Source organism: Aeromonas sp. TW 6, assembly GCF_013168745.1.
Classification (GTDB): domain Bacteria; phylum Pseudomonadota; class Gammaproteobacteria; order Enterobacterales; family Aeromonadaceae; genus Aeromonas; species Aeromonas caviae.
The window spans coordinates 56,163-109,712 of sequence record NZ_JABERS010000005.1 but is presented as its reverse complement, the minus strand read 5'-3'; the positions used below and the strand labels follow the sequence as shown (position 1 = coordinate 109,712).

The following is a 53,550-nucleotide window of genomic DNA, read 5'->3' as shown; positions in this document are numbered from 1 at the left end:
GCTGGCTGGTGCCCCGGTGCCGCGAAGCGGGAAACAGGGTGGTCTGTTTCCATGTCTGCCCGCACCGCAGGCGGGATCTTGGCGCTTGCCTGTACAAAAAGCAATACGCTACTCTGGGCCCGCATGATGAACCCCATGATTTCCAAGGAAGGCGTCTCTCTTATGTTGTTGTCCCAACTTCCCCGCTCCCTGCACGACTGGTCCGGGGCCCTGAGCTGTGCCCCCTGCTGGCAGCTCACCAACGAAGCCCTGCTGCCCGCGGCCAACGCCCATGACAGCGCCTGGATTGTCCTGTTTGGCAAGGGGCTGGAGGCCGGTCATCTGGCCCGCCTGGCCCAGCAGCTGGATGCCCTGGGGCTCGAGGCCAGCCTCTATCCCGCAGGGGAGCAGGCCGGTATTCCGCTGCTGCTGCTTGGCACCAACCGTTTCTCCCCCGAGCTGGTGCAGGCGCTCAAAGCCCAGGAGTGGGACATCGACCTGTGTCATCTGGCCGCCCTGCCCACCCTGAGTGAGCCCGGTCTGCTGGTGATGGACATGGATTCCACCGCGATCAGGATAGAGTGCATCGACGAAATCGCGCGGCTGGCCGGGGTCGGTGAGCAAGTGGCGGCCGTTACCGCGGCGGCCATGCAGGGCAAGCTGGAGTTTGCCGACAGTCTGCGTGCCCGGGTGGCGCTGCTGGAAGGGGCGCCGGTCACCATCCTCGACGAGGTGGCGGCCGACATGCCCTGGATGCCGGGCCTGCCACTCATGGTCGATGCCCTCAAGCAGGCTGGCTGGAAGGTGGCGATCGCCTCCGGTGGCTTCACCCGCTTTGCTGGCGAGTTGCAGCGTGCTCTGGGTCTGGATGCCATTTTCGCCAACGAGCTGGCGGTGGAAGGGGGCTTGCTGACCGGCAAGGTGAGCGGCCCCATCGTCGATGCCGCCGCCAAGGCCGAAGCACTGCAACAGCTGGCCTCGGAGTACGGGGTGGTTGCATCCCAGACGGTTGCGGTCGGCGATGGTGCCAACGATCTCAAGATGATGGCGGTGGCGGGGCTTGGCATTGCCATTCATGCCAAACCCCTGGTACGTGCCCAGGCGGCGGCGACCCTCAATCACCACGATCTGGAAGGGGTGCTCTGCCTGCTCGGCGCCCTGGCTTGTCGCGACCGACGCTGGTGCTGATCCCGCTCAAGGAGGAGCCGATCACGAGATGGAACTGTTACAGCAATCCCTGTTTGTCCCCTGCGGTGAGCATCGACTCCATGTGCGCCATATCCAGCCCGGTGTCGCGGTGCATGCCGACCCCATCCTGATGGTGCACGGGGCCATCGAGAACGGCCGCATCTTCTACACCGAATCGGGCAAGGGGCTTGCCTGCTTTCTGGCTCGCCACGGGTATCAGGTCTATGTGGCGGATCTGCGTGGTCGGGGTCTGAGCACACCGACCATCGCCGAGCGGGCCGGCCACGGCCAGCATGAGCTGATCACCGAGGATCTGCCCGCCCTGCAGCGCTGGGTATCGGCCCGCCATGCCGGTGCCCGGGTGCACTGGATGGCCCACTCCTGGGGCGGCGTCATCATGGCCTCGACCCTGGTGCGCTTCCCCGAGCTGGCGGAGCAGGTTGCCAGCCTGGTGTTCTTCGGCACCAAGCGGGGGGTCTCGGTGCAGAACCCGGAGCGCTGGTTGAAGGTGGATCTGATCTGGAACCGGCTCGCCCCCTGGCTGGCGCGCCGCCGGGGGTTTCTGGCCGCCCGCCGGTTGAAGATAGGGGCCGATGATGAGCCCCTGCGCTACCTGCAGGAGACCATCCCCTGGGTCAAGTGCGGGCCCTGGTTGGACCCCTTTGACGGCTTCGCCTATGACGAGGCGGCGAGCCGGGTCAACTGGCCCCCGCTCTGGATGATCTCCGCCAAGGCGGACAAGGTACTTGGCCACCCCGTCGACGTGCGCCGCTTCAGCGACGAGATGGGATCGGCTGCCCGCCACACCCGTCTTGGGCGGGACAACGGCAACCGGCTCGATTACGACCACATCAACATGCTGACAGCGCCCCAGGCACAGGAGGATCACTTCCCCGACATCCTCGCCTGGCTGCGCAACCCCCAGGCTGCCTGATAGACAAAAAACGGGCACTTGCGTGCCCGTTTTTTGTTGTCTCCCTGCCCTGCTGGCTAGCGGGGCCCGGATGGTATGCCAAGGCGGAACAGGGTCGCCTCGGTGGTATCGGTCAGTTCACCCACGCCCACGACACTCCAGAGCTCCTCTTCCAGCTTCTTGGCCTTGTGAATGGCGAACTTGGCGATGTAGTCCAGTTCACCCGCGATGAAGCTGGTGTCCGGGCGGCCGGTGCGCGAAATACCCACCAGTACCGAATAGAACTCTCCCTGTTGCCGGGCCAGCTCGATGAAGCGGCGCTTTTGATCCGGTGAGCTGAAGCTGCTGGCCAGGTGGCTGCGAAACAGGGGGGTTCCCCCCTGGGAGTGGAGGGCGGCGATGTAGACCTCCTCCTCTTCCGGCTTGTCTTCCCGCTCGATGGCGCGCAGGGGATTGAGCAGCAGGGCCTTGAGCAGTGCCCCCTGGAACAGGGGATACAGGTTCAACTGCTGATCCTGCTCGGCACAGATGCGCAGCAGACGGGAAAGGCTGCGTGGCTGTGGCGAGAGGCCGGCCGCGGCCAGTTTCGGGGCGGCCTTGAGCTTGTTCACATAGACGGGGGTGTTGAACAGGTGGTGGGTGTAGAGGTTGCGCAGCGCCCTGGCCATGCCGCGATAGCGATTGAACTCCCGGGTGGTCTTGAGCTTGTTCTGGTTGCTTTCGATAAGCAGGCTGAAGAACTGGTGGCCGGTATGGCGCTCGGCCGTCCCCTCGATGCACAGATGCAGCACGGTTCTGCTCAGGTTGAGGCTGACCAGCCGATAGGGCAGGCGTTGCAGGTCCATGTTCCTGGCGAGCTCCTGCAAGCGGGGCAGAGCCACAGTGATGATGTCTCCCTTCTCCCCGTCGAACGGCTCCTCCAGCTCGATTTGCATGCCGTGGGCCGAGATGTCTCGGGTCCAGCCGACCCAGGATCGCTCCTTGTGATGCAAGACGATGGCCGTCTTGTGCATGTAGCGCGCCTCCTTGCGCAGTTGCACATAGTGCAGCGTCTCTATCTCGAAGGGGGCGGCATGGATGTCATGGCCAAAGCGCTGCAAGGCGTTGGCGTTGAGCGGATCCTGACCCGTCTCTCGCTGGAACTCGTCGCGCTGGTTGTCCAGGTTTATCTCCTGCAGCATGCCCACGTATCCGAGCTGGGCCAGGCGCTCGCGCAGCAGCCTGTCCTGCAACTGGCTCGCCCCGCCCTGGGGGTTGTCGAGGTCGGCCTCCCGCAGGGTGCAGGCTTCCATGCTGAACTTGTATACCCGCCAGCTGGGGCGGCGGGCGCCGATCTGGAAGAAGAGCGCGGTCAGTCCGCTCTGTTCCAGCTCCTCCCGGGTCGCGGAGAAGAAGTAGAGGTGGCTGCGTACCGCATGGGTAAAGCTGTAGATCAGCGTCTCGCGCATGCCCTCTTTGCCTGGGAGCAACGAGGGCATGCGGGCCGCAGTGAAGAGGCTGGCGAGCATGTCGCGGTTCTTGGCGTCGCGCCAGTATTCGAGAATGTGCTGGTTGTTCTCGGTGCGCAGGGCGATCTCGAGGGCGGGGACGCTGCCCTTGCCGAAATAGAGGGGCATGCCGGTCATGCGTGGCAGATAGAACTGCTCATACCCCTTGATGACGGCGGCGGAGAGCAGGTAGTCGACGCTGACGCGATAGCGGCTGCGGTTGCGCTCGATGAAGTCGCGCAGGAACTCGTCGAACACCGGATGCTCGCCGTTCTTGAGCAGCCTGAGCCAGAATTTGTCCTCTTTTCTCTCCTCCCCCAGGATCTGGTAGCTGACCGGGTCACGCAGCAGGGGATGGGGATGATCGCGTTCCAGTCCGGTGAAGAAGACGGCTATCAGGTCGCCTGTCTGGTAGTCGGGCAGATAGGGCACGGATACCCGGATGCCGCCGAGGGAGATGTCGGAGCTCTTGGCGAGGATCTTCTCGCCGTTGGCGAGCTGGAGCACCATGGGAGAGCTGAAGTGCATGCGCTCTTCCTGTCGCCCGTAATGGCTGGCGAAGGGGATGGCGCTGACATCAAACGGACGAAACGGGCTGATGGGCAGCGCCAGATTGTCACTGCGCCCCTGGTTGAGTTTGTACCAGGCTTGCAGCGCCTCGTAGACCCCCAGGGTGTAGCTGTCCCGGTAGAGGTAGCACTGGGATTGAAACAGCTCGATGGCCTCGGCGGGCATGAAGTGGGTCACCCCGTCGAACTCATGCACCTGACAGAGGGCGCCCAGCTCGTTGCGCATGTCGATGACGCGCCGACAGGGGGTGCACTTGCGTTTGAGTTCCATCTTCAGCAGGAACCGGCTGTTGGTATTTTCGTTCTGGGTCAGACGGTTGAAGATTTCGTCGAAGTCCTTTTCCCGGAGCAGGGGGACAAGTTGTTCTATCAGATGTAGTGGTTGTTCTGAATCCATGTATTCCTGCCGCGGAAAGTCACTTTTCCGATTCTGGGTTTGATCTGCCGGTCGCAAACAAGTATATCAAGCAGGAATTCATCCTGTCCCCGAGTTATCCATGGCCAAAAACAAAACCGCCTATGTTTGTTCCGAATGTGGAGCCGACTTCACCCGCTGGCAAGGTCAGTGCAGCGAGTGCAAGGAGTGGAACACCATCACCGAGGTGCGACTGGGGGTGACGACACCCGGCAAGAGTGCTCGCTATACCGGTTATGCGGGCGCCGTCGGCAGCCAGGTGCAGACCTTGGCGGAGATCGCCACCACGGAGATCCCCCGTTTCAGCTCGGGCTTCAAGGAGCTGGACCGCGTACTCGGTGGCGGCGTGGTCCCCGGTTCGGCCATTCTTATCGGCGGCAACCCCGGGGCCGGCAAGTCGACCCTGTTGCTGCAGACCATGTGCGGCCTGGCGCAGCGCATGAAGACCCTCTATGTGACCGGTGAGGAGTCACTGCAACAGGTGGCGATGCGGGCCGGTCGGCTGGGTCTGCCCACGGACAAGCTGCGCATGTTGTCCGAGACCAGTGTCGAGCAGATCTGCCTCATCGCCCAGCAGGAGCAACCTCAGATCATGGTCATCGACTCCATCCAGGTGATGCACGTGGCGGATGTGCAGTCCGCGCCGGGGTCCGTCTCCCAGGTGCGTGAGTCGGCGGCGCTGCTGACACGCTATGCCAAGCAGAATCATGTGGCCATCTTCATGGTGGGCCACGTCACCAAGGACGGCACCCTGGCGGGCCCCAAGGTGCTGGAGCACTGCATCGACTGCTCCGTGCTGCTGGATGGCGGGCACGACTCGCGTTTTCGCACCCTGCGCTCCCACAAGAACCGCTTCGGTGCGGTCAACGAACTGGGGGTCTTCGCCATGACCGGGCAGGGAATGAAGGAGGTGAGCAACCCTTCCGCGATTTTCCTCAGCCGCGGGGAGGAGCAGGCTCCGGGCTCCATCGTCATGGTGATCTGGGAAGGCACGCGCCCCCTGCTGGTGGAGTTGCAGGCGCTGGTGGATTACTCCCAGCTCTCCAATCCGCGCCGGGTAGCGGTGGGGATGGACCACAACCGTCTCGCCATGCTGCTGGCGGTGCTGCATCGTCACGGCGGGTTGCAGATGGCGGATCAGGATGTGTTCATCAACGTGGTGGGTGGCGTCAAAGTCGAGGAGACCAGCGCGGATCTGGCGCTGCTGCTGGCCATGGTGTCGAGCTTCCGGGATCAGGCCCTGCCCAAGGATCTGGTGGTCTTTGGCGAGGTGGGACTCTCCGGCGAGATACGGCCCGTGCCCTCGGGTCAGGAGCGACTGCAGGAGGCGGCCAAGCACGGTTTCCGCCGAGCCATCGTCCCGCATGCCAATGCGCCCAAACATCCCATCGAGGGGATGGAGGTGGTGCCGGTGAAGAAACTCTCCGATGCCCTCGAGGCCCTGTAACCGACCATGAAAAAGGAGCGTATGGACGCTCCTTTGTTTTTCTGCCCGCCCGTTCAGGATTCGGGGGGGACGTGGTCTCGGTGCTCTTGCAGCAACTGCTCCAGCTCACGATGGAGCAGTTGCTCCTCTCCGATGTTCAGCTCGATCATCCGCTTGAGGTGAGTGGCGCTGTCGATGTCGATGTGGTGGCAGTAAAACCCCAGCTTCTTGCTGGCTTCGTGGGTCAGCTCGACCTGCATCTTGATCTCGATGTCGCTGCCCCCGAGCACGAAGCAGATTTCGTACTCCTTGTCCTCGCTGGCGACCCAATCCTCGGGTCTGAGCAGCAGGGCTCCCTGCAGGGAGACATCGACCAGCTGGGTGCGCCACAGGTGTTCACCCTGGGTGAGCTTGGCGGCGGTCAAATAGAAAATCCGAGTAAAGTGGCGGCGCTCGGCCATGGTCGTCTCCGGTCTGCGTGCGAGCAAGATGCTCATCCTTCATGTTGCAGAGTGTAATCCAGCTGGCACGCCAGGATATTGAACTGGCTCCGATATTGAATATCAGACCTGCTGATGGCTGAGGGATTCCACCACCTGCAGCGCCTTGACCAGCCGATCCTCCTGTTTGAACCTGTCCTCCAGCACGGGGCCGAGCTGGTTCAGATCCTCGTCCAGTTGCAGCAACTGGGCTTCGTCGGCGTTGCTGTACTTGTCGTTGAACTCCAGCGCGAATTCGGTACAGGCACGGATATGGGGGTAGATGCGCTTGGCCAGCTCCAGTTTGTCCCCGCTGGCTTGCTCAAAGGCGGTGACGACATGGTTGTAGATCTCGAAATGGCCTGCGCTGACGTAATCGACCAGTTGTTCGCAAAAACGTTGCAGTTCTACATGGCCTGGGAGGGTGCGTTGCTTGCACTTGGCGGGCATGAGGCCTGCCAGCCGCATGTACTCGACCAGCAACGCCTGTCTGGCATCCAGCCAGTCATCTATTGCTCTGTGCTTGCCTGCCAGTGCGCGCTTGGTTTTTTCCAGTTCAGTTAACATAGTCCCTCCATGGGCATGACATGCTGCTCTCGGGTCGCATGCCTTCGGTCATTCTCATCGACTGACGACACTCCTATAACTAGGGAAAATCCAGTTGACCGTCAATAGGAGTGTAGGGATATTGTTACATCAGGCGGGGATTTGCATACCTCTCCCCACCGGTACTTCGCATCCTGTCGCCCATCCAGGGGACAAGGGGGCGATATATGTGACTATTTCCGCAGATCTTGATGAAAACCCCAGCATTCAAGCCAATCCGGCTGATAAAGCCTTTGCCTGAGTGTTTTTTTTTGAATAGAGTGGCCCGGTGCTAAATGCCCGATCATAAAGGAAATGTTATGAACAAAGCTCAACTTGTCGATGCAATTGCCGCCAAAGCAGACCTGAGCAAAGCTCAGGCCAAAGTCGCTCTGGAAGAGATCATCAATGGTATTACCCAGAGCCTGAAAGAGGGCGATGCCGTTCAGTTGGTGGGTTTTGGTACCTTCAAGGTCAACCATCGCGCGGGCCGTACCGGTCGCAACCCGCAAACCGGTAAAGAGATCCAGATTGCAGCTGCCAATGTGCCGTCCTTCGTGGCTGGCAAGGCGCTGAAAGACGCCGTCAAATAAGGTCGTCTTGTAATCAAATGAAACCCGGCTTGTGCCGGGTTTTTTCTTGCCATCTTCGTCAAAATTTGTTTCAGATACACTCAGGATATGGCATGCGCTGTAGCGAGGTGGATATGGAACAGAAAAATGCCATTCGGCAGGTAGCCGTCCCCTGGGCTCCCTCTCGTCAACTCCCTCCCGGCCTGGTCGTGGCCGAACTGCATCAGGATATCTGGAGCGACACCCTGACCGTCATGCTGGGGCGTGCTCGCAGCATCGATCTGCCTCCGTTGCCCCTGTGCCGGGTGAGTTTTCGCCACATCTTCGCGGTGCGGGTGATGGAGGATTGCGATCTGGCGGAGGGGCGTGACAGCCACGTCATCGAGGAGCAGATCCAGCTCATCACCCCGTCCCGTTTCGCCAGCTGGTTCCATCAGGAATCCGATGGACTGCACTTGGATGAAGATTTGCAGCACTACCGCATCTCGACCTGGGATTACTGCGCCGATGTGCTGACCTCTTCTCCCCCTGAACTCCAGTTCATGGTTCAGGAAGAGTAAGCCAGACTGTCGGGTCACCTCCGTGGTGACAAAAAAGCCGGCGCAGGGGCGCCGGCTTTTTCTTGTTCGGGAGCGTGGGGCGCTTAGCCCAGGATCTGGTCCCGGTGCAGCCCCAGCACGATCAGCAGCCCGATGAAATAGAAGGCGCTGAGCTTGATGCCGAGAATGGTGAGCAGGCCGGCGCACAGACGCACCAGGGCCTTGTGCAGCCAGGATCCGGTGAAGCGGTACATGATCACTCCACCGCGTCGGCCGGCGCGAACTCCGGCACCTTGGCCATGGCGTCCAGCACCACTTGGATGTCGGCCCCCGGCTTGCAGGCATTCTCGCTCAGATGGCGACGCCAGGCGCGCGCCCCCTGCATGTTCTGGAACAACCCCAGCATGTGGCGGGTCATGTGGGAGAGGTAGTTGCCCTTGGCCAGCTCTTGTTCGATGTAGGGCAGCATCATCCGCACCACCTCGTGGCGGCTTGGCACGGCATGGTTCTCGCCGAACACCAGATTGTCCACCTGGGCCAGAATGTAGGGATTCTGGTAGGCTTCGCGACCCATCATGACCCCGTCGAGGTGCTGCAGATGTTCAAGAGTCTGCTCCAGACTGGTCACCCCGCCGTTGATGGCAATGGTCAGATCCGGGTAATCCTGCTTGACCCGGTAGACGCGAGGATAATCGAGGGGCGGGATCTCGCGGTTCTCTTTCGGGCTCAGGCCGCTCAGCCAGGCCTTGCGGGCGTGGACGATGAAGGTATCGCAACCGGCGTCCCTTACCTGCTCGATGAAGGCCTGCAAGAACTCGTAGGAGTCTTGCTCGTCGATGCCAATACGGGTCTTCACGGTGACCGGAATATCGACCACGTCGCGCATCGCCTTGACGCAATCAGCCACCAGCGCGGGTTCGCCCATGAGGCAGGCGCCGAAGCGGCCGTTTTGCACCCGATCGGAAGGGCAGCCGACGTTGAGGTTGACCTCGTCATAGCCGCGCTCCTCGGCGAGCCTGGCGCAGCGGGCCAGGTCTGCCGGGTTGCTGCCACCCAGTTGCAGGGAGAGAGGGTGTTCCTGCTCGCTGTAGCCCAGATAGTCGCCCTTGCCGTGGATGATGGCGCCCGTGGTCACCATCTCGGTATAGAGCAGGGTCTGGCGGGTCATCAGACGGTGGAAATAACGGCAATGCCGATCGGTCCAGTCCAGCATGGGGGCGATGGAAAAGCGCTGCGCCTGCATAAAAATCATCCGGGTTGGCCAAACAAGGGGCGGGATTCTATCACAACGTGAGACAGCCCCAGAAAATGAATTTTGTCGCCGCGCACTGGGGGCCCTGTGATAGTATCCGGCTAATTGACAGGGTATCTGCGTGAACATGAATCAAGACCAACTTCTACAACGAGCGGAACGCCTCTGCGAGCAGCGAGGGATCCGTTTCACCCCGACACGGCGCCAGGTGTTCCGGCTGCTTGCCGCCCACGGCAATGCCATCAGTGCCTATGATTTGCTGGCCCAGTTGCAGCAGACCGAGGCTCATGCCAAACCGCCTACCGTCTATCGGGCGCTCGACTTCCTGCTCGAACAGGGCTTTGCCCACAAGGTGGAGTCGCTCAACGCCTTCATCTTCTGCTGCCACTTCGACCATGCCCACCCGATGCAACTGCTGATCTGCGATCGTTGCGGTGAGGTTGTGGAGCTGCACGATCCCGCCATCGACGGCGCCTTTTCCGAGCAGGCTCGTCAGCATGGTTTTACTATTACCAACAAGACCATAGAAGCCCATGGTCAATGTGCCCGCTGTTCCGTTACTGTAGGAAGTCAAGATGAAGGCTGATTTTGTAAACCCGTTCCTGCTCTCCCTGCTCAACGTGCTCTCCACCATGGCACAGCTGGAACTCAAACCGGGCGCGCCCAAGCGCAAGACGGACGAGCTGGCTCGGGGAGATGTCTCCGGCCTGATTGGCATGGTGGGTCCGCAGACCCGGGGTTCCCTCTCCATCAGCTTCGAGAAGGGGCTGGCATTGGAGATCATGCGTCGCATGCTGGGGGAGGCGCCGGCCACCATCAACGAGGAAGTGACCGACATGGTGGGCGAGATCACCAACATGGTGACGGGCGGCGCCAAACGCATGCTGGGGGAGAAGGGCTATGAGTTCGACATGGCGACCCCGGTCATCGTCTCCGGTCCCAATCACACCATCACTCACCGGGCCGACGGCGCCAAGATCATGATGCCGTTCGAATCGGAGTATGGCCGTGCCACCATCGAGATCTGCTTCGAGTAATCGCCATGTGGAAGATGCTGAAATGGAGTGTCATCGGTGGGGTGGTGCTGCTTATCCTGTCGGATATCGAGATCAGCACCTCTCTCTACAAGTACGAAGACAACCGCGTGGAGATCAACTTCCCGCGCTGGCAGGCTGACCAGCCCTGGGGCACCCTGCGCTGGCATGCGGGCCGATTTGAGCATCACTGGTACGGTCTTGCAGGCAAACCCAAGCCCGCAACCGTCCTCTGAAGAGCGCTCTCCACAACGGATGAACCAGATTGCACCAACAAAAAAGAGGCCAGCGAATGCTGGCCTCTTTATTTGGTCAAGATCTGTTATCAGGCCGCTTCTGCAGCCAGCTTGCCATTGCCACGCACCATGACACCGAGGCCACAGGCCAGCAGGGTCGGCAGCAACCAGGCCAGGCCCTTGTCAAACAGCGGCAGGAAGGCGAAAGCATCCATCTTCATGCCGGCGGCGCCCAGGCCGTCCAGGCAGCCGAACAGGAAGGCGACCAGCAGCACGGAGCGGAACACCAGACGGGGGCGACCGAAGTAACCCTTCAGGAAGGTGACCAGTACCAGCGCCACGGCAACCGGGTAGATGGCGACCAGCACCGGAATGGAGAGGCTGATGAGCTGGCTCAGGCCCACGTTGGCCACGATGCCGCAGATGACACCCAGCAGCACGACCAGCTTCTTGTAGCTCATGCCGGTCAGGTTGTGGAAGAAGTCGGAGCAGGCGGAGATGAGGCCGACGGCCGTGGTGAAGCAGGCCAGGGTGATGATGGCTGCCAGGATGAACTGACCCGGTTGGCCGAACAGACTCAGTACGTAGGCGTTGACGATGGCACCGCCGTTGCTCACGTCGGTGGCGACGCCGGCAGCGGTGTTGCCCAGCTGGAACAGGGAGACATAGACCACGGAGAGACCGATGGCGGAGATGATGCCCGCGATGGCCAGGTACTTGAACTGGCTCTGGTAGTCATGGATGCCTTTCTGGCGCAGCAGGTCGACGATCAGGGCACCGAACATCAGGGACGCCAGGGTGTCCATGGTGTTGTAGCCTTCCAGAATGCCCTTCACGAAGGGGGTGCTCTGGTAGTCACCGGATGCGGCAGGCATGCTTCCTTGCGGTGCGACGAAGACACCGATGGCCAGGGTCAGCAGCAGCAGCATCAGCAGCGGGGTCAGGTACTTGCCGATGGCATCCATCAGCTTGCCCTGGTTGAGGGAGACCAGGATGGCCACGCCGAAGAACAGTACTGTGTAGGCAGCCAGACCGGATGGTCCCATGTCGCCAAGGAAGGGCTTGAGGCCCATCTCGTAGGCCACCAGGCCGGTACGGGGGGCGGCGAAGGCCGGGCCGATGATGATGTAGATGGCGACGGCCAGTGCGGTGGCCACGCCGGCCGGCAGCAGCTTGGTCATGCCGGCCCAGCCGTTGCCAGCCTTGGCGACGGCGATGATGGTGATGAGGGGCAGGCCCACGGCGGTGACCAGGAAGCCCAGCATGGCCAGGGAGAGGTGCTCACCCGCCATGAAGCCGGCCAGGGGCGGGAAGATGATGTTGCCTGCGCCCAGATAGAACGCAAAGGTCATGAAGCCCAATCCGAGTACATCGGACAATGTGAGTGATTTCGTCAAGTTCAACCTCGTCTGTCTTGTAAACTATTGCTTGTTATAGTTTTTTATTTGTCAGTGACCGGCACTTTCCGGGGGTAAAAAAAAGAGCCCCGCTGGTTTTTTCATCGCGACCAGTGGTTTGAACTGGTCTTGAGCGGGCGCTCATTTAGCAGTCAGCATAATGATGTGAAAAAATAGTTCAAGGCAAAATTTACATCTTCAAATAGAAGGGGCTGGTTAGTTGGATATATCTGTCGGAATAGCCTCCCGTGGCAGAATGGATCACAATTTCACCCCTCTCACACTTGTTTAATCCTCTGCCAAGCAGCAATAAAACACGATTTGCCTCTTTCCCCTCTCTGGTGGTAACAGCCAGATAACAACGCTCATACAGATCATAACTCGACGAAATGCATAAAATTTCATCCGCCATCGCCGTGGGCAGCACCAGGGCCAGTTGCCCGGTACGGCTCAGCAGGCGATCGCTGGCGGCCAGCAATCCCCTTGGGTCGAGCCCCCCGGTATGACGGGCCAGAGCCCTGGCCGGATCGCGAAGTGTCTGGCCTGCCGGGAAATAGGGCGGGTTGGAGACGATGAGATCGTAAGGGGGGGCGAGGTGATCCTGAATGGCGCTCTCTATGATGGTGACCCGCTCACGCCAGGGGGAGGCCGTCACATTCTCCTGGGCCTGCATGGCTGCATCCTTATCCAGCTCCACCCCGTCTATGTGGCAGTCGTTCGTGCTGCGCTGGGCCAGCATCAGGGCGATGAGGCCGCTGCCGGTGCCGATGTCCAGCACCCGGCGGGCGCTGTCGACCGGCGCCCAGGCTCCCAGCAGAATGCCGTCCGTACCGACCTTCATGGCGCAGCGGTCGTGATCGATGTGAAATTGCTTGAACGTGAAACCATTGTTGCGCCCCATTCGGCCCTCCTCCTGTGCCTGCCCGCGGAAAATGGCCGGCGATTATAGCGGCTAAGCCACAGTCACCATAGGAGCCGGCGGCATAATCGCCTATAATCTGCCGCTTCCTTAATGACCGAGTATTGCCATGAGCCAGTCCTTTGATGATTTCGACCTGAATCCAGCCCTCAGTCGGGCCTTGGCCGAGATGGGATTCACCCGCCCCACCACCATCCAGCAGATGGTGCTGGAGCCAGCCCTGGACGGCCGCGATATTCTGGCTTCTGCGCCGACCGGAACCGGCAAGACCGCCGCCTTCCTGCTGCCCGCGATGCAGCACCTGCTGGACTTCCCGCGTCGCAAGCCGGGTCCGTGCCGCATGCTGATCCTGACTCCGACCCGCGAGCTCGCGCTGCAGGTGAGTGCTCACGCCAAGGCCCTGGCGGTGCACACCCATCTCAGCATCGAGACCATCATCGGTGGTGTCAGCCATGAAGAGCAGCTGCCTGCCCTGACCAAGACCACCGACATCGTGGTGGCCACCCCGGGCCGTCTGCTCGAGTACATCGAGAAAGAGGAGTTCGAGAGCCACGACATCGAGGTGCTGGTGCTGGATGAAGCGGACCGGATGCTGGACATGGGCTTCATCAAGGACGTGGACCGCATCGTGGAAGAGGCGCGCTACCGCAAGCACACCATGCTCTTCTCCGCCACCCTGGAAGGGGCCGGCCTCGAGAAGTTTGCGAGCGAGATCCTCAAAGACCCGGTTGAGCTGCACGCCGAGCCGCCCCGCAGCGAGCGCCGCCCCATCACCCAGTGGATCCACCTGGCCGATGATGCCGCCCACAAGCTGGCTCTGCTGGTGCACATCCTGAAAAACCCGGAAACCCAGAAGGCCATCATCTTCGTCAAGACCCGTGAGCGACTGGCGGAGCTTTCCGGCCAGTTGCAGGCGGCAGGCGTGCCCTGCGCCTGGATCCGTGGCGAGATGGAGCAGGCCAAGCGCATCGAGTCTATCCGCAAGTTCCACGAAGGGGAGGTGCCCTTCCTCATCGCCACCGACGTGGCCGCCCGCGGCATCGACCTGCCGAACGTCAGCCATGTCATCAACTACGACATGCCCTACGGCGCGGATGTCTATGTGCACCGCATCGGTCGTACCGGTCGTGCCGGCAACCGTGGCTGCGCCATCAGCCTGGTGGAAGCTCACGACATGGCCATGGTCGCCAAGATCGAACGCTACACCGAGGAGCGCCTCAAGCGCCGGGTGATCGATGAGCTGCGCCCCAGACACAAGGAAGCGCGGGTGCCGGTGAAGAAGAAAAAGCCGAAGGATGCCAAGAAGTCGGCAAAGAAGAAAAAGAAGTAATGCCCCCGAGCACAGTTGAAACGGCCATCCCAGGATGGCCGTTTTGCTGTCTGCTGCCTGGGGAGTGGCCTGAGAGAGGCGCAGAAAAAAGCCGACGCAAGGACGTCGGCCAACAAAAAGTGCTTACAACAGAGGATTCACAGAGTCAGACCCGAGGATCTCCGACTTGGTTCCCTTGAATGTGTAATTAATTTTCAGCGCGCTTGAACATCAGGGTATTGGCGTCGGACTCTTCCGGTACAAAGTAGTAGCCGTCGGCATTGAAACCGGTCAGCTGTTCCACCCGGGTGAGCCGATGCTTGATGATATGGCGTGCCATCATGCCGCGGGCCTTCTTGGCGTAGAAGCTGATGATCTTGAACTGGCCGTTCTTCTCGTCCTTGAAGACCGGGGTGATGATGCGCCCCTGCAGGGCTTTCGGGCGCACCGACTTGAAATACTCGTCGGAGGCGAGGTTGATCAGTACGTCGTCCCCCTGGGCTGCCAGCGCCTTGTTCAGGTGCTCAGTGATGATGTCGCCCCAGAACTGGTAGAGGTCCTTGCCGCGCGGGTTGTCGAGGCGGATCCCCATCTCCAGGCGGTAGGGCATCATGAGGTCAAGCGGCCGCAGTACGCCATAAAGGCCGGAGAGCATGCGCAGGTGGGCCTGGGCGAAGTCGAGGTCGGCCTCGCTGAAATCTTCTACGGCCAGACCGGTGTAGACATCCCCCTTGAAGGCCAGCAGCGCCTGGCGGGCGTTGGCCGGCGTGAAGTCAGGCTGCCACTCGGCAAAGCGGGCGGCGTTGAGGCCAGCGAGCTTGTCGCTGATCTTCATCAGGCTGGCGATCTGGTCCGGGCTCAGTTGACGAGCCCGGGTGATCAGTGCTGCGGAGTGGTCCAGCAGTTCGGGTTGGGTGAAACGGGAGGTCACCAGGGGTGACTCGTAATCCAGCGTCTTGGCCGGGGAAACCACAATCAGCATAACGGTCCTTTACTAGCGATGACGCACGCCCCTCATTCATCCAGGGTCACGTTGTCGAGAGTGCCTGCGCCCAGCTGCTCGCGACCCGACAGCTTGATGAGCAGTCGCAGGTCGTTGGCGGAGTCGGCATGGGCAAGGGCCTCACTGTAGCCAATTTGGCCGGCGCAGAACAGGCCGAACAGCGCCTGATCGAAGGTCTGCATGCCGAGCTCGCCGGATTTGGTCATCACCTCCTTGAGTCTGTGCATCTCTCCCTTGCGGATGATGTCGGTGACGAGCGGGGTGTTGAGCAGGATCTCGAAGGCGGCGACCCGGCGCTGCCCGTGAGCGGAGGGGAGCAGCTGCTGGGCGACGATGGCGCGCAGGTTGAAGGAGAGATCGAACAGGAACTGGCGGTGCTTCTCCTGGGGGACCAGATGCAGGATGCGATCCAGCGCCTGGTTGGCATTGTTGGCGTGCAAGGTGGCGAGGCAGAGGTGCCCCGTCTCGGCGAACTGGATGGCGAACTCCATGGTCTCCTGGGAGCGGATTTCACCGATGAGGATGACATCCGGGGCCTGGCGCAGGGAGTTTTTGAGGGCGACATCGAAGGATGCGGTGTCGATCCCCACCTCCCGCTGGGTCACCAGACAGCGATCGTGCTGATGGACGAACTCCACCGGATCCTCCACCGTCAGGATGTGGCCGTCACCGTGCTGGTTGCGAAAGCCGATCATGGCCGCCTGGGTGGTGGACTTGCCGGCGCCAGTGGCGCCGACGAAGAGCACCAGCCCGCGTTTGGCCATGGCGACCTCCTGCAGGATGGGAGGCAGCACCAGCTCGTCAAAGGTGGGGATGCGGGTCTCGATGCGGCGCAGCACCATGCCCGGCATATCCTGTTGCCAGAAGGCGCTGACCCGAAAGCGCCCCAGCGAGCCTCGCTGGATGGCGTAGTTGGCCTCGCGGGTGTGCAGGAAGCGCTCGAAGTGGGTCTCGTCCAGGCTTTCTCTGATCAACGCCAGCGCCGTCGTCTTGTCGAGGGGAGCCGGCCCGAGCGACACCAGACGCCCGTTGACCTTGAGGGTCGGGGGGGCATCGACCGTGATGAAGAGATCCGAGCCCTTTTGTTCAACCAGTGCGGCGAGCAGAACATCCATGTTCATGGCGACTCCTTGGGTGTGCGAGCTTAAATGGTATTGGGATCGACCGCCTTGGCCTTGGCATCGAGGGAGGCGACGACCCCCCGGTTGACCAGCTGCTTGAGGCTCTGGTCCATGGTCTGCATGCCGTGGGTCATCCCGGTCTGGATGACGGAATAGAGCTGGGCCACCTTGTCTTCCCGGATGAGGTTTCGCACCGCCGGGATCCCCAGCATGATCTCGTGGGCCGCCACCCGGCCGCCACCGATACGCTTGAGCAGGGTCTGGGAGATGACCGCCCGCAGGGATTCGGAGAGCATGGATCGCACCATGTCCTTCTCCGAGCCGGGGAAGACGTCGATGATGCGGTCGATGGTCTTGGCAGCCGAGGAGGTGTGCAGGGTGCCAAACACCAGGTGACCGGTTTCGGCGGCGGTCATGGCGAGGCGGATGGTTTCGAGGTCCCGCATTTCACCTACCAGGATGATATCCGGGTCTTCCCGCAGGGCCGAGCGCAGGGCGTTGCTGAAGCTCTTGGTGTCGCGGTGTACTTCCCGCTGGTTCACCAGGCAGCGCTTGTTCTCGTGCACGAATTCGATGGGATCCTCGATGGTGAGGATGTGGTGGTGGAAGTTGTCATTGATGTAATCGACCATGGCGGCCAAGGTGGTGGATTTGCCCGAGCCGGTGGGTCCAGTCACCAGCACCAGGCCGCGAGGGTACTCCGCTATCTTGCGAAATATCTCCGGCGCCCCCAGATCGTCCAGGGTCAGAACGGTGCTCGGGATGGTACGAAACACGGCGCCCGAGCCGCGCGCCTGCTGGAAGGCGTTGACCCGAAAGCGTGCCATGCCGGGTACTTCGAAGGAGAAGTCCACCTCGAAGTTCTCCTCCAGCTCCTTGCGCTGGTGGTCATTCATGATGTCGTAAATGAGAGCATGGACTTCCCGGTGATCCAGGGCGGGCAAATTGATCTTGCGAACCTCCCCATCAACCCTGATCATCGGGGGGACCCCGGCCGAGAGGTGTAGATCCGAGGCCTTATGCTTTACACTGAATGCCAATAACTCTGTGATATCCATAGATTTGTTATTCTCCCATCACAAGATTACGAACGAAATATGAGCCAGATTGCCCAGCACCTGCTTCAGGTAAAGGAACGTATTGTAGAGGCTGCCCGGCGTGTTGGCCGCAGCCCAGATCACATCCAGTTGCTTGCTGTCAGCAAAACCAAGCCGCTGGGGGACATTCAGGCTGCCTATGCCGCCGGTCAGCGGCGCTTTGGCGAATCCTACGCCCAGGAGGCCGCGCTCAAGATTGATGCCTTGCGCGAGCAGAACGCCTGTACAGACATAGAGTGGCACTTTATCGGTCCGCTGCAATCGAACAAGTCCAAGCTGGTGGCGGAGCGGTTCGACTGGGTTCAAAGTGTCGATCGCGACAAGCTCATCGAACGCCTCAACAATCAGAGACCGGGTGGGCTCGCGCCGCTAAATATCTGTCTGCAAATCAATATTAGCGGAGAGAGCAGCAAATCCGGTACGTCGGAGCAAGAGATTTTCCGCCTGGCCTCTCTGGTGGCCCAGAGCGAGCGGCTGCGGTTGCGCGGCCTGATGGCCATCCCCGAGCATACCAGCGACGAGGGGGTGCTCGCGGCCCAGATGGCGCGCATGCAGGCTCTGTTCACCGAGCTTGCGCAACAATACCCGAGCGTCGACACCCTTTCGATGGGGATGACCGAGGATCTCGAGCCGGCCATTGCCCATGGCAGTACCATGGTGCGGGTCGGGACCGCCATCTTCGGGGCCCGTGACTATTCATGAGCAAGAGCCGGGGCGAGAAACACCCCGGTCGTGCTTTTTTCAGGTAAACAGGCGCGTGTGATGCTGTCAGCCCGCACAGGCTGGGTCGGCATCCGCTGCGATGTCAGTAACAGGAGTGTTTGATGCAGCAGAGAACCCTCGCCTTCATCGGGGCAGGCAACATGAGCCGCAGTATCATTGCCGGCCTCATCCAGGCGGGTTACCCGGCAGAGCGTATCATCGCCGCCAATCCCAGCCGTCCCAAGCTGGACGAACTGGCCAGCCAGTTCGGCATCCGTATCACCCAGGACAACGCCGAGGCGGCCCGGGAGGCCGAGGTGATCGTGCTGGCGGTCAAGCCCCAGCTGATGGCGGGCATGCTGACGGCACTGGTGGCCGAGCTTGGCTCGCTGGATGGCAAGTTGCTCATCTCCATCGCTGCCGGCATTCGCGTCGCGCGCTTGCAGGAGATGGCAGGCGGTCACGATCGCATCATTCGCACCATGCCCAACACCCCCTCCTTGCTGGGGCTGGGGATGACCGGGCTCTATGCACCGCCCGCCATCGGGCAGGCCGATAGGGCGGTGGCCGAACAGATGATGCAATCCGTGGGCAAGACCCTCTGGGTGGATGAGGAGGCCGGCATCAACGGCGTCATTGCGGCGGCGGGCAGTGCCCCGGCCTACTTCTTCCTGTTCATGCAGGCGATTGCCGAGGAGGCCGAGGCCATGGGCTTTACGCCGGAGCAGGCTCGCCTGCTGGTGCAGCAAACCGCCCTGGGGGCGGCCGCCATGGTGGAGCAGAATCCCGATCTGTCGCTGCAGACCCTGCGCGAGCAGGTGACCAGCAAGGGCGGGACCACGGCCGAGGCCGTCAAGACATTCCAGGAGCAGGGGCTGATGCCGCTGACCGCAAGAGCCATGCAGGCGGCCGTTACCCGGGCCGGCGAAATGGAAACCCTTTTCTGAATCCCTTTTAGCAAGGAGCCCGGATGAACACGGCTTACTTTTTGATTAACACTGTCTTTGATCTCTACCTCATGGTGGTGCTGCTGCGGGTCTGGCTGCAGTGGGCGCGGGCCGACTTCTACAATCCCATGAGCCAGATGGTGGTCAAGCTGACCAACCCGCTGGTGGTGCCCCTGCGCCGCGTCATCCCGGGTTTTGGCGGGCTGGACATGGCCTCTGTGCTGCTGGCGCTGCTGATCGCCGTTGGCAAGTTGGTCCTGCTCAAGAGCATGAATGTGCTGCAGGCGGACTGGCTCACTCTCTGTCTGTTTGCGACGCTCACCGTGTTGAAGAAAGCGGGTTCCATGATCTTCTGGATCCTGCTGATCCGCGCCATCCTGAGCTGGGTCAGCCAGGGTCGCAACCCCATTGAATACGTGATGCACCAGCTCACTGAACCCTTCCTGGCCCCCATTCGCCGCATCCTGCCTGCACTGGGCGGGCTGGATCTCTCCGTGCTGGTCGCCTTCATCGCGCTGCAGGCCATCAACTACCTGATGGGGGATCTGTTCGGCCAGTTGTGGTGGATGATCTGATGCCCGCTGTCCTGCTGGAAGGGGACGAGCTGGTGTTGCATCTGATGATCCAGCCCAAGGCGAGCCGGGATCAGATCATCGGATTGCACGGTGACGAGTTGAAAGTGGCCATCACGGCACCGCCGGTGGATGGTCAGGCCAACAGTCACCTGATCAAGTACCTGGCCAAGCAGTGCAAGGTGGCCAAGGGGCAGGTTCGCATCCTGCGGGGGGAGCTGGGTCGGCACAAGACGGTCGCCATCGACGCGCCAAAACAGATCCCCGCCGAGATTGCCGCTCTGCTCGATAATCAGGGTTGATACGAGAGGGATGACATCATGAAAACAGCCTGGATGAGTTGCCTGCTGGCACTCCTGATGACGCTGCCGCTGCGGGCTGAGCAGATGCAGGAGCTGGGCCCCTGGAAAGTGCACTACAGCGCGTTCAACTCCAGCTTCCTCACCCCCGAGGTAGCCAGGACCTATGGCCTGGAGCGCAGCCGCTATAACGGCATCGTCAATATCGCGGTGCAGAACAAGCAGGGGGTGGCACAGGCGGTGGGGATCAGCGGCGAAGCCCGCAATCTGACCGGCACCCTTCGCCCCCTGAATTTTCAGGAGGTGAAAGAGGGGAATGCCATCTATTACCTGGCAGTGCTGCCCTATCGCAATGAGGACACCTACCAGTTCACCCTGAAGATCATGGGGGAGGGGCAGCAGCAGACGCTGACCTTCCAGCAGACCTTCTACGTCGACTAGATTGCAGGGTGAATGCAGATGCCCTGCCCCCACGGGGGCGGGGCATTTTTTTGCCCGGTGAACCTGTGCTCGACGTCAGTGGCTGGCCAGGGGATAGGTAAACAGGGCCAGGTGGGCGAAGTTGAACAGGAAGTGGAGCAGGATGGCGACACTGAGGCGCCCGCTCAGCTGGAACGCCAGGCCATAGCAGGCCCCCGCCAGCGCGGCGAACAACACCAGCAACGGGCCACCGGCAAGATGGGCTGCGCCGAACAGCAGGCTGGCGACCAGGAGACCTGCCCAGGGCGTGCTTCGGCTTGCCACCCCTTGCTGGATGCATCCCCGGAACAGCGCTTCTTCCGCCACGCAGGTGAACAGCAGGTTGTTGAACGCGAACAGCCACCACCAGTGGGGCAGTCCCGCTTCGGGTTTGAGGGCGCCCAGTTGCCAGGCGGTGATGAGCAGGGCAGCGAGCGGCAGGATGAGCAGGGCCAGCGGCCGCCAGCGCATCGTTCCACCCGGGCCGAGCAGGCCGGGGATGGCCAGCAGCAGGGCGAAGAAAATGAGCGGCTTGTCCAGATTGAGGTAGAGGGTGAAGGGCACGCTGGCCGGGCCCGCCTGTACCTTGTCGAGCACCCTGAGATTGTCAAAGCCTGGCACCAGATGCAGCGTCAGGGCGAGGGACCACAGCAGTACCAGCGTCAGTGCGACGCCGCGCCAGGGTGGGGGCAGGGTGGGGGTACGCCAGGCCAGCAGCAGACCGGCGAGGCTGACAAGAGCGGCGAGGGGCGCGAGTCGCTCAAGCCAGAGGGCGGTAAGCAGGGCTAGTCCCAGCAGGAGCATGCCGGGCCTGGTCCGGCGGGCGAGGCAGCAGAGTACGGCCAGCCCCAGGACGAGCCAGATGAGGATATCGGGGAGTGGTAACATCGAGTCTCCTTGTATGAATGAAGGGCGCACCTTAACGATCCCCATGGTCTGGTTCAAGGAAAAGGGGGTGGCCGAGACTGGCCGGCAGAAGACGCGCAATGAAAAGCCGGAGCTGGGCTCCGGCTTGGACGGCGGCAAGATGCCACCGAGAGAGGCGATGGCCTTCCCGTATCAGCGACCGGACTCGGCGATGACCCGGGCGATGATGTCGGCGCGTTTGCTGGCTTCCAGCTCGCCCAGGGCGATGAGACCGGCCTTGAAGATGACGTTCTTCGGCAGACTGACGTCATCCAGGGTGGTGATGGCCTCGACGTGCATGCCGTTCAGGCGGCTGGCATCGCGCGGGCTCAGGTTGACCTGGGTGTTCAGCACCTGCTTGCCCTTCTTCTTGGGCTGGGCGGGTTTCTTCGGTTGATCCAGCTCGTCTTCCGGCAGTTCGTCATCAAAATCGTAAATGGACATAGTCAATCCTGTTGGGTTGCAAGGGGCATGCTCGCCCGAATGGGGGTAATCAGCCCATATCCTCGTTGCGGATAAAGGCGCGCCAGGAGCCGAGTACCTGGGCAAAATCTTCCAGCCCGCACATGGCCAGCTGTTCATCATCGTAGTAGGCGAGATCGTCGAGATCCTCGTCCTGCTCGATATTGAGGACATTGGCCTTCACCTCGGCTTCCTCGTGGGTCAGCAGCAGGGAGTAGTCGCCCCCCAGCAGCCGGTATTCGGTGCGGGTCCGGCTGGAGAGCTGGTCGATGATGGCGAACAGCTCGTCGAGCTTCTCCTCGTCCTTGCCCACCTCGTCGATCAACCACTGGCCGATGGCTTCATGGCCCATGGAGAACCGGGCGCGATAGCCACCGAACGGGTCGCGGCGAAATTCATAATCCATAGCGGAGTCCATATCGGAGGGTGAAACCACCACGGCGCAAAGCGGCATGATGCCGGATCCTTGATCCATGGTGGGGCACTGATAGCGTAAAGTGGCCTATTCTAGCGATCCCCCCCGCGCTTGTCTTGATGATGTGGGATCTTTAACGGGTGATCCCGGTGATGGCGCACGCCGGGGACCCTGTCAACGAATGGTATGGAGAGGTAATGCAGCTCAACGACGCGCTCGCGCATCAGATAGTCAGCCGGGCGATGAAGATCCTCTCGTTCTCGGTCAACGTCATGGATGAACGGGGACTCATCATTGCGTCCGGCAATCCGGAGCGGCTGCACCAGCGCCACGAGGGGGCCGTGCTGGCCCTGACCGAGAACCGGGTGGTGGAGATAAGCGAGGCCACCGCCCGGGAGCTCAAGGGGGTGAGGCCCGGCATCAACCTGCCCATCGCCTATCAGGGGGAGCTGCTCGGTGTCATCGGCATCTCTGGGGATCCGGACATCGTGCGTGCTTACGCCGAGCTGGTGCGCATGACCGCCGAGCTCATCCTGGAACAGGCGGCGCTCACCGAGCAGTTGCAGTGGGACAAGCGCCACAAGGAGGAGCTGGTGTTGCAGCTCATTCGCGACGAAGGGCGGGCCGATCAATTGCAACAGGTGGCCCGCTTCCTCGAGCTGGATCTCGCCCAGCCCCGGGTGGTGGCCGTGCTGGCGCTGGAGGAGGCCGAGCCCGCCCAGGTGAGGGAGCTGGTTCACCTGCTGGAAAACCCGGAGCGGGACAACCTGGTGGCCATCAACGGCCTGGACGAGATAGTGGTGCTCAAACCCGCCCAGCTCAGCGACGGCGTCTGGCAGTCGGCGCAGGAGCGCAGCCGGATCCGGCAGCTGCTCTCCCGTATTCCCCATTTCAAGGTTCGCATCGGGGTGGGTGATTACTTCGCCGGCATCCCCGGGCTGGCGCTCTCCTACCAGACGGCGCGAGACACCTTGCGCCGTGGCATGCGCCAGTCGCCCCGCAAGCAGGTCTATTTCTTCGAGGATTACCGGCTCTCAGTGCTGCTCGGCACCCTGGCGGACTCTTGGCAGGCGGATCAGCTGCGGGCTCCGCTGCAAAAGCTGGCGCAGGAGGACACAAAGGGAACGCTGCAAAAGACGCTGCGCCAATATTTCTTGCAGGATTGTGATCTGCATCCCTGTGCCGAAGCCCTGTTCATTCACCCCAACACCCTGCGTTATCGACTGACCCGGATAGAGCAGATAACCGGTTTGAATTTCAATAAGTTAGATGACAAATTTCTGCTCTATCTCGGGCTCAGTCTCGATAGCTGATTTGTCTTTTCCAACAAAAATACAAGGCCGGTAAATGCTTTTTTTGGTTTTATGGCCAAAGCATTCCAGGCGGGGATCCCCATAATGGCGCCACTCATTACAACAACAAGGTGCCCGTCATGATCCCAGTCTCCGCGCTCGGCGCGCTCGCCGCGCTCTCCATCGCCATCTTCCTCATCCTGAAGAAGGTGCCGCCCGCTTACGGCATGATTGTCGGTGCCCTGGCCGGTGGCCTGATCGGTGGCGCCGACCTGACCCAGACCGTCGCCCTGATGATCGGCGGCGCCCAGGGGATCACCACGGCAGTGATGCGGATCCTGGCGGCGGGTGTGCTGGCCGGGGTGCTCATCGAATCGGGCGCCGCCACCACCATCGCCGAGACCATCGTCAAGAAACTCGGCGAAACCCGCGCCCTGCTGGCCCTGGCGCTGGCCACCCTGATCCTGACCGCGGTCGGCGTCTTCGTGGACGTGGCCGTCATCACGGTCGCCCCCATTGCGCTGGCCATCGCCCGCCGTGCCGATCTCTCCAAGGCGGCCATCCTGCTGGCGATGATAGGCGGTGGCAAGGCGGGCAACGTCATGTCTCCCAACCCCAACGCCATCGCGGCAGCCGATGCCTTCCACCTGCCTCTCACCTCGGTGATGGCGGCGGGCATCATTCCCGGCCTGTTCGGTCTGGTGATGGCCTACTGGCTCGCCAAGCGCCTCAACAACCGGGGCAGCAAGGTGGCCGCCGACGAGGTGGTGAGCTTTGACGGTGCCAAGTTGCCCGGCTTTGCCGCCGCCATCAGTGCGCCCCTGGTCGCCATCCTGCTGCTGGCCCTGCGTCCCATCGCCGGCATCGTGGTGGACCCGCTCATTGCGCTGCCTCTCGGCGGCCTGGTCGGTGCCCTGATGATGGGCAAGTTCACCAAGGTGAACCAGTTTGCCGTCTCGGGCCTGGCCCGCATGGCGCCGGTGGCCATCATGCTGCTGGGGACGGGTACCCTGGCGGGCATCATCGCCAACTCCGGCCTGAAAGATGTGCTCATCAGCGGCCTGACCGCTTCCGGTCTGCCCTCCTATCTGCTGGCCCCCATCTCCGGTGCCCTGATGTCGCTGGCGACCGCCTCGACCACGGCCGGGACTGTGGTGGCCTCCAACGTGTTCAGCGCCACTCTGATTGAACTGGGGATCAGCAGCCTGGCAGGGGCCGCCATGATCCACGCCGGCGCCACCGTGTTTGACCACATGCCCCACGGCTCCTTCTTCCATGCCACCGGCGGCAGCGTCCACATGGGCGTCGGCGAGCGGCTCAAGCTCATCCCCTACGAAACCGCGGTCGGTCTGACCATCGCCGTTGTCTCCACCCTGATGTTTGGCGTGTTTGGCCTCGCCTAAGGAACTGATATGAAAATTGTGATCGCCCCCGATTCATTCAAGGAGAGCCTGAGCGCCATGGCGGTGGCCGATGCCATCGAGGCCGGTTTCAAGCAGGTGCTGCCGGATGCCACCTACGTCAAGCTGCCCATGGCCGATGGCGGCGAGGGGACGGTGCAGTCTCTGGTGGATGCCACCGGTGGTCGCATCCTGCCGGTCGAGGTGACCGCCCCCCTCGGCAACAGGGTGCAGGGCTTCGTGGGCCTGCTGGGGGATGGCAAGCGCGCCGTCATCGAGATGGCGGCGGCCTCCGGCCTCCATCTGGTTGCGCCCGAGCTGCGCAATCCGCGGCTCACCTCCAGTGTCGGCACCGGGGAGCTGATCCTGGCCGCGCTGGAGATGGGGGTGAACCACCTCATCCTCGGCATCGGCGGCAGCGCCACCAATGACGGCGGTGCTGGCATGATCCAGGCACTCGGCGGCAAGCTCCTGAAAGCAGATGGTACCCCCATCGCGCCGGGCGGTGCCGGTCTGGCCGAGCTGGCCACCATCGACCTGAGCGGGCTGGATCCCCGTCTGACCGGACTCACCATCGAGGTGGCCTGCGACGTGGACAATCCGCTGTGCGGCCCGAAAGGGGCGTCCGCCGTGTTCGGTCCGCAGAAGGGGGCAACTCCCGAGATGGTGGCCGAGCTGGATGCCAATCTGGCCCGTTACGCGGACTGCATCGAGCAGGCGCTTGGCAAGCAGGTGAAGGAGATCCCGGGAACGGGGGCCGCAGGCGGCATGGGGGCAGCCCTGGTGGGGCTGCTCGGCGCCGAGCTCAAACCCGGCATCCGGATCGTCATCGAGGCGCTGAAATTGGCCGATGAAGTGGCCGATGCGGATCTGGTCATCACCGGCGAGGGCCGCATCGACAGCCAGACCATCCATGGCAAGACGCCCATCGGGGTAGCTCGTTGTGCCAAGCAGTTCGGCAAGCCGGTGATCGGCATCGCCGGATGCCTCACCGATGACTGCGGCGTGGTGCACGAGCACGGACTGGATGCGGTGTTCGCCGTGGTCAATCGGGCCATGTCCCTGCCGGAGGCGCTGGCCACCGCCACCACCAACCTGCAGCTCACGGCCCGCAACGTGGCGGCTCTCTACCTGCTGCGCAAATGACCCTCTCTCCTGGCCGATGCGGTGCATCGGCCTGACCTTGCCCCGTGCAGCAGAGTGAGCGGCCCGGCGTGGCACCTCTGACGCACTTGCCGATCCTTGGGTCGGCTTTTTTTATTATCCTGCTGTCTTTCATATGGTTTTTGTATTCTGACAAGGGGCTTTGCGGCATAGTGATCTCCCGACAGTGAGGGAGCCACGAGAAACAAGGCCCGCCTGAGGGAGGGCTTCCCATTCCGGGAGGCAATATGCGAGGTGCGAGCCATGATCCTGCTGACCCTGGGGGTGGTGTTGTTCACCCTGACTCATCTTTACCCCTGTTTTGCGGCACAGCACCGCGCCCGTCTGCGGGCTCGGCTGGGGGAGAACCGCTACAAGGGGCTCTTCTCGCTGCTGGTGTTCGTCGCCATCGGCTGCATCCTCGCAGGCTGGCGCAGTGCCAGCCCTATGCCTCTCTATTTTCTGCCTGTCTGGGGGCCCACCCTGGTGATGGGGATCATGCCGATCGCCCTTGTCCTGCTGTGTGCGGGGCAGGGGGCGAACCATTTCCGCCGTTGGCTGGTGCATCCCCAGCTGCTCGGGGTGCTGCTCTGGTCGGGGGCCCATCTGGCGGTGAACAGCGAGGCGCGTTCTCTGGTGCTGTTTGGCGGGCTCGGTCTCTGGGCTCTCATCAGCATCGTCTGGATTTCGATGCGGGAGTGGGGTCGTCACCCCCGTGCCGCCGCCACCTGGCAGGGGACGGGGATCAGTCTGGGGGCGGGGCTGGCCCTCACGGCTCTGCTTATCTTCTGGGGACACGGCTGGCTGACCGGGATCCCCCTGCACTGATCCCTGAACCAGATTCCGGGGTCTTGCGTATGATGGACAAAACAATGGGAGTCACGTCGATGAAATGGTTCACCCTGCTGCTGATGCTCGGCTCGGGTGCGGTCTCTGCCGCCTGCCCCGATTACTTCAACGTGGAGATGCGGGAGCTCAACAGCACCCAGCGCCACAACCTCTGCCAGTTGACCGAGGGCAAGGTGGTGCTGGTGGTCAACACCGCCTCCTACTGCGGTTACAGCGGTCAGTTCCGGGATCTGGAAGCCCTCTATCAGGGCTACAAGGAGAAGGGACTGATGGTGCTGGGCTTCCCTTCCAACGATTTCTGGCAGGAGGCGGGCAACGAGAACAAAACCGCCGAGGTGTGCCGCCGGGACTACGGGGTGACCTTCCCCATGTTCAACCGGGTGGCGGTGCGGGGTTCGGATGCGGTGCCGCTGTTCAAGGGGCTGACCGCTGCTGCCGACGGTGATGCGCCCAACTGGAACTTCCACAAGTACCTGGTCGGGCGGGACGGCAAGCTGATTGCGAGCTATGGCGCCAACCAGAATCCGTCGGATGATCCTCTCAAACAGCAGATCATCGATGCCCTGGGGCACTGACCCTACCCCATGGCGGGCCGCTCTGGAATAATGCGGCCCCGCCATCCACTCCGGTGACACCGTGCTGCAACGTCTTCCCCAAATGGTGATCTTCGATGCCCTGGTTCGTGAACAGGGCATCTCGGCGGCTGCGCGCCGCCTCGGGGTTTCCAAATCCCACATCAGCAAGCAGCTCGCCCTGCTGGAAACCGCGCTCGGCGCCCAGCTGGTACAGCGCACTACCCGCCGTTTCGGGCTCACCGAACTGGGTCAGGAGTATGCCCGCCACTGCCGCGCTCTGGTGGCGGTGGCGCTGGAGGCGGAATCCATGGTGGCGGAGCGCCGTGGCAAGGTGAGCGGTGTGCTCCATCTGGGGGTTGGTCAATCCTTCGGGCGGTTGCACGTGATCCCGCGCCTCAAGGCGTTTCAGGCACGTTATCCGGATCTGGAGCTGGAGGTGTCCCTGTTCGATCACCGCACCAATCTGGTGGATGAGGGGCTGGATCTCTGGATCACCACCTACGAGGACAAACCCGAGTCCCTGGTAGGGCAGCGACTCGCAGACATCGGTTTCGTGCTGGTGGCCTCGCCGGATTATCTGCTGAGTCACGGCACGCCACTGCACCCCAGGGATCTGGCCCATCACAATTGCATCACCTACCAGAGCCGGGAGCGGCGCTACCACGAGTGGTCATTTCGCCAGGGCAAGGAGCGCCAGACGGTGCAGGTGGCGGGCAACTATCGGGTGGATCTGGCGGAAGCGGTGCGGGACGCCGCCCTGGCCGGGCTCGGCATCGCCTATGTGGCCAACTACCTGCTGGACAAGGAGCTGCAATCTGGTCAGCTCATCCCTCTGCTGCCCCAGTGGCAACCGAACCAGAAGATGGCGGTGCACGCCGTCTATGCCAGGCGAGAGCATCTGGATCCCAAGATCCGGCTGTTCATCGACTTCCTCAAGGAGAGCTTCGGACCCGGGCCCTACTGGGCGCAGCGACTCGCACCCTGGCTCGGGGGGAAATTGTCCGGCACCGAGGAATAATCGTTTCCATACAAGAACACTGGCGTGAGTGCGGTTTCAAAGTTGTGTCAAATCAGTCAGTTGGCGCAACCGATATCGTGCAAACGTTTTTGCTAACAGGGTTGTAACCCGGCAGGGTTGCGGCGGTGAGGGGAGGGGAGCAGAATCCGCGCCCATCTTCAGCCTCACTGGATGGAATCCCCATGATTGCCCTGCTTGGTATCCTGAGCATCCTGGCCCTGGCCGCACTCTGCTCTGATAATCGTCGTCGTATCCCGTTGCGAACAGTGGGCTTTGCCCTCTGCCTGCAAGTGCTCTTCGCCGCCCTGGTGCTCTGGCTGCCCGCCGGTCAGCAGGTCTTGAACGGTGTCAGCGAGAGCGTCAGCAGCGTCATCGGCTACGGCCAGGAGGGGATTGCCTTCCTGTTCGGGGATCTGGCCAAGTTCAAGCTGGGCTTCATCTTCGCCTTCAACGTGCTGCCGGTGATCATCTTCTTCTCCGCGCTGATCGCCATCCTCTATCACATCGGCCTGATGCCCAAAGTGATCGCCCTGCTCGGCGGCGGCCTGCAGAAATTGCTGGGCACCGGCCGCGCCGAGAGCCTCTCTGCCACCGCCAACATCTTCGTCGGCATGGTGGAAGCGCCGCTGGTGGTCAAACCCTATCTCTCCAGGATGTCCGATTCCCAGTTCTTTGCGGTGATGAGCTGCGGACTGGCCTCGGTAGCCGGCGGCACCCTGGTGGGCTACGCCAGCATCGGGGTCGAGCTGAAATACCTGATTGCGGCGGCTTTCATGTCCGCCCCTGCCGGGCTTGCCATGGCCAAGATCCTGGTGCCGCCCGCCGCGCAAGAGGAAGATCACCACGAAGACGTGGAGATCCCCCGCGCCACCAACGTCATTGAAGCGGCCGCCGATGGCGCCATGGCGGGTCTCAACATCGCCGTCGCCGTGGGGGCGACCCTGCTGGCCTTCGTCGGCGTGATCGCCCTGCTCAACGGCCTGCTGGGCTGGGCCGGCGACCTGGTGGGGCTGGAGCTGAGCTTCCAGATCATCCTGGGCTGGCTGTTTGCCCCCGTCTCCTGGCTCATCGGCGTCCCCTGGGATCAGGCCCAGGCGGCCGGTGCCCTGATCGGCACCAAGATCGTCATCAACGAGTTCGTCGCCTTCATCGCCCTGGTGCAGGATCAGACCTTGAACGAGTCGAGCAAGGCCATCGTCACCTTCGCCCTGTGCGGTTTCGCCAATATCTCTTCCATGGCGATCCTCATCGGCGGCCTGGGGGCCATGGTGCCGGAGCGCAAGTCCTTCATCGCCCGCTATGGCATGCACGCCATCCTGGCGGGGGTGCTGGCAAACCTGATGAGCGCCTCCCTGGCAGGCTTGTTCCTCGCCCTCTGATAGACCCTGGAAGTCAGCACCTTCCAATCATTGCCCGCTTCGGCGGGCTTTTTTGCACCCGCTTGCAGGCAAAAAAAAGCGCCTCTGGGGAGGCGCGGGGAAAAGACAGATTGGAAGCGTCACATGGGTGCCACCTGAATGAGGGATGAGCCGTCCCATCCAAGTGTGAAGCCATGATGCCTGATGCTCTCTGAAGCGCTTCTGAGGCGAGTCTTCATACTGTGTTCATTTTCAAAATGCTACCGAAATGTGATTTTTAAATGATTGATGCTGAAATAAAATAAATAATCAGTGATTTATTTTGCTGTGCGGCTCAAAGGAAAGATGAATCGGGGCGGTGGGCATGCTCCTGCCATGGGGCGGATCCGGCGGCAGATTATCCCGGTGCAGGCTCAACACATCACGCAACCATACTGCCAGATGGCAAGCAACCAGCATGTGATGGGGATGCTGTCCGTCATGGGCAGTGCAACGCCGCCTGCGGTCTGCTGTTGGGCCCAGCAACTCGTATGTGATGAAGATGCCGCTCGTCAGAGGATCCGCGCGAGTGGCCTGCGGTCTGTGGTGCCTGCACCCGCAACCCGCATTTGACAGGAGGCGCACCCTTTCATGGAGTCAGCGCGAAGTGGTCTGCGGTCTCCTGCTCCAGTGCCAGCAACCAGCGCTTGATGGGGATGCCTCCCCCGTAGCCGGTCAGTTCACCGCTGCGCCCTATGACCCTGTGGCAGGGCACTATGATGCTGAGGGGATTGCGGCCGTTGGCGGCGCCCACCGCCCGCACCGCCCTGGGGTTGCCGATGGCCTCTGCAATCTGGAGGTAGCTGACGGTCTCGCCGTAGGGAATGTCGCACAACGCCTGCCACACGGCCTGCTGGAATGGTGTGCCCGTGGCGGCCAGGGGGAGATCGAAGCGCCGCAGGCGGCCGGCAAAGTAGGCGGCAAACTGCTCGACAAAAGGGGCCAGGGCGACATCATCCCGCTGCCACTCCGGTTGCGGCAGGACGGGGCGCTCCCCTTGCATGAATTCCACGTGGCGCAGCCCGGCCCCATCGATGGCGATGAGCAGGGGCCCCTTGGCACATTCACAAAAGCTGTACTGCATTCTCTTGTCCTCGGGGTTGTGGCAGGTCACTCCAGCACGGGCTTGCCGCGGGTGGATTTGATCTCTCCCTTGCGTTTCTTGGCATCGACCCGCTTGCGTTGGGAGCTGCGGGTCGGCTTGGTGGCGTGGCGGGCCTTGGGGCGCCACGCGGCTTTTTTCAGCAGCTCGGTCAGGCGGCTCATGGCCTCCTTGCGATTCATGTCCTGGCTGCGATGGGTCTCGACCCTGATCTGGATGAAGCCGTCGTGAACCCGGCTGTCGCTGAGCCGCTCCAGTCCCTCCTTGTAGAGCGGCGGCAGGCTGGGGGAGTCGCGATAATCGAAGCGCAGCCAGACGGCGGAGTCGGTCTTGTTGACGTGCTGGCCGCCATTGCCCTGGGCCCGCATGGTCTGGAATTGCAGTTCATGCCAGGGGATGATCACGCTGTTGGAGATGACTAACATGGGGTGATGCTCTCATTTGGTGCATCAAGGGAGTCTGGTGCAGCTTGGTGCCTCATTATGGGGCGAGATGCGCTTCCTTGGTGATCCTGAGCCTTTCCGGCTCAGAGTGTCATGTCTATCTATATGAAAATAAACGATAAAAATACTTGGCACAAGAATTGATGACCCATTCGTGACATACCATGGATTGGGAGCAACCAGATGAAGCTGATTACTGCGATTATCAAACCTTTCAAGTTGGACGACGTGCGCGAGGCCATCGCCAACCTGGGGGTGGAAGGCCTGACCGTCTCCGAAGTGAAGGGTTTTGGTCGCCAGAAGGGGCACACCGAATTATACCGGGGAGCCGAGTACCAGGTCGACTTTCTGCCGAAGGTGAAGCTGGAGATCGCCACCGCAGACGAGAACGTCGAAGGGGTGATCGAGGCCATCTGCAAGGCGGCCTATACCGGCAAGATCGGTGACGGCAAGATTTTCGTCTATGACCTGCTGCAAGCGGTGCGTATTCGTACTGGTGAGAGCGACGACGAGGCGCTCTGAGTACGCTCCTTTGCCCGGCCGGGTCGGGCAAAGGTCCGGGCAGGTTCTGCCGACAGTGTGAATGGGTGGTCGTCGAAAGACCGGATGGGATTCCATCCGGTCTTTTTGTTTGGCCGCTGATTAAATAGATCGTTCCAACCCAGCAAACCGCCTTGATCCTCTCCTCCCGATTCATGCAGAATGCAAACGAAAATGGTTATCACTCTTTACGCAGACAAGGAACGGATGATGAAAATGAAGATGTTGGCACTGGCTTTCTCCACGCTTGTCGCCCAGTCGGCGTTCGCCGCCCAGGAGGTAAACGTCTATTCGAACCGTCAGGATGAGCTGATCAAGCCCATCATCCAGCAGTTCGAGAAGGAGACCGGGATCAAGGTCAATGTGGTGTTTGCCAAAGAGGGGCTGAACGAGCGTCTGGAACGGGAAGGCAAGCTCTCTCCGGCAGATCTGATGCTGACCGTGGACATAAGCCGTCTGACCGAGCTGGTGGACAAGGACTTGGTGCAGCCGGTGGACAGCAAGACGCTGCAGGAGAACATCCCCTCCATCTATCGCGATCCGGACAACCGCTGGTTCGCCCTGACCACCCGGGTGCGTGCCATCTACTCCAGCAAGGAGCGTCTTGGCAAGCTCGACACCATCCGCTACGAAGATCTGGTCAAGCCTGAATTCAAAGGAAAAATTTGTACCCGTAGCGGCAAGCACGAGTACAATGTGGCGCTGGTTTCGTCCATGATTGCCCATCACGGCATGGCGGACACCAAGACCTGGCTGGAAGGGGTCAAGGCCAACCTGGCGCGCAAGCCCCAGGGCAACGACCGTGATCAGGTCAAGGCGATCAAGGACGGCATCTGTGATGTATCCCTGGGCAACAGCTACTACCTGGGTGCCATGTTGAAGGACCCGGCGCAGAAGTCCTGGGCCGACGCGGTGGAAATCAACTTCCCGAACCAGGGTGATCGCGGTGCCCATGTCAACGTGAGCGGCGTGGCCATGACCAAGTATGCCAAGAACAAGGACGCAGCACAGAAGCTGATGGAGTTCCTCTCCGGGGATACCGCCCAGCACATGTATGCGGACGTGAATGCCGAGTACCCGGTCAAGGCGGGGGTCGAGCCTTCTGCCATGGTCAAGTCCTGGGGCACGTTCAAGTCTGACCCCATGCCGGTCAGCGATTATGCCAAGCACCGCAAGGACGCCTTGCAACTGCTGGATGAAGTGAAATTCGACTTGTAATCAGATGGGGCCAACGGCCCCATCAACTTCTGTGGACTCATGAAACATTTTGGATGGATTGCCGGCAGCTGGGCCACCGCCCTGCTGCTGGGTTTGCCGGTACTCGCCCTGGTCTTCTCCGCCTTCTCGGCTGATGGGGAACTGTTTGCCCACCTCGCCGATACCGTACTGCCCGACTATCTGCGAAACACGTCCGGCCTGGTGCTGGGGGTGGTCTGCCTCAGCCTGCTGTTCGGAGTGCCCACCGCCTGGCTGGTGGCCATGTGCGAGGTGCCGGGGCGCCGCGCCCTGCAATGGGCGCTGATGCTGCCCATGGCGATGCCCTCCTATATCGTTGCCTACGTCTATACCGACCTGCTCGACTACTCGGGCCCGCTGCAGGCGGGGCTGCGTGCCCTGTTTGGCTGGCAGGGACCGGCCGACTACTGGTTCCCGGCCATTCGCTCCCTCGGGGGCGCCGCCTGGGTGCTGGCGCTGGTGCTCTTCCCCTATGTCTATCTGCTGGCACGGGCCTCCTTCCTGGAGCAGTCGGTCAGCCTCATTCACTCCAGCCGTCTGCTCGGCTGCACCCCCTGGCAGAGCTTTCGCCGCCTGAGCCTCCCCCTGGCCCGCCCGGCCATCATGGTGGGGGCATCTCTGGTCGCGATGGAAACTCTGGCGGACTTTGCCACCGTCCACTTCTTTGCCATCAACACCCTGACCACCGCCATCTACGACACCTGGCTCGGCTACGGCAGCCTGGCGACCGCCGCCAAGCTCTCCTGTCTGATGCTGCTGGCGGTGGTGTTGCTCATCGCGCTGGAGCGCCGCTCCCGCCAGCGCCAGCAGGTGTTCCAGAAGTCCATGGGCTTCGAGCAGCCCCTGCGTTACCCCCTCGGGGGCCTGAGGGGCGTGCTGGCCGGGCTCTGGTGCTGGGGCCTGGTGCTGGCGGGGTTCGCCCTGCCGTTCGTCATCCTGCTCGATTACGGGGTGCGTTACTTCGCGCTGTCGTGGACGCCCGAATTCGTGCGCTTTGCGGGCAACAGCCTTGCCATCTCGGCCCTGACCGCCCTGCTGGCCATGGCCATTGCCCTGCTGCTCGGCTTCTTCCGTCGCCTCGATGGGGGGACTCGCAGCCTGCTGCCCCTGCGCCTCGCCGCCATGGGCTATGCCATGCCGGGGACCGTGCTGGCCATCGGCGTGCTGGTGCCGCTCACGGCCCTGGATTTTGGCATCAACGATCTGGCCGAGTGGTTCGGGATGCCGGGCCCCGGTCTGCTCCTGACCGGCACCCTCACCGCCATCGTGTTCGGCTATCTGGTGCGCTTCGTGGCCATCGCCATCGGGTCGGTGGAGAGCAGCATGAGCAAGATCTCCCCCAGCCTCGACATGGCGGCCCGCTCTCTGGGGCAGGGGGCGGGCGGCATGCTGCGTCGCATTCACCTGCCGCTGGTACGGCGCGGCCTCTTTGCCGGCGCCATGCTGGTGTTCATCGAATCCATGAAGGAGCTGCCCGCTGCCCTGCTGCTGCGGCCGTTCAACTTCGAAACCCTGGCGACCCACGTCTATCAGTTCGTCTCGGACGAGATGCTGGAGCGGGGGGCGCTCGGTGCCATCGTCATCGTGCTGGTGGGGCTGATTCCCCTGCTGTGGATCAACCGTACCCTGGATGGTCCGGGCCATTGAGCGGCCCCGTCCGGCATCACTACGCGAGAGGAAAAGAACCTTGTCCTGCCTGAATATCGAGAAGGTCAGCTGTCACTACAATGGCCGCCCCGTGCTGGAGCAGCTCTCCCTGCAGGTGGCCGACAACGAGATCGTCTGTCTGCTGGGGGCCAGCGGCTGTGGCAAGACCACGCTGCTCAAGGCGGTGGCCGGTCTGCTGCCCCTGGCCCAGGGGAAGATCCGGCTGGGAGAGACCCTGCTCGATGCCCCCGGCGTGAGTGTGCCGCCGGAGGCCCGCCATATCGGCATGATCTTCCAGGATTACGCTCTCTTTCCTCACCTGACGGTGGCCGAGAACGTCGGCTTCGGTCTGACTAAGGGGGAGCGTGCCCTGCGCAAGCAGCAGGTGGACGAGGCGCTGGCGCTGGTCAACCTGCAGGGGTTGGGGGAGCGCTATCCCCACCAGCTCTCCGGCGGCCAGCAGCAGCGGGTGGCCATCGCCCGCGCCCTGGTGTGCAAGCCGCGCCTGATGCTGCTGGACGAGCCCTTCTCCAACATCGACACCCAGGTGCGGATGAAACTGATCCTCGAGATCCGCGCGCTGCTCAAACAGCAGGGCATTGGCGCCATTTTCGTCAGCCACAGCAAGGAAGAGGCCTTCGCCTTCGCCGACCGGCTTGCCCTGTTTCGTGCCGGTCGCATCGAGCAGGTGGGGGAGCCGGAGCAGCTCTATCGCCGCCCCGGGAACCGCTTCGTGGCGGAGTTTCTCGGCGGGGTCAACTATCTGGCGGCCGAGGTGGTGGACAGCCACTGCGTGCAGACCCTCCTTGGAACCATCTGCGGTCAGGAGCCCCATGGCCGTGCGGTGGGGGAGCGGTTGCAGCTCATGCTCAGACCTCAGCAACTGGCGTTGACGGCGGCGGATGACGGTGAGCTCCGGGTGCGTGAGCAACAGTTCCTGGGCCATCACTGCCGGGTACTGGTGGAGTGTGGCGGCCAGCAACTGGAAGCCAGCATCGGTGAGCCCCTGGAAGGGGAACGCGCGCGGGTGACCGTGGCGCCTCATGCCCTGGTGTTGTTTGATCCCTTGCCCTGAGTGCGTGGTATTGTCGTGAAATCAATGAACTGGAAGCGCGCTGGTTTATAATCGCGCCACGCCCATAGCCAATGCACTTGGAGAGAGACATGAAAGCCCAAGCCGGGATCTGCGCAGAGCCGAATCTGCACGCCCTCTATCTGATGTTCAATCGCACCGGTGACGCCGCTGCCCTGACCTCCCGCCTGGCCAGCCTGCCAGCACTCTGGGAGGCGGTGAGCGCCGACTTCCCCGATGCGGCCTTCAGCGGTCTGGTCGCCGTCGGGGCCGACGCCTGGGATGATCTCTATCCTGCCGCCCGGCCGCCCCAGTTCCGCGGTTTCATGGCGCAATCCGCCAACGGTCAGGAGGCCCCCAATACCCCGTTCGATCTCTTCGTACAATTGCGTGCCGATCGGGTGGACGTGCTGCATCATGCCGGTCATCGCGTCATGGCCCTGCTGGCCGGGCTTGTTGAATTGGTCGAGGAAGTCCGCGGTTTTCGCAACCAGGATTGCCGGGATCTGACCGGTTTCGTCGACGGCACCGAGAACCCGCAGGATGAGCACCGCGCCGAGGTGGCGTTGCTGGACGGCGGCGAGTTCGCCGGTGGCTCCTACATCCACGTGCAGCGCTGGGTCCACGCCATGAGCGACTGGGAGAAGCTGGCCCTGAAGGAGCAGGAAGACATCATAGGCCGCACCAAGGCCGACAACATCGAATACGAGTCCGCCGACAAGCCGCTCACCTCCCACATCAAGCGGGTCAACCTCAAGACCCCGAAGGGGGAGTCCATGGAGATCCTGCGCCAGAGCATGCCCTGGGGCACCATGAGCGAGCAGGGGCTCTACTTCATCTCCTGCTGCCGCACGCCGCTGCACTTCAACGCCATGCTGGCCAGCATGTACAAAGGGGAAGGCAGCCACTTCGATCACCTGCTGCGCTTCACCCGGGCGGTGACCGGCGCGGCCTTCTTCGCCCCTTCCGTCGATTTTCTGGTGGCCGAGGGCAAATAAGCCCGGCCTGCCGACCGCTCAAAACAAAAAATCCCGGCCAAGGCCGGGATTTTTGTGCGGATCGCCCAAGGCGACCGGATCAGGGCGTCTGCTCGAACAGCTCGAGGGCGGAGAGGTAGAGCTCCTCGATGTCGGTATCGCTGGTCGGGGTGATGAAGATGGTGTCATCACCGGCGATGGTGCCGAGGATCCCTTCGGCCTTGCCGAGGGAGTCAAGCAGGCGGGCGATCAGCTGGGCTGCGCCGGGGCTGGTGTGGATCACCACCAGAGCGCCGTTGTGGTCGACATCCAGCACCAGGTTCTTGAGGGGGCTGGAGGTGGTGGGCACACCCAGCTCCACCGGCAGACAGTAGACCATCTCCATCTTGGCATTGCGGGTGCGAACGGCGCCGAAGCGGCTCAGCATGCGCGAGACCTTGGATTGGTTGATGTTCTCGAAGCCCATCTCTTGCAGGGCAGTCACTATCTCTGCCTGGGAGCCGAAACGCTCCTCTTTCAGCAAGGCTTTAAAGGCCTTGGCCAGTTTTTCTTGCTTGTCGTTATGTTTCATCTTGGACTCACGAATGAGGGGAGTGACCGCCTGTCACGCTCAGGCGGCAGATACGAACAGCGCTGCTATTTTGCATTCATATGCCTGTTTTGGCAAGGAAGCGGCGCTTGTTCTGCATATTGATTCAAATATAGCTTGCATCAACTTATGCTGGCGCTAGAATCAGGACGAAATTTTGAAAACTTATTCAATTGGGCTGTATGGGTATCGAATTAATCGGCATCGAAAAATCCTGGCACAAGGTGCCGGTACTGCAGCAGGTGAGCTTTCGGACTGCTCCCGGCGAGACCTTGGTATTGCTGGGCCCGAGCGGGGCAGGCAAGAGCTCTCTGCTGCGCATGATGAACTTGCTGGACACGCCGGATGCCGGTGTGTTGCGCATCGCAGACAGTGAATTTTCTTTCCCGTCCAGCCTCTCTACTGCCGAATTCAACCGTCAGGCACAGGCGCTGCGCCGCAAGGTGGGCATGGTGTTCCAGCAGTACAATCTGTGGCCGCACCTCACCGTGATGGAGAATCTGATTGAAGCGCCCGTCAAGGTGCTCGGCATGAGCCGCGACGCGGCCATCGAGAAAGGGGCCTATCTGCTGGCCCAGCTGCAACTGGCCGACAAACGGGACGCCTGGCCCGCACGGCTTTCCGGTGGCCAGCAGCAGCGGGTCGCCATTGCCCGGACCCTGATGATGGATCCCCAGGTGCTGCTGTTTGACGAACCGACGGCTGCCCTGGATCCCGAAATTACCAAAGAGGTGGCGGAGATCATCCGCACCCTGAGCCAGACCGGCATCACCCAGGTGGTGGTGACCCACGAGGTGGAGTTCGCCCGCAAGGTGGCCAGTCAGGTGATCTATCTGGAGAAGGGGCGGATCATCGAATCCGGCACCGCCGCCATCTTCCAGTCCCCGCAAACCAGCCGGTTTGCCGAATTCTTGATGCATTGATATTGAGTCGATAAGGAAGCTGTCATGAAAAAGAGTCTGTTGCTGATCGCCGCCATGGGTCTGCTGAGCACTTCTGTGCTGGCCAAAGAGATCAAGTTCGCCACCGAGGCAACCTATGCGCCGTTCGAATACCTGGATGACAAGAACGAGTTCCAGGGGTTTGACATCGATCTGGCCCGCGCGGTCTGCGAGCAGGCCAAGCTGGAGTGCAGCTTCCACAACCAGGCCTTCGACAGCCTGATCCCCAGCCTCAAGTTCCGTCGCTATGATGCCGTCATCGCCGCCATGGACGTGACCCCGGAGCGGGCCGCCCAGGTCGACTTCTCCGACATCTATTACGAGAACTCCGCGGTGTTCGTCGCCAAGAAAGAGACCTTCAAGGGGCCGGACGATCTGGTGGACAAGACAGTCGGCGTGCAGAACGGCACCTCCCACCAGTCCTATCTGGTGGACAACTGGGTGAGCAAGGGTCTGCTGACCGTGCCCTACGCCAGCTACCAGAGCGCCTTCCTCGACATGATGAATGGCCGTACTGACGGCGTGTTTGCCGATACGGCGGTGGCCGCCGACTGGCTCAAGCAGCACAAGGAATACGCCGTGGTTGGTACCCCGGTGACCGACGCCAAGTACTTCGGTACCGGTTTTGGCATCGCCGTGGCCAAGGGCAACCAGGAACTGCTGACCCAGCTGAACAAGGGGCTGGCCGAGATCAAGGCCAACGGCACCTATCAGAAGATCTATGACAAGTACTTTGCGCAGTAAGCCATGTTGAGCCTGTTGTTGGATGCAGCCTGGATGACCCTCGGGCTGGCCCTGGCATCCCTGGTCGGTGGCATGGTGCTGGCACTGGCATTCAGTGCGGCTGAGTTGAGCAAGCAGCGTGCGTTGGTGTGGCCCGTGGCCACCCTGACCACTTTGATCCGTGGTCTGCCCGAGTTGCTGGTGGTGCTCTTCATCTACTTCGGCTCGACCCAGGTGCTGTTCCTCATCACCGGGGAGTATGTGGAGTTCAGCCCGTTCGCCTGCGGTGTGCTGGCGCTCTCCCTGCTGTTTGCGAGCTACGCCACCCAGACCCTGCGTGCCGCCCTCAATGCGGTGCCCCCTGGGCAGCGGCTGGCGGCGCAGGCGCTCGGCCTGGGCAAGGGGCACACCTTCTTTCGCATCGTGCTGCCCCAGGCCTGGCGTCACGCCCTGCCCGGGCTCGGCAACCAGTGGCTGGTGCTGCTGAAAGACACCGCCCTGGTCTCCCTCATCGGGGTGAACGAGATGATGCGTCAGGCACAGATGGCTTCTGCCAGCACCTATCAACCCTTCACCTGGTACGCCGCTGCCGCCCTCATCTATCTGGCCATCAGTCTGGTGAGTGAATTCGGCTTGAAGCAGGCGTCCCGCTATACCCGCCGTTACGGAGGCTGACCATGCAGGATTACCTGATGACCCTGCTGGGAGGGCTGGCGATCACCTTGCAGCTCACCGTGTTCAGCTTGTTGCTGGGCGTGCTGATGGCGGCCGGCATGACCTGGGTGCTGGAGCGTCGCATTCCGGTGGCGACCCAGCTGGTGCAGCTCTGGGTACTGGTCTTTACCGGTACGCCGCTGCTCATCCAGATCTTCCTCATCTACTACGGGCCTGGCCAGTTTGAATGGCTCAAGGCGGGGCCGCTCTGGCCGCTGCTCAAGCAACCCTGGTTCTGCGCCGTGCTGGCGCTCGGTTTCAATACCGCAGCCTACTCCACCCGGCTGTTCAAAGGGGCGCTCGACGCCATCCCCGCCGGTGAAGTGGAGGCCTGCCGTGCGCTCGGCTTCTCGGCCGGACAGACCCTGTGGATGAAGACCCGCCATGCCGCCCGTCGGCTGGTCCCCGCCTATTCCAACGAGGTGATCCTGGTGCTCAAGGGGAGTTCGCTCGCCAGTACCATCACCATCATGGACATCATGGGGCTGGCCCAGCGTCTCAACGCCCAGACCTATGACACCCTGGCGGTGTTCACCGTGGCCGGAGCGCTCTATCTGACCATGAATGGATTGTTAACAATTGGTTTCCGCTGGTGTGAGCGTCGGGCACTGGCTTTCCAGTCCTGAAGCAGTCACATTTACCTCTTAATGGTGAGGAGGGCACAGGAAATCTGTGTCTTTCCTCCCATTTATCGCATATTCCTCTCCGCTTTCATCGCCGCTTGTTCCCTGGCTCACAGAACCCGTGATTACAACTGTTATCAGATTGTTTTTTAGGAGGGGATCCTTTAAGGTGAGGCGCACAATAAGAATCAGCGTTAACCCAACTAGAAACAACCTTAAACCTACGCTTAGACATGGAGTTGATCATGAAAGTTGCCGTTCTGGGTGCCGCCGGTGGCATCGGCCAAGCCCTCGCTCTGCTGTTGAAAAACCGCCTGCCTGCCGGTTCCGAACTGAGCCTGTATGACATTGCCCCGGTCACTCCGGGCGTGGCGGCGGACCTGAGCCACATCCCGACTGACGTGAAAGTAAAAGGTTTCTGCGGTGAAGATCCGAGCCCGGCTCTGGTCGGCGCCGATGTCGTGCTGATCTCTGCCGGCGTGGCGCGCAAGCCCGGCATGGACCGTTCCGACCTGTTCAACATCAACGCCGGGATCGTCAAGAACCTGGTGGAAAAGTGTGCCGCTTCCTGCCCGAAAGCACTGATCGGCATCATCACCAACCCGGTCAACACCACGGTCGCCATCGCCGCCGAAGTGCTGAAGAAAGCCGGTGTCTATGACAAGCGTCGCTTGTTCGGCGTGACCACCCTGGATGTGATCCGTGGCGAGACCTTCGTGGCCGAAGCCAAGGGCCTGAACGTTGACAAGGTACGTGTCAACGTCATCGGCGGTCACAGTGGCGTGACCATTCTGCCGCTGCTCTCCCAGGTTGAAGGCGCCAGCTTCACCGCTGAGGAAGTGGCTGCCATGACCAAGCGCATTCAGAATGCCGGTACCGAGGTGGTGGAAGCCAAGGCCGGTGGCGGTTCCGCCACTCTCTCCATGGGTCAGGCAGCCTGCCGTTTCGGTCTGTCGCTCATCAAGGGTCTGCAAGGGGAAGCCAACGTCATCGAGTGTGCCTATGTGGAAGGCAACGGTGAGCACGCCACCTTCTTCGCGCAGCCGGTGCTGCTCGGCAAGAACGGCGTCGAAACCGTGCTGGACTACGGCAAGCTGAGCGCCTTCGAGCAGGAAGCGATGGACAGCATGCTGGCCACCCTGAAGGCTGACATCCAGCTGGGCGTCGACTTCGTCAAGTAAGTTGCTACGTCGACCGCAAGGGGAGCCCAGGCTCCCCTTTGTCATTTTCGGGGCTGGGTGTGGCGGGCTAAGGAGATGGCCCTGGCTGCCGATAACAGAAGGCAGCAGGAGATCCCTATGATGAAACCAAGAACCCTCATCGCCATTATCGGTGTGTGCAGCTTACCCTTGCAGGGGGCGGAGCCCACCTCGGCCGCCGCGCCCACCCAGGCGGTGGCGGTTGCAGCCGCGCCGCCATCTGCGGCGTCTGCACCCTTGTCACCGGCCTCATCATCGGCCCAGCCAGCCCTGACGCCAGCCTCTTCTGTCGCCACGTCATCCCTCCCTGTGTCAGCAGCGCCATCCGCATCCGCATCCGCACCCGCACCCGCATCCGCACCTGTACCGTCCGCACCGGCAGCTGCGCCGCTGCCCAGGGCGACGACGCAGGCATCCGCTGCTGCGGGAGAGTTGCAGGCCGTGCCGCTCTATCGCCAGGACGAACTGCTCAACTGGATAGAGCAGGGGCGCCATCTGGCCCGGGTGAAGCAGGACAGGTGCCAGCTCACCCAGGATATCGAGGCGCGGGCCTCGGTGATGAAGATCCCTGCCTATCAGTTCCTCTGGGGGGACATGCTGGCGTGGGGGGTTTGCACCAAGCCGGACGCCCAGATCGGAGTGCAGTACATGTGGGAGGCCGCCAACCAGGGGCTGGCGCCGGCGCTGGAACAGCTTGGCCGCTATTACTGGAAGGGGATCCTGGTTCAGAAGGATCTGGTGCGGGCCGAGACCCTGATGCGGGAAGCCGCGAGCCTCGGCTTCTTACGGGCACAGATGGAGTGGGTGGAGATGTTGCTGCAGGGCATGGGGAGTCCCCTGGATTACGAGGAGGCGTATCACTGGCTGCACGGCGCCGTCATCGGTGACAAGGCCATGCACCAGAAGGCGGCGAGCCTGCTCAGCCGGCTCGGCAACCGGATGCCCGCCAATGCCATCGCCCGTGCCAAGGCGATGCACTGAGTGCTGGTAGCCCGCTTTGATATTACAAGGCCCACGAAGCGGTGCTTGTGGGCCTTGTGCATTTTCCCGGTCAGGGGAGGGATCAGAGGCCCTGATGGGGGCCGAAGACCTCGTAGTGCATCCGCCCGGCAGGCACGCCCACATGCTCCAGCTGAGCTTTGACTGCCTTCATGAACGGGACAGGGCCGCAGAAATAGTAGTGGGCGTCGGCCGGAATGAGGTCGGTGACCTGCTCCAGTGCCAGAGTGCCGCTGAAGTCGTAATCCTCTCCTTTGACATCCTGCTCCCCCGGCTCCCGATACCAGATCCGGCTCTCCAGTTTCCCGTATTGCCTGCTCTTTGCCCGGATCTCGTCCCTGAACGCGTGGTGGGCGCCATGTTCGCAGGCGTGAAGCCAGCGAATATCCACATCCGGGCCATCGGCCAGCAAGTGGTTGAGCATGCTCAGCATGGGGGTGAGGCCGACCCCGGCGGAGATCAGCACCACAGGCGTGTCTGTCTCCTCTTGCAGGAAGAAGTCGCCGGCCGGCGGCATGATGTCGACCGTGTCACCGATGTGAAGATGATCATGCAACAGGTTGGAGGCCTGACCCCTGGGTTCGCGCTTGACGCTGATGCGGTAGTCGCGGCCATTGGGGGTGTCCGAGAGGGAGTACTGGCGGATCTCCTGATGCTCGAGGGCGGGATGAACCAGCTTGATACTGAGATATTGCCCCGGTTTGAAACGCAACACGGGGTTGCCATCGAGGGGTGCCAGGACGAAAGAGGTGATGAGTTCACTCTCTTGACGCTTCTCCTTGATGATGAAAGGGCGGGTTCCCTGCCAACCACCGTCCTGGCTTGCCTTCTCCCGATAGAGCTCGCTCTCCCGGCCGATAAAGATGTCGGCCAGCACACCGTAAGCCTTGCCCCAGGCGGTAAGGACCTCCTCCGTAACAGCGTTGCCACCCATTTCTTTGAGCGTGGCCAAGAGATGACTACCCACAATGTGATATTGTTCCGGCTGGATCAGGAAACCCGTATGTTTGTGGGCGATGCGTTCAACGGCTCCGGCCAGGGCCCCCAGATTGTCGATGTTCCTGGCATAGGCCGCCACCGCACTGAACAGTGCCAAGGGTTGTCCCCCGCTACGCTGGTGAGCCAGGTTGAAGACATCCTTCAACTCGGGATTGTGGCTGAACATGCGCTGATAAAAGTGCCGTGTGAGGTCAGGGCCCGCCGATTCGAGCAAAGGAATGGTGCTCTTGATGACGGCGATGGTGGCTTGGTCTAACATAGGAGGTCCTTTCTAATTGAACATCTGGAATGTCACTTATTAAGTTGCATCCTAAATGTTTAATTGATCTGGATCAATCATCAATTCTTCGCGCTAGGCGCTACAGGCACTATGAGACTAACGAGCTATACCGATTTTGGATTGAGAGCCCTGCTCTATCTGGCCACCCTGCCGGAGGGGGAACTGTCGAGCGTGGCCAAGGTATCCGCCTTGTACGACGTATCCCGCAATCACATGGTGAAGGTGGTGAACCAGTTGGTAAAACTGGGCTATCTGCAGTCACAACGCGGCAAGAATGGTGGCATCCGCATGGCGCGCTCCCCCGACGAGATCAATATCGGGCAAGTGATCCGGGCGTTGGAAGGCAATCTGGACGGGATCGACTGCAGCTCCCCGGTCTGCCATATCGTCTCCGTCTGTCTGCTCAAGAGTGCCTTGAAGGAGGCGATGAACGCCTTCCTCGCGGTGATGGATGGTTATACGCTGCAGGATTTGCTGGCAAACCGTGACGAGTTGCAGCAGGTGTTCGGTGAGCTCATCCCCACTCTGGTGCTGGAGCCGGATGACGAGAGCGAGTGAAACAAAAAGGCTGCCATTGGCAGCCTTTTTTCAATCCTCGTACCCTGAATCGTCCCGGTACAGGTGCGGCATGATCCTCGCCATCTTCACCATGTTGTTCTCCACTTCGAGAATCTCGATAGGGTAGCCCGCCAGCCTGACACTGATGTTGGGTTGGGGAATCTCCTCAAGGTACTCCAGGATGGCGCCATTGAGGGTCCGTGGGCCGTCCATGGGCAGGTGCCAGTCCATCTCCTTGTTCAGCTCGCGGATGCTGGCGGAGCCTTCGACCAGGAAGGAGCCGTCCGGCTGGGGATGGATCTCGTCACTCGGGGTCGGTGTCATGGAGGTGGTGAAGTCACCGACAATCTCTTCCAGGATGTCGTCCAGGGTGATCAGCCCCTGAATATCGCCATATTCGTCGACGATAAGGCCAATTCGCTCTTTGTTGCGCTGGAACTTGGCCAACTGCACGTTGAGGGGGGTCCCCTGGGGGATGAAATAGATGGGGTCGACTTCCCGCAGCAGGCTGGACTTGCTGAACTGATCCCGGGCGACCAGTCTCAGGGCGTCCCGTGAGTGCAGGAAGCCGACGACGTCATCGATGTTGTCGCGATAGAGCAGGATCTTGGTGTGGGCGCAGTGGGCCAGCTGGCGCAGTATGATCTTCCAGTCGTCATTGATGTCGATGGCGGAGATCTCGCTGCGCGGGACCATGATGTTCTCCACCGTCATCTTGTCGAGATCCAGGATGCTTATCAGCATCTCCTGGTGGTGCTTGGGAATGAGATTGCCCGCCTCGTTGACGATGGTGCGCAGCTCTTCGGAATTGAGGGAGTCATCCTTGTTGTGCTCGAGACGCAAGAGTTTCAGCAGCAGGTTCGTGATGCTGTTGATGAGCCAGACAAGGGGGGCGAACGGCACCATCAGCCCCTTGAGGATCCAGGAGGCAGGGTAGGCTATCCGCTCGGGGAACATGGCCGCCAGTGTCTTGGGGGTGACTTCCCCGAATACCAGCACCACCAGGGTCAGCCCGAAGGTGGCAATGGCGACGCCGAGATCCCCGAAAAGCCGGATGCAGACGATGGTCGCGATGGCGGAGGCCAGGATGTTGACCAGATTGTTGCCGATGAGAATGAGGCCAAGCAGGCGGTCCGGCCTGGCCAGCAGCTTCTCGACCCGGCGGGCAGCCTTGTGCTTGGTCTGGGCCAGATGCCGCAGCTTGTAGCGGTTGAGCGACATCAGACCGGTTTCGGAACTGGAGAAGAAGGCTGACAAAAGGATCAAGATAACGAGAACAATCAGCAATGTACTCGTTGAGATACTGTCCAAGAAGGGCTCCTGTAAGGATGGTTGGGGAATGTTTGTGTGTCAGCTAAGCAGCACTTCCTTGACGAAACGGCTGCCAAAATAGGCCAGTGTCAGAATGAAGCTGCCGATGAGGCTCAGCATGATGACCTTGCGGCCGCGCCAGCCACGGGTATGGTGACCCCAGAGCAGCAGAGCGTAGACGCACCAGGCCAAGATAGAGAGGATGGCCTTGTGGGACTTGCCCTGGGCAAACATGTCTTCCAGGAAGAACAGGCCGGATGCGATGGAGAGGGTCAGCAGCAGCAGACCTGCGGAAATGAGCTGAAACAGGCGCTTCTCCACCGTCATCAGGGGTGGCATGGCTGGCAGGTGGCTGATCTTTCTGGATTTCAGTTGCCTGTCCAGGCAGGCAAGCTGGAGGGCAAACAAGCAGGCGATCATCAGTACCGAATAGGCCATCAGCGCGAGGCCTATGTGCAGCAGTAACTGGGGGTGCGCTTCCAGATGGGTGATGTAGCGCCCGGGAATGAGCGCGCTGGCTGCCAGCAGCAGGGCTGAAAAACTGTAGACGACGGGCAGCAGGATCCAGCCGTTGAAGCGTCGGGTGACGCAGGTCATAAAGCAACTGATGATAAGGCTGACCAGGGACGCCACGTTCAACATGCTGAGATTCTGGCCGGAATGGGTGGCCATCACTTCGCTGCCCACCGCCATGCCATGGGCGGTCAGGGCCAGGCCGACACAGGCGAACAGCGATACTTGCCCGACGGGCTTGGCGCTGAGCAGCAGGTGCAGTGAGGCGATGATGGCCAGCAGGTAAAACGCCAGGGCCAGAACAGAGATCACGATCATAACCAGGTCGTTGTCAAACAAGCTTTATGGATAAGAGGGGCAGTATACCTTGCACAAGATATGCTCGCCAGTTGTGCAAGAGGCTAACTGCCCACATATAAGTAGGCGTTGATGGTCACCGTGCGGCGAATAATCGTCCTCCGGCGTTGACTGGGGTATACTGCCCTCCATTTGTTGACCTGCCCGTTCGATGGCAGGCCGCCGCGGCAAGCGGCGAGTAATCGTCCCTAGAGTGCTGATCGGGGTATAATGCCCCCAGTGTCACGCCAAGAACCGGAAAGCGTCATGTTTGAGAATTTGACTGAACGACTCTCGCGCACCCTGCGCAACGTCAGCGGCCGCGGCCGCCTGACCGAAGAGAACATCAAGGATACCCTGCGCGAAGTCCGCATGGCGTTGCTCGAGGCGGACGTCGCCCTGCCGGTGGTGCGCGATTTCGTGGCGCGCGTCAAGGAACGAGCCGTGGGCCAGGAAGTGGCCAAATCCCTGAGCCCGGGCCAGGCCTTCATCAAGATAGTCCATGGCGAACTGGTCACCGTGATGGGGGAGGCCAACGAACAGCTCAACCTGGCTGCCCAGCCGCCGGCCATCATCCTGATGGCAGGTCTTCAGGGGGCCGGTAAGACCACTACGGTCGGCAAACTGGCCAAACTGCTCAAGGAGCGCAGCAAGAAGAAGGTGCTGGTGGTCAGTGCGGACGTCTACCGTCCGGCGGCGATCAAGCAGCTTGAGACCCTTGCGGGCGACATCGGTGTCGACTTCTTCCCGAGTGATGCCAGCCAGAAACCGATCGCCATTGCCACTGCTGCCATCGATCAGGCGCGCAAGAAGTTCTATGACGTGGTGATCGTCGATACTGCCGGTCGTCTGCACGTCGATGGCGAAATGATGGCGGAGATCCAGGATCTGCACGCCACCATCAAGCCGATCGAAACCCTGTTCGTGGTGGATGCCATGACAGGCCAGGATGCTGCCAATACCGCCAAGGCCTTCAACGAAGCGCTGCCGCTCACCGGTGTGATCCTTACCAAGGCAGACGGTGATGCCCGCGGTGGTGCCGCACTGTCGGTTCGCCATATCACCGGCAAGCCGGTCAAGTTCATCGGTATGGGTGAGAAGACTGACGCGCTGGAGCCGTTCCATCCGGATCGTCTCGCCTCCCGCATCCTTGGCATGGGGGATGTGCTCTCTCTCATCGAAGAGGTGGAGCGCAACGTCGATAAAGAGAAGGCGGCCAAGCTGGCCAGCAAGGTCAAGAGCGGCAAGGGCTTCGACCTGGAAGACTTCCGTGAGCAGCTGGCCCAGATGCGCAACATGGGTGGCATGATGGGGATGCTCGACAAGCTGCCCGGCATGTCCGGCCTGCCGGACAACATCAAGGATCAGATGGATGACAAGCTCACCGTGCGGATGGAGGCCATCATCAGCTCCATGACGCCGAAAGAGCGTGCCCATCCCGATCTCATCAAGGGCTCCCGCAAGCGCCGCATCGCTGCGGGCTCCGGCATGCAGGTCCAGGATGTGAACAAGCTGCTCAAGCAGTTCACCGAGATGCAGCGCATGATGAAGAAGATGTCCGGCAAGGGCGGCATGCGCAAGATGATGGGCCAGATGAAGAACATGCTGCCCCCCGGATTCGGTGGTGGCGGTCGCGGTCCGTTCTGATTTTCCTGCTGGTCAGGTAGAAAGGCTCACCCTGGTGAGCCTTTTTCATGCCAATCCCTGCGCAAAAAATAACTGGCTTGGTTGCAATTATTACGAATCCAAGTAGAATTACGCGGCTTATTTTAAGCTAGGGTCTGCGTATTTGTAGGCCTTGTTCATTAGATGTTTATGAGGACGATATGGTAACCATTCGTTTACAACGTGGTGGCGCGAAAAAGCGTCCGTTCTACCAGGTAGTAGTTGCTGACAGCCGTAACGCCCGTGACGGTCGTTTCATCGAGCGCGTCGGTTTCTTCAACCCGGTTGCTGCTGGTAACGCTGAAAAGCTGAACCTGGACCTGGCTCGTATCGAGCATTGGGTTGCTACTGGTGCCGCTGTTTCTGACCGCGTTGCCAAGCTGATCAAAGACGCTGCCAAAGCTGCTTAATCAGCCAAACGGTAGGGAGTTAAGGTGGAAAAACCTGTAGTTCTGGGCACCCTGGGGACCGTTTACGGGATCAAGGGCTGGCTTAAAGTGAACTCCTTCACCGATGTTGCCGAAGCGATTTTCGATTACAACCCCTGGCTGATCAATCAGAACGGGGCGTGGCGTGAAATCCGGGTGTCATCCTGGAAGCGTCACAACAAGGGTCTGATCTGCAAACTCGATGGTATCGATGTGCGTGAGGATGCCCTGGCATTGACCAACGTCGAGATTGGCGTCCCCGCCGATCTGTTGCCTGCGTTGCCCGAAGGGGAGTTCTACTGGCGTGACCTCATTGGTTGCACCGTGGTAACCACCAAGGGATACGACCTGGGCAAGGTGACCGAATTGATGGAAACCGGCTCCAACGATGTGTTGGTGGTTGAGGCCAATGTAAAAGATGCCTTTGGTGCAAAGGAGCGGTTGATACCGTTCCTGGAAGAGCAGGTGATCAAGAATATTGATCTGACTGCTCGAACAATCGAAGTTGATTGGGATCCTGGTTTCTAGTTTCCCGCGCTAACACGGGTGCCGGAGGTTTCTTATGTGGATTGGGGTCATTAGCCTCTTCCCGGAAATGTTCCGAGCCATTACCGAGCACGGGGTAACGGGTCGGGCCGTCAAGAGTGGCCTGCTGCAGATTGAGTGCTGGAACCCTCGGGACTTCACCCACGACAAACACCGTACGGTCGATGATCGTCCTTATGGTGGTGGGCCCGGCATGTTGATGATGGTTCAGCCGCTGCGTGATGCCATTCATGCAGCCAAGCAAGCGGCGGGAGACGGGGCGAAAGTCATCTATCTCTCTCCTCAGGGACGCAAGCTGACTCAAGCGGGCGTGACCGAGTTGGCGACGAATCAGAAACTGATTCTGGTCGCCGGTCGATACGAAGGTATCGATGAGCGCGTGATACAAACCGAAGTCGACGAAGAGTGGTCTATCGGAGATTACGTGTTAAGTGGTGGCGAGTTGCCTGCCATGACCCTGATCGATGCGGTTTCGCGTCTGGTCCCGGGGGTCTTGGGTGATCAGGCCAGTGCCGAGCAGGACTCCTTCACGGATGGCCTGCTGGATCATCCCCACTATACTCGGCCGGAGGTGTTGGATGGGCTGACGGTGCCCGAGGCGCTGACAAGCGGCAATCACGAAGTGATTCGGCGCTGGCGACTCAAGCAATCGCTCGGACGAACCTGGCAGAGAAGGCCGGAACTTATTAACAACCTAGCTCTGACTGACGAGCAAGAATCACTTCTTGCCGAGTATGTCCGCGAAGTGCGTGACAGCGTTAAGTAGAGTTTTCAGTTTATCCTAGGTAAGGAAAGACAATGAGCAAGATTATTCAGCAGCTTGAACAAGAGCAACTGCGTACCGACATCCCGGCTTTTGCCCAGGGCGACACCGTACGTGTTCAAGTTCGTGTTAAAGAAGGTGGTAAAGAGCGTCTGCAGGCTTTCGAAGGCATCGTGATTGCCAAGCGTAACCGCGGTCTGCACTCTGCTTTCACCGTTCGCAAGATCTCCAACGGCGAAGGTGTTGAGCGTGTATTCCAGACTCACTCTCCGCTGATCCACAGTGTAGAACTGAAGCGTCGTGGTGATGTTCGCCGCGCCAAACTGTACTACCTGCGCAACCTGTCCGGCAAAGCTGCTCGTATCAAAGAGAAGCTCAACTAATTCGATTCGAATTGGTGTCGGTATGTCGGCGAAAAGCTCGACAGGTAGTGAAAAGGCTCGCCAATGGCGAGCCTTTTTTGTATCCGCTTTCGGGTGTTCCAGCTCAACCTGGCTGGCTGACCCGCACCACCGAGTTGTCACGCCCGAAGGGGCCAGGCACATAGTCGTCCGCCTCCCAGTCGTTGTCATAAAGGGTTTCACCATCGGGTTGCACTAGCTGATAGCAATACTCGAAATGGCTGGGGCCATTGGTCGGCAGGTTGAGTGTCGCCTTGAACTCCCCGTTTTTCATCCTCTTCAGTTCAATGGGCTGCCACTGGCTGAATTCACCCAGCAGCAAGACCTGCTCGGCATCACCGGCGGCCTCCTTTTCGACGGCAAAGGTCACCTTGACCTCGGGACGCGATTTGAGGAATTGCTTGTTGATCGGCATATGGACTCCTTGTCACTGGCTGCGAAGAAAGTAGCGCTGGTTGTTTTTATATCACTTTATGACAAAGATGTTGATAAACAGGATCAAAGGGGGAGGGCAAAATGGCGCTGCAGGAGTTGATGGGTGAACTCGATCTTGAGGTAGAAGCCCCGTGGTAGCGTCATGATGGGTTGGCCATTGCGGCCGATGGCGCGGGTCAGCGCCTTGCTGTTGGCCGCCTTGGGGCGCAGCTGCAATACCTGGCCGTGGCGGGCGCTGATCTGCTCCACTTCCCCCAGCACTATCATGTCCATCAGCTCTTCCCAGTCCTGGCGCAGCAGTCCTTCTTCCTCTTCATTCGGGCTCCATAGCAGCGGCATGCCGACGCGACGGTCGCCGACAGGGATGTCGCGGCTGCCTTCCACCGGGATCCAGAGCACCCGCGACAGCTTGTTGCGCACGTTCGACTCCTCCCAGCGCTGGCCGCTGACCCCGATGAGGGGGGCCACGCAGACAAAGGTGGTTTCCAGCGGGCGCCCTTGAGGATCGACGGGGATCGTCTTGAGCTCGATACCGAGATCCGGAAAATCCTGCTCGGGACGGCTACCTGCACTGGCCCCCAGCTGCCACTCGATCAACTGCCCTGTCCAGCCCTTGTCACGCCTAAGATCCCGCGGTACGGGGATGCCCGCCGTTGCGGCAAGCTGGGCCAGAGTGAAGCCAGCCATGGCGTAGGCTCGACTGAGCAGCTCTTGTTCTGACTGGGGATTGGCGGGCATGAGGGCTCCTCTGGAGATAATAGACATCGCAATACGGATCCTTGCATGGTATCGCTGATTTTGTAACCGATCCTCGCCCGACTATACACAGGGAGACATGGGTGACAGAATTCAACATATCTAAATGATTTTAAAGGGTTTTACTTTATTTATCCAGTATGTTGGCCCGCCGGATCTCCGCATAAACGAGTTGTCCAAGGGTTTGTGCGAGCTGTTGCACACAGTTATCCACAGAAATCTTGGATAACTGGCGTAAAGTGGTGAAAGGAAGCGTGGCACCAGAAATAAATGTGAGAGTACGCCGATTTTCAGCGCCATTTCGGTGCAGATAATGCGCCATATCTGTGGATAAATCCGTCTTGGTGGATCTTTGAGCAGTCGAACTTGTTCACAATTGACAGGCTGGATCCTCTTAGGCAAAAGACATGGATTTTGATCCAGCAATAAAACTATAACCTTATGTATTTAAATGTATATTTTGTTTTTAAGTGAATCGGGTATGATATGCTTCCGTGCAATGCCACAGTATAAAACTACTGTATATACCTGCTTGATCACAGGTTTATGCACAGTCTGGGTGGGCAACTTGCCTAGCATGAACCTTCAATTTGTTTATAACTTTGCTTGAAATGCCAAGTTATTCATGAATGGAAGATGACAGTCCCTGTTTGCCGCCACGGGGTGAATGTGGAACAATCTCGTTATAGATTCAGCCTTTATAAGGTGATCACGTGATAGATGGTGACGGATTTCGTCCCAATGTCGGCATCGTGATCTGTAACCGTGACGGACAAGTATTGTGGGCTAAGCGCTATGGGCAGCACTCCTGGCAGTTTCCGCAGGGGGGGGTTGATGATGGTGAATCGCCGGAACAGGCCATGTATCGTGAGCTGTATGAGGAGATAGGCCTCAAGCAGGACGATGTGACCATACTGGCGACCAGTCGCAACTGGCTGAAGTATCGCTTACCCAAACGACTCGTCCGCTGGGACAGTTCACCGGTCTGTATTGGCCAGAAGCAGAAATGGTTTTTGTTGCAGCTCGATCCTGGCAAAGAGTCCAGGATCCAGTTTGGCTGTCATGGTCACCCGGAATTTGATGATTGGCGTTGGGTCAGCTTCTGGTACCCGGTTCGTCAGGTCGTCTCCTTCAAGCGGGAGGTTTACCGCCGGGTGATGAAAGAGTTTGCCCCGCTGGCCATGCCAGTCCCCGTGGTGCAGGCTAACCGAAAAGATGGGCGGCGCAACCGCTCGCGTTAAGGAGCATAACTAGTTGCTGACGGAACTCAGACGCATCGTGGAAAGCATGGCCGAGGCCAACACCCTCGAACAAGCCCTGCATGCATTGGTGAGCCAGACCCGGCTCGCCATGACGGTGGACTGTTGCTCCGTCTATGTCGCCGAGCCAGAGATGCGCCGCTACCGGCTGGCGGCCACCGATGGCCTGGCCGAATCGGCCGTGGGCAAGGCGACCCTGCCCTTCGAACAGGGCATCGTCGGTCTGGTGGGTCAGCGTGAAGAGCTGATCAACCTGGCCGATGCCCCGGCCCACCCCAGTTTCAAGTTCCTGCCCGACGTGGCCGAGGAGGCGTTTCGCTCCTTCCTCGGTGCCCCCATCATGCATCAGCGCCAGGTGGTGGGCATTCTGGTGGTGCAGCAGAAAGAGAGTCGGTTGTTCGATGAAGGGGAAGAGTCCTTCATGGTCACCCTGGCGGCCCAGCTGGCGGCTCGCATCGCCCAGGCCCAGGCCAAGGGGTGGTTGCAGAAGACCGACTGGAGCAAGCCCCTGCGCGGCATCGCCGGGGCCAGCGGCATCG

61 protein-coding genes (1 of these 61 cut by a window edge) are annotated in these 53,550 nt (G+C 60.9%); 40 read left to right on the top strand and 21 right to left on the bottom strand.

Annotated features, from left to right (window positions below):
* Nucleotides 1-162: 162 nt before the first annotated feature.
* Together serB and HKD46_RS03965 are read left to right on the top strand one after the other, a co-directional pair.
* Nucleotides 163-1,167, top strand: a complete 1,005-nt coding sequence (gene serB / locus HKD46_RS03970; RefSeq protein ID WP_043153011.1) for a phosphoserine phosphatase SerB — start codon at nucleotides 163-165, stop codon at nucleotides 1,165-1,167.
* A gap of 28 nt (nucleotides 1,168-1,195) precedes the next feature.
* On the top strand, nucleotides 1,196-2,101 hold the full coding sequence (locus tag HKD46_RS03965) for an alpha/beta fold hydrolase (protein WP_043153013.1): 906 nt from the start codon (nucleotides 1,196-1,198) through the stop codon (nucleotides 2,099-2,101).
* Nucleotides 2,102-2,157: 56 nt separating this feature from the next.
* Here HKD46_RS03965 and HKD46_RS03960 read toward each other — a convergent pair whose 3' ends face one another.
* Complete coding sequence (locus tag HKD46_RS03960) at nucleotides 2,158-4,533, bottom strand: PilZ domain-containing protein (RefSeq protein ID WP_043153015.1); 2,376 nt, start codon at nucleotides 4,531-4,533, stop codon at nucleotides 2,158-2,160.
* A 100-nt stretch (nucleotides 4,534-4,633) separates the two neighbouring features.
* Between HKD46_RS03960 and radA the strand changes: the two genes are divergently transcribed.
* Nucleotides 4,634-5,998: a DNA repair protein RadA gene (gene radA, locus HKD46_RS03955; RefSeq protein WP_010673036.1), complete on the top strand. Its 1,365-nt coding sequence runs from the start codon at nucleotides 4,634-4,636 to the stop codon at nucleotides 5,996-5,998.
* Between the two features lie 53 nt (nucleotides 5,999-6,051).
* On the opposite strand, the gene HKD46_RS03950 is transcribed toward radA, so the two are convergent.
* Nucleotides 6,052-6,438 carry a PilZ domain-containing protein gene (locus tag HKD46_RS03950; RefSeq protein ID WP_171864945.1) on the bottom strand — a complete coding sequence of 129 codons (387 nt, stop codon included), beginning with the start codon at nucleotides 6,436-6,438 and terminating at the stop codon, nucleotides 6,052-6,054.
* Between the two features lie 102 nt (nucleotides 6,439-6,540).
* Entirely contained in the window at nucleotides 6,541-7,023 is a 483-nt protein-coding gene (locus HKD46_RS03945) for an Rsd/AlgQ family anti-sigma factor (protein ID WP_029313757.1), read from the bottom strand.
* Nucleotides 7,024-7,361: 338 nt separating this feature from the next.
* On the opposite strand from HKD46_RS03945, the gene hupA reads away from it, so the two are divergent.
* Both hupA and HKD46_RS03935 read left to right on the top strand, forming a co-directional pair.
* Nucleotides 7,362-7,634 (top strand): nucleoid-associated protein HU-alpha, encoded by a 273-nt coding sequence (gene hupA / locus HKD46_RS03940; protein ID WP_005305063.1) that lies wholly within the window; start codon nucleotides 7,362-7,364, stop codon nucleotides 7,632-7,634.
* Between the two features lie 113 nt (nucleotides 7,635-7,747).
* On the top strand, nucleotides 7,748-8,173 hold the full coding sequence (locus tag HKD46_RS03935) for a hypothetical protein (RefSeq protein WP_029313758.1): 426 nt from the start codon (nucleotides 7,748-7,750) through the stop codon (nucleotides 8,171-8,173).
* An 83-nt stretch (nucleotides 8,174-8,256) separates the two neighbouring features.
* Here the strand turns inward: HKD46_RS03935 and HKD46_RS03930 are convergent, their stop codons facing one another.
* Together HKD46_RS03930 and dusA are read right to left on the bottom strand one after the other, a co-directional pair.
* On the bottom strand, nucleotides 8,257-8,406 hold the full coding sequence (locus tag HKD46_RS03930) for a hypothetical protein (RefSeq protein ID WP_080944170.1): 150 nt from the start codon (nucleotides 8,404-8,406) through the stop codon (nucleotides 8,257-8,259).
* Between the two features lie 2 nt (nucleotides 8,407-8,408).
* Entirely contained in the window at nucleotides 8,409-9,395 is a 987-nt protein-coding gene (gene dusA / locus HKD46_RS03925; RefSeq protein ID WP_151027186.1) for a tRNA dihydrouridine(20/20a) synthase DusA, read from the bottom strand.
* Between the two features lie 136 nt (nucleotides 9,396-9,531).
* Between dusA and zur the strand changes: the two genes are divergently transcribed.
* Genes zur through HKD46_RS03910 form a run of 3 tightly spaced genes read left to right on the top strand, consistent with a single transcriptional unit; the run spans nucleotide 9,532 to nucleotide 10,674 of the window.
* Nucleotides 9,532-9,990: a zinc uptake transcriptional repressor Zur gene (gene zur / locus HKD46_RS03920; RefSeq protein ID WP_052816287.1), complete on the top strand. Its 459-nt coding sequence runs from the start codon at nucleotides 9,532-9,534 to the stop codon at nucleotides 9,988-9,990.
* A complete protein-coding gene (locus HKD46_RS03915; RefSeq protein ID WP_010673043.1) occupies nucleotides 9,980-10,441 on the top strand; it encodes a chemotaxis protein CheX in 462 nt (153 codons plus the stop codon). The genes zur and HKD46_RS03915 overlap by 11 nt, the downstream gene beginning before the upstream one ends.
* A 5-nt stretch (nucleotides 10,442-10,446) precedes the next feature.
* A complete protein-coding gene (locus HKD46_RS03910) occupies nucleotides 10,447-10,674 on the top strand; it encodes a hypothetical protein (protein WP_039039956.1) in 228 nt (75 codons plus the stop codon).
* An 89-nt stretch (nucleotides 10,675-10,763) separates the two neighbouring features.
* On the opposite strand, the gene brnQ is transcribed toward HKD46_RS03910, so the two are convergent.
* Nucleotides 10,764-12,071, bottom strand: coding sequence for a branched-chain amino acid transport system II carrier protein (brnQ, locus tag HKD46_RS03905; RefSeq protein ID WP_080944186.1), 1,308 nt, complete (start codon nucleotides 12,069-12,071; stop codon nucleotides 10,764-10,766).
* Between the two features lie 190 nt (nucleotides 12,072-12,261).
* On the bottom strand, nucleotides 12,262-12,972 hold the full coding sequence (locus HKD46_RS03900) for a tRNA1(Val) (adenine(37)-N6)-methyltransferase (protein WP_171864937.1): 711 nt from the start codon (nucleotides 12,970-12,972) through the stop codon (nucleotides 12,262-12,264).
* Between the two features lie 127 nt (nucleotides 12,973-13,099).
* On the opposite strand from HKD46_RS03900, the gene srmB reads away from it, so the two are divergent.
* On the top strand, nucleotides 13,100-14,320 hold the full coding sequence (srmB, locus tag HKD46_RS03895; protein ID WP_171864936.1) for an ATP-dependent RNA helicase SrmB: 1,221 nt from the start codon (nucleotides 13,100-13,102) through the stop codon (nucleotides 14,318-14,320).
* Nucleotides 14,321-14,507: 187 nt separating this feature from the next.
* Here the strand turns inward: srmB and yaaA are convergent, their stop codons facing one another.
* The 3 genes from yaaA to tapT are packed head-to-tail and all read right to left on the bottom strand — an operon-like array spanning nucleotide 14,508 to nucleotide 17,481.
* A complete protein-coding gene (gene yaaA, locus HKD46_RS03890) occupies nucleotides 14,508-15,281 on the bottom strand; it encodes a peroxide stress protein YaaA (RefSeq protein WP_053288104.1) in 774 nt (257 codons plus the stop codon).
* A gap of 32 nt (nucleotides 15,282-15,313) precedes the next feature.
* Nucleotides 15,314-16,423 carry a PilT/PilU family type 4a pilus ATPase gene (locus HKD46_RS03885; RefSeq protein WP_041214461.1) on the bottom strand — a complete coding sequence of 370 codons (1,110 nt, stop codon included), beginning with the start codon at nucleotides 16,421-16,423 and terminating at the stop codon, nucleotides 15,314-15,316.
* 23 nt (nucleotides 16,424-16,446) lie between these two features.
* Nucleotides 16,447-17,481 (bottom strand): type IVa pilus ATPase TapT, encoded by a 1,035-nt coding sequence (tapT, locus tag HKD46_RS03880; RefSeq protein ID WP_010673050.1) that lies wholly within the window; start codon nucleotides 17,479-17,481, stop codon nucleotides 16,447-16,449.
* A 39-nt stretch (nucleotides 17,482-17,520) separates the two neighbouring features.
* Between tapT and HKD46_RS03875 the strand changes: the two genes are divergently transcribed.
* The 5 genes from HKD46_RS03875 (at nucleotide 17,521) to HKD46_RS03855 (ending at nucleotide 20,481) form a co-directional block, all read left to right on the top strand.
* Entirely contained in the window at nucleotides 17,521-18,222 is a 702-nt protein-coding gene (locus tag HKD46_RS03875; protein WP_103857983.1) for a YggS family pyridoxal phosphate-dependent enzyme, read from the top strand.
* Between the two features lie 122 nt (nucleotides 18,223-18,344).
* A complete protein-coding gene (gene proC, locus HKD46_RS03870) occupies nucleotides 18,345-19,169 on the top strand; it encodes a pyrroline-5-carboxylate reductase (RefSeq protein ID WP_039039961.1) in 825 nt (274 codons plus the stop codon).
* Nucleotides 19,170-19,192: 23 nt separating this feature from the next.
* Nucleotides 19,193-19,744 (top strand): YggT family protein, encoded by a 552-nt coding sequence (locus tag HKD46_RS03865; protein ID WP_042014922.1) that lies wholly within the window; start codon nucleotides 19,193-19,195, stop codon nucleotides 19,742-19,744.
* Nucleotides 19,744-20,043, top strand: a complete 300-nt coding sequence (gene yggU / locus HKD46_RS03860; protein WP_010673054.1) for a DUF167 family protein YggU — start codon at nucleotides 19,744-19,746, stop codon at nucleotides 20,041-20,043. The genes HKD46_RS03865 and yggU overlap by 1 nt, the downstream gene beginning before the upstream one ends.
* An 18-nt stretch (nucleotides 20,044-20,061) precedes the next feature.
* Nucleotides 20,062-20,481: a DUF4426 domain-containing protein gene (locus HKD46_RS03855; protein ID WP_049636470.1), complete on the top strand. Its 420-nt coding sequence runs from the start codon at nucleotides 20,062-20,064 to the stop codon at nucleotides 20,479-20,481.
* A 75-nt stretch (nucleotides 20,482-20,556) separates the two neighbouring features.
* On the opposite strand, the gene HKD46_RS03850 is transcribed toward HKD46_RS03855, so the two are convergent.
* The 3 genes from HKD46_RS03850 to HKD46_RS03840 form a co-directional block, all read right to left on the bottom strand.
* Nucleotides 20,557-21,387: a CPBP family intramembrane glutamic endopeptidase gene (locus tag HKD46_RS03850; RefSeq protein ID WP_042864458.1), complete on the bottom strand. Its 831-nt coding sequence runs from the start codon at nucleotides 21,385-21,387 to the stop codon at nucleotides 20,557-20,559.
* A gap of 171 nt (nucleotides 21,388-21,558) precedes the next feature.
* The gene (locus HKD46_RS03845) at nucleotides 21,559-21,849 is read right to left on the bottom strand and encodes a hypothetical protein (RefSeq protein WP_039039963.1); all 291 of its coding nucleotides are present in this window, start codon (nucleotides 21,847-21,849) and stop codon (nucleotides 21,559-21,561) included.
* A gap of 49 nt (nucleotides 21,850-21,898) precedes the next feature.
* The gene (locus HKD46_RS03840; RefSeq protein WP_171864935.1) at nucleotides 21,899-22,273 is read right to left on the bottom strand and encodes a YacL family protein; all 375 of its coding nucleotides are present in this window, start codon (nucleotides 22,271-22,273) and stop codon (nucleotides 21,899-21,901) included.
* Between the two features lie 206 nt (nucleotides 22,274-22,479).
* Here HKD46_RS03840 and HKD46_RS03835 point away from each other — a divergent pair, with 206 nt between their 5' ends.
* The 7 genes from HKD46_RS03835 to HKD46_RS03805 all read left to right on the top strand — a co-directional run bounded on the left by HKD46_RS03835 (nucleotide 22,480) and on the right by HKD46_RS03805 (nucleotide 29,938).
* Nucleotides 22,480-23,595 carry a sugar diacid recognition domain-containing protein gene (locus HKD46_RS03835; protein ID WP_171864934.1) on the top strand — a complete coding sequence of 372 codons (1,116 nt, stop codon included), beginning with the start codon at nucleotides 22,480-22,482 and terminating at the stop codon, nucleotides 23,593-23,595.
* A 119-nt stretch (nucleotides 23,596-23,714) separates the two neighbouring features.
* Entirely contained in the window at nucleotides 23,715-24,977 is a 1,263-nt protein-coding gene (locus tag HKD46_RS03830) for a GntP family permease (RefSeq protein ID WP_039039966.1), read from the top strand.
* Between the two features lie 9 nt (nucleotides 24,978-24,986).
* Nucleotides 24,987-26,120, top strand: a complete 1,134-nt coding sequence (locus HKD46_RS03825) for a glycerate kinase (protein ID WP_171864933.1) — start codon at nucleotides 24,987-24,989, stop codon at nucleotides 26,118-26,120.
* Nucleotides 26,121-26,381: 261 nt separating this feature from the next.
* Nucleotides 26,382-26,945, top strand: coding sequence for an NnrU family protein (locus tag HKD46_RS03820; RefSeq protein ID WP_103857977.1), 564 nt, complete (start codon nucleotides 26,382-26,384; stop codon nucleotides 26,943-26,945).
* A gap of 59 nt (nucleotides 26,946-27,004) precedes the next feature.
* Complete coding sequence (locus HKD46_RS03815) at nucleotides 27,005-27,541, top strand: glutathione peroxidase (RefSeq protein WP_103857976.1); 537 nt, start codon at nucleotides 27,005-27,007, stop codon at nucleotides 27,539-27,541.
* 82 nt (nucleotides 27,542-27,623) lie between these two features.
* Entirely contained in the window at nucleotides 27,624-28,559 is a 936-nt protein-coding gene (locus tag HKD46_RS03810) for a LysR family transcriptional regulator (protein ID WP_010673064.1), read from the top strand.
* Between the two features lie 182 nt (nucleotides 28,560-28,741).
* Nucleotides 28,742-29,938 (top strand): NupC/NupG family nucleoside CNT transporter, encoded by a 1,197-nt coding sequence (locus HKD46_RS03805; protein WP_171864932.1) that lies wholly within the window; start codon nucleotides 28,742-28,744, stop codon nucleotides 29,936-29,938.
* Between the two features lie 607 nt (nucleotides 29,939-30,545).
* Here the strand turns inward: HKD46_RS03805 and HKD46_RS03800 are convergent.
* Together HKD46_RS03800 and arfB are read right to left on the bottom strand one after the other, a co-directional pair.
* Nucleotides 30,546-31,040, bottom strand: a complete 495-nt coding sequence (locus HKD46_RS03800) for a methylated-DNA--[protein]-cysteine S-methyltransferase (RefSeq protein ID WP_010673066.1) — start codon at nucleotides 31,038-31,040, stop codon at nucleotides 30,546-30,548.
* A 26-nt stretch (nucleotides 31,041-31,066) separates the two neighbouring features.
* On the bottom strand, nucleotides 31,067-31,483 hold the full coding sequence (arfB, locus tag HKD46_RS03795; RefSeq protein WP_010673067.1) for an alternative ribosome rescue aminoacyl-tRNA hydrolase ArfB: 417 nt from the start codon (nucleotides 31,481-31,483) through the stop codon (nucleotides 31,067-31,069).
* Between the two features lie 201 nt (nucleotides 31,484-31,684).
* Between arfB and glnK the strand changes: the two genes are divergently transcribed.
* The 5 genes from glnK (at nucleotide 31,685) to HKD46_RS03770 (ending at nucleotide 36,994) form a co-directional block, all read left to right on the top strand.
* A complete protein-coding gene (gene glnK / locus HKD46_RS03790) occupies nucleotides 31,685-32,023 on the top strand; it encodes a P-II family nitrogen regulator (RefSeq protein WP_005332325.1) in 339 nt (112 codons plus the stop codon).
* A gap of 228 nt (nucleotides 32,024-32,251) precedes the next feature.
* Nucleotides 32,252-33,259, top strand: a complete 1,008-nt coding sequence (locus HKD46_RS03785) for a Fe(3+) ABC transporter substrate-binding protein (protein ID WP_039039971.1) — start codon at nucleotides 32,252-32,254, stop codon at nucleotides 33,257-33,259.
* Nucleotides 33,260-33,298: 39 nt separating this feature from the next.
* Nucleotides 33,299-34,924 (top strand): iron ABC transporter permease, encoded by a 1,626-nt coding sequence (locus HKD46_RS03780; RefSeq protein ID WP_171864931.1) that lies wholly within the window; start codon nucleotides 33,299-33,301, stop codon nucleotides 34,922-34,924.
* 40 nt (nucleotides 34,925-34,964) lie between these two features.
* Complete coding sequence (locus tag HKD46_RS03775; RefSeq protein ID WP_171864930.1) at nucleotides 34,965-35,999, top strand: ABC transporter ATP-binding protein; 1,035 nt, start codon at nucleotides 34,965-34,967, stop codon at nucleotides 35,997-35,999.
* A gap of 89 nt (nucleotides 36,000-36,088) precedes the next feature.
* A complete protein-coding gene (locus HKD46_RS03770) occupies nucleotides 36,089-36,994 on the top strand; it encodes a Dyp-type peroxidase (RefSeq protein ID WP_171864929.1) in 906 nt (301 codons plus the stop codon).
* A gap of 79 nt (nucleotides 36,995-37,073) precedes the next feature.
* On the opposite strand, the gene argR is transcribed toward HKD46_RS03770, so the two are convergent.
* Nucleotides 37,074-37,544 (bottom strand): transcriptional regulator ArgR, encoded by a 471-nt coding sequence (argR, locus tag HKD46_RS03765; protein ID WP_005308670.1) that lies wholly within the window; start codon nucleotides 37,542-37,544, stop codon nucleotides 37,074-37,076.
* A 200-nt stretch (nucleotides 37,545-37,744) separates the two neighbouring features.
* On the opposite strand from argR, the gene HKD46_RS03760 reads away from it, so the two are divergent.
* From HKD46_RS03760 to HKD46_RS03735, 6 genes are all read left to right on the top strand, one after another.
* The gene (locus tag HKD46_RS03760) at nucleotides 37,745-38,485 is read left to right on the top strand and encodes an ATP-binding cassette domain-containing protein (protein ID WP_010673072.1); all 741 of its coding nucleotides are present in this window, start codon (nucleotides 37,745-37,747) and stop codon (nucleotides 38,483-38,485) included.
* Nucleotides 38,486-38,509: 24 nt separating this feature from the next.
* Entirely contained in the window at nucleotides 38,510-39,247 is a 738-nt protein-coding gene (locus HKD46_RS03755; RefSeq protein ID WP_010673073.1) for an arginine ABC transporter substrate-binding protein, read from the top strand.
* 3 nt (nucleotides 39,248-39,250) lie between these two features.
* The gene (gene artQ / locus HKD46_RS03750) at nucleotides 39,251-39,901 is read left to right on the top strand and encodes an arginine ABC transporter permease ArtQ (protein WP_042014905.1); all 651 of its coding nucleotides are present in this window, start codon (nucleotides 39,251-39,253) and stop codon (nucleotides 39,899-39,901) included.
* Nucleotides 39,902-39,903: 2 nt separating this feature from the next.
* Nucleotides 39,904-40,566, top strand: coding sequence for an arginine ABC transporter permease ArtM (gene artM, locus HKD46_RS03745; RefSeq protein WP_039039976.1), 663 nt, complete (start codon nucleotides 39,904-39,906; stop codon nucleotides 40,564-40,566).
* 242 nt (nucleotides 40,567-40,808) lie between these two features.
* On the top strand, nucleotides 40,809-41,744 hold the full coding sequence (mdh, locus tag HKD46_RS03740; RefSeq protein ID WP_010673076.1) for a malate dehydrogenase: 936 nt from the start codon (nucleotides 40,809-40,811) through the stop codon (nucleotides 41,742-41,744).
* A gap of 408 nt (nucleotides 41,745-42,152) precedes the next feature.
* Nucleotides 42,153-42,743: a tetratricopeptide repeat protein gene (locus HKD46_RS03735; RefSeq protein WP_029313773.1), complete on the top strand. Its 591-nt coding sequence runs from the start codon at nucleotides 42,153-42,155 to the stop codon at nucleotides 42,741-42,743.
* An 82-nt stretch (nucleotides 42,744-42,825) separates the two neighbouring features.
* Here the strand turns inward: HKD46_RS03735 and hmpA are convergent, their stop codons facing one another.
* A complete protein-coding gene (hmpA, locus tag HKD46_RS03730) occupies nucleotides 42,826-44,019 on the bottom strand; it encodes an NO-inducible flavohemoprotein (protein ID WP_171864928.1) in 1,194 nt (397 codons plus the stop codon).
* Nucleotides 44,020-44,130: 111 nt separating this feature from the next.
* On the opposite strand from hmpA, the gene HKD46_RS03725 reads away from it, so the two are divergent.
* Nucleotides 44,131-44,598, top strand: a complete 468-nt coding sequence (locus HKD46_RS03725) for an Rrf2 family transcriptional regulator (protein ID WP_039039978.1) — start codon at nucleotides 44,131-44,133, stop codon at nucleotides 44,596-44,598.
* Between the two features lie 30 nt (nucleotides 44,599-44,628).
* Here HKD46_RS03725 and HKD46_RS03720 read toward each other — a convergent pair whose 3' ends face one another.
* Nucleotides 44,629-45,909: an HlyC/CorC family transporter gene (locus HKD46_RS03720; protein ID WP_010673081.1), complete on the bottom strand. Its 1,281-nt coding sequence runs from the start codon at nucleotides 45,907-45,909 to the stop codon at nucleotides 44,629-44,631.
* A 39-nt stretch (nucleotides 45,910-45,948) separates the two neighbouring features.
* Nucleotides 45,949-46,740, bottom strand: a complete 792-nt coding sequence (locus HKD46_RS03715; RefSeq protein ID WP_171864927.1) for an inner membrane protein YpjD — start codon at nucleotides 46,738-46,740, stop codon at nucleotides 45,949-45,951.
* Between the two features lie 285 nt (nucleotides 46,741-47,025).
* Here HKD46_RS03715 and ffh point away from each other — a divergent pair, with 285 nt between their 5' ends.
* The 5 genes from ffh to rplS all read left to right on the top strand — a co-directional run bounded on the left by ffh (nucleotide 47,026) and on the right by rplS (nucleotide 50,543).
* Nucleotides 47,026-48,405 (top strand): signal recognition particle protein, encoded by a 1,380-nt coding sequence (ffh, locus tag HKD46_RS03710; protein WP_171864926.1) that lies wholly within the window; start codon nucleotides 47,026-47,028, stop codon nucleotides 48,403-48,405.
* Nucleotides 48,406-48,584: 179 nt separating this feature from the next.
* A complete protein-coding gene (gene rpsP, locus HKD46_RS03705) occupies nucleotides 48,585-48,833 on the top strand; it encodes a 30S ribosomal protein S16 (protein ID WP_010673084.1) in 249 nt (82 codons plus the stop codon).
* A gap of 24 nt (nucleotides 48,834-48,857) precedes the next feature.
* Nucleotides 48,858-49,379: a ribosome maturation factor RimM gene (rimM, locus tag HKD46_RS03700; protein WP_039039979.1), complete on the top strand. Its 522-nt coding sequence runs from the start codon at nucleotides 48,858-48,860 to the stop codon at nucleotides 49,377-49,379.
* Nucleotides 49,380-49,413: 34 nt separating this feature from the next.
* Complete coding sequence (gene trmD / locus HKD46_RS03695; RefSeq protein WP_010673086.1) at nucleotides 49,414-50,163, top strand: tRNA (guanosine(37)-N1)-methyltransferase TrmD; 750 nt, start codon at nucleotides 49,414-49,416, stop codon at nucleotides 50,161-50,163.
* A gap of 32 nt (nucleotides 50,164-50,195) precedes the next feature.
* A complete protein-coding gene (gene rplS, locus HKD46_RS03690) occupies nucleotides 50,196-50,543 on the top strand; it encodes a 50S ribosomal protein L19 (RefSeq protein WP_005313505.1) in 348 nt (115 codons plus the stop codon).
* A gap of 103 nt (nucleotides 50,544-50,646) precedes the next feature.
* Here the strand turns inward: rplS and HKD46_RS03685 are convergent, their stop codons facing one another.
* Together HKD46_RS03685 and mutH are read right to left on the bottom strand one after the other, a co-directional pair.
* Complete coding sequence (locus HKD46_RS03685) at nucleotides 50,647-50,976, bottom strand: isoamylase early set domain-containing protein (protein WP_109421862.1); 330 nt, start codon at nucleotides 50,974-50,976, stop codon at nucleotides 50,647-50,649.
* Nucleotides 50,977-51,059: 83 nt separating this feature from the next.
* Nucleotides 51,060-51,734 carry a DNA mismatch repair endonuclease MutH gene (gene mutH, locus HKD46_RS03680; RefSeq protein ID WP_042014896.1) on the bottom strand — a complete coding sequence of 225 codons (675 nt, stop codon included), beginning with the start codon at nucleotides 51,732-51,734 and terminating at the stop codon, nucleotides 51,060-51,062.
* A 731-nt stretch (nucleotides 51,735-52,465) separates the two neighbouring features.
* On the opposite strand from mutH, the gene rppH reads away from it, so the two are divergent.
* Nucleotides 52,466-52,993, top strand: coding sequence for an RNA pyrophosphohydrolase (gene rppH, locus HKD46_RS03675; RefSeq protein WP_010673089.1), 528 nt, complete (start codon nucleotides 52,466-52,468; stop codon nucleotides 52,991-52,993).
* A gap of 13 nt (nucleotides 52,994-53,006) precedes the next feature.
* Nucleotides 53,007-53,550, top strand: the beginning of a protein-coding gene (gene ptsP / locus HKD46_RS03670; RefSeq protein WP_109421861.1) for a phosphoenolpyruvate--protein phosphotransferase. Its footprint extends 1,736 nt past the window's final position; the window shows 544 of its 2,280 coding nt (coding positions 1-544); its start codon is at nucleotides 53,007-53,009; its stop codon lies beyond the right edge, outside the window.

Bases quoted from the DNA above. Each gene is read 5' to 3' on its own strand.
- HKD46_RS03855 (WP_049636470.1), top strand. From the start codon at position 20,062: ATGAAAACAGCCTGGATGAGTTGCCTGCTGGCACTCCTGATGACGCTG.
- dusA (WP_151027186.1), bottom strand. From the start codon at position 9,395: ATGCAGGCGCAGCGCTTTTCCATCGCCCCCATGCTGGACTGGACCGAT.
- argR (WP_005308670.1), bottom strand. From the start codon at position 37,544: ATGAAACATAACGACAAGCAAGAAAAACTGGCCAAGGCCTTTAAAGCC.
- mutH (WP_042014896.1), bottom strand. From the start codon at position 51,734: ATGCCCGCCAATCCCCAGTCAGAACAAGAGCTGCTCAGTCGAGCCTAC.
- radA (WP_010673036.1), top strand. From the start codon at position 4,634: ATGGCCAAAAACAAAACCGCCTATGTTTGTTCCGAATGTGGAGCCGAC.
- yggU (WP_010673054.1), top strand. From the start codon at position 19,744: ATGCCCGCTGTCCTGCTGGAAGGGGACGAGCTGGTGTTGCATCTGATG.
- HKD46_RS03845 (WP_039039963.1), bottom strand. From the start codon at position 21,849: ATGTCCATTTACGATTTTGATGACGAACTGCCGGAAGACGAGCTGGAT.
- HKD46_RS03815 (WP_103857976.1), top strand. From the start codon at position 27,005: ATGAAATGGTTCACCCTGCTGCTGATGCTCGGCTCGGGTGCGGTCTCT.
- HKD46_RS03725 (WP_039039978.1), top strand. From the start codon at position 44,131: ATGAGACTAACGAGCTATACCGATTTTGGATTGAGAGCCCTGCTCTAT.
- HKD46_RS03930 (WP_080944170.1), bottom strand. From the start codon at position 8,406: ATGTACCGCTTCACCGGATCCTGGCTGCACAAGGCCCTGGTGCGTCTG.
- trmD (WP_010673086.1), top strand. From the start codon at position 49,414: ATGTGGATTGGGGTCATTAGCCTCTTCCCGGAAATGTTCCGAGCCATT.
- HKD46_RS03780 (WP_171864931.1), top strand. From the start codon at position 33,299: ATGAAACATTTTGGATGGATTGCCGGCAGCTGGGCCACCGCCCTGCTG.
- rplS (WP_005313505.1), top strand. From the start codon at position 50,196: ATGAGCAAGATTATTCAGCAGCTTGAACAAGAGCAACTGCGTACCGAC.
- hupA (WP_005305063.1), top strand. From the start codon at position 7,362: ATGAACAAAGCTCAACTTGTCGATGCAATTGCCGCCAAAGCAGACCTG.
- HKD46_RS03820 (WP_103857977.1), top strand. From the start codon at position 26,382: ATGATCCTGCTGACCCTGGGGGTGGTGTTGTTCACCCTGACTCATCTT.
- srmB (WP_171864936.1), top strand. From the start codon at position 13,100: ATGAGCCAGTCCTTTGATGATTTCGACCTGAATCCAGCCCTCAGTCGG.
- HKD46_RS03960 (WP_043153015.1), bottom strand. From the start codon at position 4,533: ATGGATTCAGAACAACCACTACATCTGATAGAACAACTTGTCCCCCTG.
- artQ (WP_042014905.1), top strand. From the start codon at position 39,251: ATGTTGAGCCTGTTGTTGGATGCAGCCTGGATGACCCTCGGGCTGGCC.
- rpsP (WP_010673084.1), top strand. From the start codon at position 48,585: ATGGTAACCATTCGTTTACAACGTGGTGGCGCGAAAAAGCGTCCGTTC.
- HKD46_RS03965 (WP_043153013.1), top strand. From the start codon at position 1,196: ATGGAACTGTTACAGCAATCCCTGTTTGTCCCCTGCGGTGAGCATCGA.
- HKD46_RS03715 (WP_171864927.1), bottom strand. From the start codon at position 46,740: ATGATCGTGATCTCTGTTCTGGCCCTGGCGTTTTACCTGCTGGCCATC.
- ffh (WP_171864926.1), top strand. From the start codon at position 47,026: ATGTTTGAGAATTTGACTGAACGACTCTCGCGCACCCTGCGCAACGTC.
- HKD46_RS03915 (WP_010673043.1), top strand. From the start codon at position 9,980: ATGAAGGCTGATTTTGTAAACCCGTTCCTGCTCTCCCTGCTCAACGTG.
- tapT (WP_010673050.1), bottom strand. From the start codon at position 17,481: ATGGATATCACAGAGTTATTGGCATTCAGTGTAAAGCATAAGGCCTCG.
- HKD46_RS03755 (WP_010673073.1), top strand. From the start codon at position 38,510: ATGAAAAAGAGTCTGTTGCTGATCGCCGCCATGGGTCTGCTGAGCACT.
- HKD46_RS03760 (WP_010673072.1), top strand. From the start codon at position 37,745: ATGGGTATCGAATTAATCGGCATCGAAAAATCCTGGCACAAGGTGCCG.
- serB (WP_043153011.1), top strand. From the start codon at position 163: ATGTTGTTGTCCCAACTTCCCCGCTCCCTGCACGACTGGTCCGGGGCC.
- HKD46_RS03835 (WP_171864934.1), top strand. From the start codon at position 22,480: ATGCAGCTCAACGACGCGCTCGCGCATCAGATAGTCAGCCGGGCGATG.
- HKD46_RS03685 (WP_109421862.1), bottom strand. From the start codon at position 50,976: ATGCCGATCAACAAGCAATTCCTCAAATCGCGTCCCGAGGTCAAGGTG.
- HKD46_RS03840 (WP_171864935.1), bottom strand. From the start codon at position 22,273: ATGGATTATGAATTTCGCCGCGACCCGTTCGGTGGCTATCGCGCCCGG.
- HKD46_RS03900 (WP_171864937.1), bottom strand. From the start codon at position 12,972: ATGGGGCGCAACAATGGTTTCACGTTCAAGCAATTTCACATCGATCAC.
- yaaA (WP_053288104.1), bottom strand. From the start codon at position 15,281: ATGCTGATTGTGGTTTCCCCGGCCAAGACGCTGGATTACGAGTCACCC.
- HKD46_RS03770 (WP_171864929.1), top strand. From the start codon at position 36,089: ATGAAAGCCCAAGCCGGGATCTGCGCAGAGCCGAATCTGCACGCCCTC.
- HKD46_RS03945 (WP_029313757.1), bottom strand. From the start codon at position 7,023: ATGTTAACTGAACTGGAAAAAACCAAGCGCGCACTGGCAGGCAAGCAC.
- arfB (WP_010673067.1), bottom strand. From the start codon at position 31,483: ATGTTAGTCATCTCCAACAGCGTGATCATCCCCTGGCATGAACTGCAA.
- HKD46_RS03850 (WP_042864458.1), bottom strand. From the start codon at position 21,387: ATGTTACCACTCCCCGATATCCTCATCTGGCTCGTCCTGGGGCTGGCC.
- HKD46_RS03875 (WP_103857983.1), top strand. From the start codon at position 17,521: ATGAGCCAGATTGCCCAGCACCTGCTTCAGGTAAAGGAACGTATTGTA.
- zur (WP_052816287.1), top strand. From the start codon at position 9,532: ATGAATCAAGACCAACTTCTACAACGAGCGGAACGCCTCTGCGAGCAG.
- HKD46_RS03810 (WP_010673064.1), top strand. From the start codon at position 27,624: ATGGTGATCTTCGATGCCCTGGTTCGTGAACAGGGCATCTCGGCGGCT.
- HKD46_RS03785 (WP_039039971.1), top strand. From the start codon at position 32,252: ATGAAAATGAAGATGTTGGCACTGGCTTTCTCCACGCTTGTCGCCCAG.
- mdh (WP_010673076.1), top strand. From the start codon at position 40,809: ATGAAAGTTGCCGTTCTGGGTGCCGCCGGTGGCATCGGCCAAGCCCTC.
- proC (WP_039039961.1), top strand. From the start codon at position 18,345: ATGCAGCAGAGAACCCTCGCCTTCATCGGGGCAGGCAACATGAGCCGC.
- HKD46_RS03830 (WP_039039966.1), top strand. From the start codon at position 23,715: ATGATCCCAGTCTCCGCGCTCGGCGCGCTCGCCGCGCTCTCCATCGCC.
- hmpA (WP_171864928.1), bottom strand. From the start codon at position 44,019: ATGTTAGACCAAGCCACCATCGCCGTCATCAAGAGCACCATTCCTTTG.
- artM (WP_039039976.1), top strand. From the start codon at position 39,904: ATGCAGGATTACCTGATGACCCTGCTGGGAGGGCTGGCGATCACCTTG.
- HKD46_RS03865 (WP_042014922.1), top strand. From the start codon at position 19,193: ATGAACACGGCTTACTTTTTGATTAACACTGTCTTTGATCTCTACCTC.
- HKD46_RS03935 (WP_029313758.1), top strand. From the start codon at position 7,748: ATGGAACAGAAAAATGCCATTCGGCAGGTAGCCGTCCCCTGGGCTCCC.
- HKD46_RS03805 (WP_171864932.1), top strand. From the start codon at position 28,742: ATGATTGCCCTGCTTGGTATCCTGAGCATCCTGGCCCTGGCCGCACTC.
- HKD46_RS03950 (WP_171864945.1), bottom strand. From the start codon at position 6,438: ATGGCCGAGCGCCGCCACTTTACTCGGATTTTCTATTTGACCGCCGCC.
- glnK (WP_005332325.1), top strand. From the start codon at position 31,685: ATGAAGCTGATTACTGCGATTATCAAACCTTTCAAGTTGGACGACGTG.
- HKD46_RS03800 (WP_010673066.1), bottom strand. From the start codon at position 31,040: ATGCAGTACAGCTTTTGTGAATGTGCCAAGGGGCCCCTGCTCATCGCC.
- HKD46_RS03885 (WP_041214461.1), bottom strand. From the start codon at position 16,423: ATGAACATGGATGTTCTGCTCGCCGCACTGGTTGAACAAAAGGGCTCG.
- HKD46_RS03825 (WP_171864933.1), top strand. From the start codon at position 24,987: ATGAAAATTGTGATCGCCCCCGATTCATTCAAGGAGAGCCTGAGCGCC.
- HKD46_RS03910 (WP_039039956.1), top strand. From the start codon at position 10,447: ATGTGGAAGATGCTGAAATGGAGTGTCATCGGTGGGGTGGTGCTGCTT.